This is a genomic window from Paenibacillus wenxiniae, from assembly GCF_039822605.1.
Taxonomy (GTDB): domain Bacteria; phylum Bacillota; class Bacilli; order Paenibacillales; family Paenibacillaceae; genus Saccharibacillus; species Saccharibacillus wenxiniae.
Genome location: NZ_JBCGUH010000014.1, coordinates 57,672 through 115,342, shown reverse-complemented (window position 1 = coordinate 115,342; position 57,671 = coordinate 57,672). Strand labels below are relative to the sequence as shown.

The 57,671-nt window shown below is 46.4% G+C and carries 46 protein-coding genes and 1 other annotated feature (2 of these 47 cut by a window edge); of the genes, 38 read left to right on the top strand and 8 right to left on the bottom strand.

The window, feature by feature from the left end; genetic code table 11:
* Positions 1–739, top strand: partial view of an MFS transporter gene (locus tag AAHF22_RS19525; protein ID WP_347326687.1) — the 3' portion only. Its footprint begins 554 nt before the window's first position; 739 of the gene's 1,293 nt are visible here — the last part of the coding sequence; the start codon falls outside the window, past its left edge; its stop codon occupies positions 737–739.
* Positions 740–942: 203 nt separating this feature from the next.
* Here AAHF22_RS19525 and AAHF22_RS19520 read toward each other — a convergent pair whose 3' ends face one another.
* Positions 943–1,590 (bottom strand): YktB family protein, encoded by a 648-nt coding sequence (locus AAHF22_RS19520; RefSeq protein ID WP_347326686.1) that lies wholly within the window; start codon positions 1,588–1,590, stop codon positions 943–945.
* Between the two features lie 359 nt (positions 1,591–1,949).
* Between AAHF22_RS19520 and AAHF22_RS19515 the strand changes: the two genes are divergently transcribed.
* The 5 genes from AAHF22_RS19515 (at position 1,950) to AAHF22_RS19495 (ending at position 6,946) form a co-directional block, all read left to right on the top strand.
* Positions 1,950–2,546, top strand: a complete 597-nt coding sequence (locus tag AAHF22_RS19515) for a hypothetical protein (RefSeq protein ID WP_347326685.1) — start codon at positions 1,950–1,952, stop codon at positions 2,544–2,546.
* 200 nt (positions 2,547–2,746) lie between these two features.
* Complete coding sequence (gene gnd / locus AAHF22_RS19510) at positions 2,747–4,156, top strand: NADP-dependent phosphogluconate dehydrogenase (protein WP_347326684.1); 1,410 nt, start codon at positions 2,747–2,749, stop codon at positions 4,154–4,156.
* Positions 4,157–4,397: 241 nt separating this feature from the next.
* A complete protein-coding gene (locus AAHF22_RS19505; RefSeq protein ID WP_347326683.1) occupies positions 4,398–5,120 on the top strand; it encodes a hypothetical protein in 723 nt (240 codons plus the stop codon).
* Positions 5,121–5,568: 448 nt separating this feature from the next.
* A complete protein-coding gene (locus tag AAHF22_RS19500; RefSeq protein ID WP_347326682.1) occupies positions 5,569–6,102 on the top strand; it encodes a shikimate kinase in 534 nt (177 codons plus the stop codon).
* 31 nt (positions 6,103–6,133) lie between these two features.
* Positions 6,134–6,946, top strand: coding sequence for a DUF2262 domain-containing protein (locus tag AAHF22_RS19495; protein ID WP_347326681.1), 813 nt, complete (start codon positions 6,134–6,136; stop codon positions 6,944–6,946).
* A gap of 121 nt (positions 6,947–7,067) precedes the next feature.
* Here AAHF22_RS19495 and AAHF22_RS19490 read toward each other — a convergent pair whose 3' ends face one another.
* Positions 7,068–7,373, bottom strand: a complete 306-nt coding sequence (locus tag AAHF22_RS19490) for a rhodanese-like domain-containing protein (RefSeq protein ID WP_347326680.1) — start codon at positions 7,371–7,373, stop codon at positions 7,068–7,070.
* Positions 7,374–7,472: 99 nt separating this feature from the next.
* On the opposite strand from AAHF22_RS19490, the gene aroA reads away from it, so the two are divergent.
* The 4 genes from aroA (at position 7,473) to ptsP (ending at position 13,339) form a co-directional block, all read left to right on the top strand.
* Positions 7,473–8,762 (top strand): 3-phosphoshikimate 1-carboxyvinyltransferase, encoded by a 1,290-nt coding sequence (aroA, locus tag AAHF22_RS19485; RefSeq protein ID WP_347326679.1) that lies wholly within the window; start codon positions 7,473–7,475, stop codon positions 8,760–8,762.
* Between the two features lie 81 nt (positions 8,763–8,843).
* Complete coding sequence (locus tag AAHF22_RS19480; protein WP_347326678.1) at positions 8,844–9,275, top strand: CoA-binding protein; 432 nt, start codon at positions 8,844–8,846, stop codon at positions 9,273–9,275.
* Between the two features lie 408 nt (positions 9,276–9,683).
* Positions 9,684–11,564: a glucose PTS transporter subunit IIA gene (locus AAHF22_RS19475; protein WP_347326677.1), complete on the top strand. Its 1,881-nt coding sequence runs from the start codon at positions 9,684–9,686 to the stop codon at positions 11,562–11,564.
* Complete coding sequence (ptsP, locus tag AAHF22_RS19470; RefSeq protein ID WP_347326676.1) at positions 11,561–13,339, top strand: phosphoenolpyruvate--protein phosphotransferase; 1,779 nt, start codon at positions 11,561–11,563, stop codon at positions 13,337–13,339. The genes AAHF22_RS19475 and ptsP overlap by 4 nt, the downstream gene beginning before the upstream one ends.
* A 408-nt stretch (positions 13,340–13,747) precedes the next feature.
* Here the strand turns inward: ptsP and AAHF22_RS19465 are convergent, their stop codons facing one another.
* The gene (locus AAHF22_RS19465; protein ID WP_347326675.1) at positions 13,748–14,275 is read right to left on the bottom strand and encodes a type 1 glutamine amidotransferase domain-containing protein; all 528 of its coding nucleotides are present in this window, start codon (positions 14,273–14,275) and stop codon (positions 13,748–13,750) included.
* 299 nt (positions 14,276–14,574) lie between these two features.
* On the opposite strand from AAHF22_RS19465, the gene ytxJ reads away from it, so the two are divergent.
* Together ytxJ and ccpA are read left to right on the top strand one after the other, a co-directional pair.
* Complete coding sequence (gene ytxJ, locus AAHF22_RS19460; RefSeq protein ID WP_347326674.1) at positions 14,575–14,916, top strand: bacillithiol system redox-active protein YtxJ; 342 nt, start codon at positions 14,575–14,577, stop codon at positions 14,914–14,916.
* 116 nt (positions 14,917–15,032) lie between these two features.
* The gene (ccpA, locus tag AAHF22_RS19455; protein ID WP_347326673.1) at positions 15,033–16,037 is read left to right on the top strand and encodes a catabolite control protein A; all 1,005 of its coding nucleotides are present in this window, start codon (positions 15,033–15,035) and stop codon (positions 16,035–16,037) included.
* 608 nt (positions 16,038–16,645) lie between these two features.
* On the opposite strand, the gene AAHF22_RS19450 is transcribed toward ccpA, so the two are convergent.
* On the bottom strand, positions 16,646–19,741 hold the full coding sequence (locus AAHF22_RS19450; protein ID WP_347326672.1) for a transglycosylase domain-containing protein: 3,096 nt from the start codon (positions 19,739–19,741) through the stop codon (positions 16,646–16,648).
* Positions 19,742–19,916: 175 nt separating this feature from the next.
* Positions 19,917–20,289: a binding site (T-box leader), on the top strand.
* Positions 20,290–20,412: 123 nt separating this feature from the next.
* Between AAHF22_RS19450 and tyrS the strand changes: the two genes are divergently transcribed.
* From tyrS to AAHF22_RS19435, 3 genes are all read left to right on the top strand, one after another.
* Positions 20,413–21,669: a tyrosine--tRNA ligase gene (tyrS, locus tag AAHF22_RS19445; RefSeq protein WP_347326671.1), complete on the top strand. Its 1,257-nt coding sequence runs from the start codon at positions 20,413–20,415 to the stop codon at positions 21,667–21,669.
* A gap of 155 nt (positions 21,670–21,824) precedes the next feature.
* Complete coding sequence (locus AAHF22_RS19440; RefSeq protein WP_347326670.1) at positions 21,825–23,879, top strand: methyl-accepting chemotaxis protein; 2,055 nt, start codon at positions 21,825–21,827, stop codon at positions 23,877–23,879.
* Positions 23,880–24,307: 428 nt separating this feature from the next.
* On the top strand, positions 24,308–26,593 hold the full coding sequence (locus AAHF22_RS19435; RefSeq protein ID WP_347326669.1) for a methyl-accepting chemotaxis protein: 2,286 nt from the start codon (positions 24,308–24,310) through the stop codon (positions 26,591–26,593).
* 1,037 nt (positions 26,594–27,630) lie between these two features.
* Here the strand turns inward: AAHF22_RS19435 and rpsD are convergent.
* On the bottom strand, positions 27,631–28,230 hold the full coding sequence (rpsD, locus tag AAHF22_RS19430; protein ID WP_188775107.1) for a 30S ribosomal protein S4: 600 nt from the start codon (positions 28,228–28,230) through the stop codon (positions 27,631–27,633).
* Between the two features lie 528 nt (positions 28,231–28,758).
* On the opposite strand from rpsD, the gene AAHF22_RS19425 reads away from it, so the two are divergent.
* The 4 genes from AAHF22_RS19425 to AAHF22_RS19410 all read left to right on the top strand — a co-directional run bounded on the left by AAHF22_RS19425 (position 28,759) and on the right by AAHF22_RS19410 (position 33,084).
* Positions 28,759–30,747: a sensor domain-containing diguanylate cyclase gene (locus AAHF22_RS19425; RefSeq protein ID WP_347326668.1), complete on the top strand. Its 1,989-nt coding sequence runs from the start codon at positions 28,759–28,761 to the stop codon at positions 30,745–30,747.
* 243 nt (positions 30,748–30,990) lie between these two features.
* On the top strand, positions 30,991–32,106 hold the full coding sequence (locus AAHF22_RS19420) for an aminopeptidase (protein WP_347326667.1): 1,116 nt from the start codon (positions 30,991–30,993) through the stop codon (positions 32,104–32,106).
* Between the two features lie 213 nt (positions 32,107–32,319).
* Complete coding sequence (locus AAHF22_RS19415) at positions 32,320–32,577, top strand: HPr family phosphocarrier protein (RefSeq protein ID WP_188775110.1); 258 nt, start codon at positions 32,320–32,322, stop codon at positions 32,575–32,577.
* A gap of 207 nt (positions 32,578–32,784) precedes the next feature.
* The gene (locus AAHF22_RS19410; protein ID WP_188775111.1) at positions 32,785–33,084 is read left to right on the top strand and encodes an Fpa/YlaN family protein; all 300 of its coding nucleotides are present in this window, start codon (positions 32,785–32,787) and stop codon (positions 33,082–33,084) included.
* Positions 33,085–33,159: 75 nt separating this feature from the next.
* On the opposite strand, the gene AAHF22_RS19405 is transcribed toward AAHF22_RS19410, so the two are convergent.
* Positions 33,160–34,323 (bottom strand): calcium:cation antiporter, encoded by a 1,164-nt coding sequence (locus tag AAHF22_RS19405; protein ID WP_347326666.1) that lies wholly within the window; start codon positions 34,321–34,323, stop codon positions 33,160–33,162.
* A 336-nt stretch (positions 34,324–34,659) separates the two neighbouring features.
* Here AAHF22_RS19405 and AAHF22_RS19400 point away from each other — a divergent pair, with 336 nt between their 5' ends.
* Positions 34,660–35,067, top strand: coding sequence for an Asp23/Gls24 family envelope stress response protein (locus AAHF22_RS19400; protein ID WP_347326665.1), 408 nt, complete (start codon positions 34,660–34,662; stop codon positions 35,065–35,067).
* Positions 35,068–35,273: 206 nt separating this feature from the next.
* On the opposite strand, the gene ftsW is transcribed toward AAHF22_RS19400, so the two are convergent.
* Positions 35,274–36,617, bottom strand: coding sequence for a putative lipid II flippase FtsW (gene ftsW / locus AAHF22_RS19395; RefSeq protein WP_347326664.1), 1,344 nt, complete (start codon positions 36,615–36,617; stop codon positions 35,274–35,276).
* A gap of 356 nt (positions 36,618–36,973) precedes the next feature.
* Between ftsW and AAHF22_RS19390 the strand changes: the two genes are divergently transcribed.
* The 7 genes from AAHF22_RS19390 (at position 36,974) to AAHF22_RS19360 (ending at position 42,865) form a co-directional block, all read left to right on the top strand.
* Positions 36,974–38,185, top strand: a complete 1,212-nt coding sequence (locus tag AAHF22_RS19390; RefSeq protein ID WP_347326663.1) for a M20 metallopeptidase family protein — start codon at positions 36,974–36,976, stop codon at positions 38,183–38,185.
* A 167-nt stretch (positions 38,186–38,352) separates the two neighbouring features.
* Complete coding sequence (locus AAHF22_RS19385; protein ID WP_347326700.1) at positions 38,353–38,793, top strand: YlbF/YmcA family competence regulator; 441 nt, start codon at positions 38,353–38,355, stop codon at positions 38,791–38,793.
* Positions 38,768–39,094, top strand: coding sequence for a YlbG family protein (locus tag AAHF22_RS19380; RefSeq protein WP_347326699.1), 327 nt, complete (start codon positions 38,768–38,770; stop codon positions 39,092–39,094). Before AAHF22_RS19385 ends, AAHF22_RS19380 begins: the two co-directional genes overlap by 26 nt.
* Positions 39,095–39,618: 524 nt before the next feature.
* Positions 39,619–40,056 (top strand): hypothetical protein, encoded by a 438-nt coding sequence (locus AAHF22_RS19375; protein WP_347326662.1) that lies wholly within the window; start codon positions 39,619–39,621, stop codon positions 40,054–40,056.
* Between the two features lie 244 nt (positions 40,057–40,300).
* Complete coding sequence (locus tag AAHF22_RS19370) at positions 40,301–41,203, top strand: selenium metabolism-associated LysR family transcriptional regulator (protein ID WP_347326661.1); 903 nt, start codon at positions 40,301–40,303, stop codon at positions 41,201–41,203.
* A 183-nt stretch (positions 41,204–41,386) separates the two neighbouring features.
* A complete protein-coding gene (locus AAHF22_RS19365; protein ID WP_347326660.1) occupies positions 41,387–42,256 on the top strand; it encodes a PHP domain-containing protein in 870 nt (289 codons plus the stop codon).
* A gap of 162 nt (positions 42,257–42,418) precedes the next feature.
* On the top strand, positions 42,419–42,865 hold the full coding sequence (locus AAHF22_RS19360; RefSeq protein WP_347326659.1) for an acetyltransferase: 447 nt from the start codon (positions 42,419–42,421) through the stop codon (positions 42,863–42,865).
* 941 nt (positions 42,866–43,806) lie between these two features.
* Here the strand turns inward: AAHF22_RS19360 and AAHF22_RS19355 are convergent.
* The gene (locus AAHF22_RS19355) at positions 43,807–45,588 is read right to left on the bottom strand and encodes an Rqc2 family fibronectin-binding protein (RefSeq protein WP_347326658.1); all 1,782 of its coding nucleotides are present in this window, start codon (positions 45,586–45,588) and stop codon (positions 43,807–43,809) included.
* Between the two features lie 165 nt (positions 45,589–45,753).
* Between AAHF22_RS19355 and dapF the strand changes: the two genes are divergently transcribed.
* From dapF to rsmB, 11 genes are all read left to right on the top strand, one after another.
* Positions 45,754–46,590 (top strand): diaminopimelate epimerase, encoded by an 837-nt coding sequence (gene dapF, locus AAHF22_RS19350; RefSeq protein WP_347326657.1) that lies wholly within the window; start codon positions 45,754–45,756, stop codon positions 46,588–46,590.
* A gap of 567 nt (positions 46,591–47,157) precedes the next feature.
* Positions 47,158–49,050: a bifunctional homocysteine S-methyltransferase/methylenetetrahydrofolate reductase gene (locus AAHF22_RS19345; protein WP_347326656.1), complete on the top strand. Its 1,893-nt coding sequence runs from the start codon at positions 47,158–47,160 to the stop codon at positions 49,048–49,050.
* 32 nt (positions 49,051–49,082) lie between these two features.
* A complete protein-coding gene (locus tag AAHF22_RS19340) occupies positions 49,083–49,973 on the top strand; it encodes a YicC/YloC family endoribonuclease (protein ID WP_347326655.1) in 891 nt (296 codons plus the stop codon).
* Positions 49,974–50,036: 63 nt separating this feature from the next.
* On the top strand, positions 50,037–50,297 hold the full coding sequence (remA, locus tag AAHF22_RS19335) for an extracellular matrix/biofilm regulator RemA (protein ID WP_017814687.1): 261 nt from the start codon (positions 50,037–50,039) through the stop codon (positions 50,295–50,297).
* A gap of 60 nt (positions 50,298–50,357) precedes the next feature.
* Positions 50,358–50,930 carry a guanylate kinase gene (gene gmk / locus AAHF22_RS19330; RefSeq protein ID WP_347326654.1) on the top strand — a complete coding sequence of 191 codons (573 nt, stop codon included), beginning with the start codon at positions 50,358–50,360 and terminating at the stop codon, positions 50,928–50,930.
* Positions 50,931–50,974: 44 nt separating this feature from the next.
* On the top strand, positions 50,975–51,205 hold the full coding sequence (rpoZ, locus tag AAHF22_RS19325; RefSeq protein ID WP_188775127.1) for a DNA-directed RNA polymerase subunit omega: 231 nt from the start codon (positions 50,975–50,977) through the stop codon (positions 51,203–51,205).
* Between the two features lie 881 nt (positions 51,206–52,086).
* Complete coding sequence (gene coaBC / locus AAHF22_RS19320; RefSeq protein WP_347326653.1) at positions 52,087–53,316, top strand: bifunctional phosphopantothenoylcysteine decarboxylase/phosphopantothenate--cysteine ligase CoaBC; 1,230 nt, start codon at positions 52,087–52,089, stop codon at positions 53,314–53,316.
* The gene (gene priA, locus AAHF22_RS19315; protein ID WP_347326652.1) at positions 53,313–55,862 is read left to right on the top strand and encodes a primosomal protein N'; all 2,550 of its coding nucleotides are present in this window, start codon (positions 53,313–53,315) and stop codon (positions 55,860–55,862) included. The genes coaBC and priA overlap by 4 nt, the downstream gene beginning before the upstream one ends.
* Positions 55,863–56,036: 174 nt before the next feature.
* A complete protein-coding gene (def, locus tag AAHF22_RS19310) occupies positions 56,037–56,516 on the top strand; it encodes a peptide deformylase (protein ID WP_347326651.1) in 480 nt (159 codons plus the stop codon).
* Between the two features lie 21 nt (positions 56,517–56,537).
* Positions 56,538–57,473: a methionyl-tRNA formyltransferase gene (gene fmt, locus AAHF22_RS19305; protein WP_347326698.1), complete on the top strand. Its 936-nt coding sequence runs from the start codon at positions 56,538–56,540 to the stop codon at positions 57,471–57,473.
* Between the two features lie 158 nt (positions 57,474–57,631).
* Positions 57,632–57,671: the 5' end (the start) of a 16S rRNA (cytosine(967)-C(5))-methyltransferase RsmB gene (gene rsmB / locus AAHF22_RS19300; protein ID WP_371834089.1), read on the top strand. Its footprint extends 1,295 nt past the window's final position; the window shows 40 of its 1,335 coding nt (coding positions 1–40); it begins with the start codon at positions 57,632–57,634; its stop codon lies off the right edge, out of view.

The following is a 57,671-nucleotide window of genomic DNA, read 5'->3' as shown; positions in this document are numbered from 1 at the left end:
CGTAGTCGTCGTGGTTGCTCTATTTTTGCCTGGACGCACGAAGCGAGGCCAATCGATTGTTCCTACGAACGCTGACAGCACCCAATCGAATCATACGGACGATGATGCTCCGATCGCTCCTACTTATGTGCGCAAGCCAGGGGAGAGTCGTTTGCATTATTATGTACAGCTGATGCGTTCGCTGAATATTCATCCGCTACTATATCCGGCATTGTTTATGCAGTCATTTGCGCTGGGGGTACTCACACCGATCATTACATTATATGTAGTGAGTGAGCTGGGACTCACACCGGCTTATTTTAATGCCTTACTAATTGGTGGCGGTGCCGTTACCGTGCTTGGACTTATTCCGGCAGGTCGGCTCATTGATCGCGTGGGCAGTAAGCTGTTTTTACGCAGTGGGTTTTTACTGGCAGCGACCGCGCTGCTCGGTCTGGCATCCACGCATGCATTGCCGTGGATATGGGTGTTTGTGTTATGTGCAGGCTTTAGTTATGCGATGATTTTGCCGGCATGGAATTCGCTGCTGGCGAATCTGGTGCCTGCTGAGGAGAAAGGCGCAGTCTGGGGCTTATTTTTAACGTTACAAGGCTCAGGTCTCGTGTTAGGACCGATTGTATCCGGCAAACTATGGGATGATATCAGTCCGCAGGCGCCATTTTATGTGAGTGCAACCGCGATGATACTGCTATTTATGATTCACTGGATGATGGTTCGGCAACGTCCGGACATTCGTTAACACAAAAGCCGTACCTTTTTGTCCTCATAAGTAGGAGAGGCAAAAAGGTACGGCTTTTCATTTTTCATATCGAAAGCTTATGACGATAACGATCGAGCCAATCGAAGCCAGTCCAAAACAAATTCGTATACTACTCTATCGACTGCTTCATTTACTACAAAAATAGGTCTATCGCTCGTAAATTGAGACTTGTATCCGAAGCATTAGACCGTTGCCATCCGGTATAATGGAAGCAACTGCTGAAATGTATCTTCAACCTGACGCACAAAAGCATCACCATCGCGCAGCAGCGGATCATGTTTATCGATACGCAGTCCGCAGATGATTTCAGACTTTTTCACCTGTTGCAGACGGTTCGCCATGTCCAACAGTTGTTCGTCCGATAGGTCAGCTTGTGGTGTTCCCTGTGGGGACATATGGTCGGGTGACCAGTAATAATGCTGGGGTACATGTTGTTTCACTTGATCTAGCTGGGATGCCATCGCGCGTCCAAAATCAACTTTGCGTGGACTTTCGTAAATGATCGCAAATACGACAAACACGTGAGTACCGAACATGCCGACTTCAAAATGAGGCAATGCTTTATAGCCGCGCTTGTTCGCTGCCCACGCTACCCATGTATCTTTTGGAGGGTTCACGGTACGACGTGCATGTTTAGCTACATGAACGTACATCTCTTCACCACAGAGCGTTGCCAGATGCGGCTGAATCAGCTCGCCGAGTGCCGTTAACTTGGGGCGAACACGAGCGATCAGCGCCTCCATACGCGGTTCCAGTCCATCAATCGTAAATACTTCAAAGTCTTCGGCGGTAAAGCCGGAGAATGTCGTTTCCGTTGTTGAATGCGTCATGCGGTTGTACCTCTCTTTCCAATCCGTAAAGTTCCATCTCAATCACAGTTATAATAGCATACCTGGTCGCTATATTTTCATGAAGATTACATGTGAGAAGGTGGTTTGCTGCTTAGACAAACAGGCAAACGGGTAAAAATAATCAGGCTAGTTCTGCATCTTGCAGTATTTTTCTAGTTTATAGCATGATCATGTTTTTGCATATGGAGGTCGATTGGTTCCTACTTGTAAAAACAGAAGCACCACTTATCGAATGAGACGCAATGGTAGTATTCACAAGCATCATGACGACAATATAACGCATAATTATAACTATACACGCATGAGTATAAACGATAAGGGACAAAGGAGGGATTACCATGAACAAGAGCTATGAAGTAGAGTATTGCAATGTAGAGCTTCGCTTTGCACGTCGTGATATTCAGAACCTGATCCGCGATTTGATCAAGGAAGGGTACTCTCTATACTGGCGTGAAACGGATGACTCCTTTATTGTATCGATACGTACAGAAAATCATATGACCAAGCTGCGCTTTCAGCAAAATCAGGAAGGCTACAAGCTGATTGGCGATTATCGGATTCACGATGCACGGCTGGCAGAGTGGATGGAGAAGCTAATCGGAGATACGAAGGGGCATGCGATCGTTAAACGTTTCCGCGATCAGCAGATTCTGGTGGAAAATATTCTGTTCGGCGAAGTCATTCGAATGGTGGAAATTTCCGGCTTTGAGCAACGGATTTTGTATCAGAAGGAGTCGACACCGAGTCGCGAATCACTGCAAAATCTGTATATGTCAATGGAGGGCGAACAGCGTATTGCGTCCACCGAAGACAAAATTGATGAGCTACTTGATCGTTTGAATGAAGCGTTAAAAGCAGGCGATCAGGAAAAAGTAGAAACGTATAAAAAGATGTTGGAAAATCTGCGTTTCGAACTTATTCGTTTGGAAAAGTAAAATATGAGGCGTGATACACATGCGAATCGTAAAAATAGTTAGAATTTTACGCAAAAATTCAACGTTTTTATGAATTTTCATGGGATCACGCCTTTGGACTTTCTTTATATGCATAAAACATGTAAAATGTTGAATGAACTCACATGAAAGATTCAAAATGAGGAAATACAAATACTGATGTAAAGGATGGAGAACCGGAAATGTCCAAACAACAAATTGGTGTAGTTGGTCTTGCCGTTATGGGTAAGAACCTGGCTCTTAACATCGAAAGCAAAGGGTTTAGCGTATCTGTATTTAACCGCTCCCCGCAAAAGACACATGATCTGCTGGAAGAAGCAAAAGGTAAAAATCTGGTCGGTACGTTCTCAATCGAGGAATTCGTACAATCGCTGGAAGTACCGCGCAAAATCCTGATCATGGTTCAAGCAGGTCCGGCAACTGACGCTACCATTGAGCAACTGGTTCCGCATCTGGATGAAGGCGACATTATTATTGATGGCGGTAACGCCCATTTCCCTGATACACAGCGTCGTAACAAAGAGCTGGAGGAAAAAGGTTTCCGCTTTATCGGAGCAGGCGTATCCGGCGGCGAAGAAGGCGCACTGAAAGGTCCTGCGATTATGCCGGGCGGACAGGAAAGTGCCTACAAGCTGGTTGAGCCTATTCTGACTTCCATCTCTGCACATGTGAACGGCGATCCGTGCTGTACATATATCGGACCGGACGGCGCAGGACACTACGTAAAAATGGTTCACAACGGTATCGAGTATGGCGACATGCAGCTGATCGGTGAAGCCTACAACCTGCTCACATCTGTACTGGGTGCAGACACGAAAGAACTGCATTCCATTTTCGATGAGTGGAACAAAGGCGAGCTGGACAGCTATCTGATCGAAATTACAACCGATATCTTTACTAAATATGATGAAGAAACAGGCAAGCCGATGGTCGATGTGATCCTCGATGCTGCCGGTCAAAAAGGTACAGGGAAATGGACAAGCCAGAGCGCACTCGATCTGGGCGTACCACTGTCCATGATTACCGAGTCGGTATTCGCACGCTTCCTGTCTGCAATCAAAGAAGAGCGCGTAGCCGCAAGCAAAATTCTAAGCGGTCCAAAAACCGAAGCATTCGCTGGCGACAGAGCCGAATTTATCGAAGCGATCCGCAAAGCGCTGTACGCGTCCAAAATCGTTTCCTACGCTCAAGGTTTTGCACAAATGCGCGCCGCTTCCGACGAGCATGGCTGGGATTTGAAATATGGCAACATCGCGATGATTTTCCGCGGTGGTTGCATCATTCGTTCCCGTTTCCTGCAAAATATCAAAGATGCGTATGACAAAGACGGCGGCCTGAAAAACCTGCTGCTGGATGACTACTTCAAAAACATCGTGGAGAACTATCAAGACGCATGGCGTGAAGTCGTTGCTACCGCTGTAAAATACGGTATCCCAGTTCCTGGTTTCTCCAGCGCACTGGCTTACTTTGATAGCTACCGCACAGAACGCCTGCCAGCCAATCTGCTGCAAGCGCAACGCGACTACTTCGGCGCTCACACATTCAAACGTGTGGACAAAGAAGGTACATTCCACTACGAGTGGATGAAGTAAGATTATCTATGGGCACGATAAGCGGATTGGACAAAGTTAGTTTATCATCTAGCATGATCATCTAACCGATTACCAGCTTCATTCGTAGCTCAATTCGTAGCCCAAAATGAAAGGAGCGGATCACTTCCGCTCCTTTTTTTTATATTATAATTAGTAAATGAACCTATTCGGAGCAAAGTAGAAGATCACATGTATTGAAAATCATGATTATACGATGTACATAAAGGAGGATAAAGATGCCATGCCAGACATTAACCTCACACACAAATGGTCACACCGAGATAATTGGATCGGTAACATAAAATGGTTCGATCACTCTGTCCGAGTACGCATCCATCGATCGAACCAGCAACTCGTATGTGAACAGCAGCAACAGTTTTTATCCACCTTACAGACAGATATACCGTACTGGGACAACCATTTTCGCCAATTTGCCGCAAAACAATATATAGAATCTATACATAATCTAACTGCAAATCAAACACAAATCACTCAGCAAAAACAAGCAATCTCCCAGTTAGTGAGCCATCTTAGCATCCGAGAAATCGAAACTATACATACGAGCTATACCGTTACATTAGACAACGATCACCACCTATTCACAGACCATTCCCTTCGGATTGAAGGAACGCTCCAACAACAATCAATCACAACCCGTCTAATCAACATACGCGAACAATATAATACCATCATCGATACCATGCAAACGAATCCAACAGATCCAATTCAAGCTATAGAACGTCTAATCAACCTCTATCCTGATGCCATCAACAGCTACCACCACGATATCGCCGATTCGATTCCTCTATTCGTGATCGATTGGGGCGACGATACTATCTGCACATACCTTAACATTATGAAAGAAACAACATCCGATACCACACTTCAACTGGAATTCAACTACTGGATCCAAGCAATAGAGGCCAAAATAGAGGCTAAAATAGAAGCTGAAAATGAACACTAATAAATGAGAAGTAATCATAATCATCAATGACTATACGATCTGCTTCCTACTAAAGCGAACTACAATGAAAGGGACTACACAGCAGCAACTCACTTCCGCCACTTTATTTTACATACAATTATTCAATTACGATGAACTTATCTCTTCTTGAACTTATCCCTTCTTGCTTACGCACTCAAGGAAGTGAATCTCCATTTGATGGACGAGCACGGAACGGAGGGAAGGAAATAAGGGAAAAGGGCGATTTTGGATATAAGAGAATCTACAATAAACTCCTAATCCGTAGATTCTCTTGTATCCACCGGAGTCCCGTTCCCTTATTCCTTCCCGGAGTGGTCTCTTGCTCCTATCCAGCAATGAGTTCACATCCGCCCTCAGAGGATTGTCCAACCTCCCCCCATATGGTATGATGTGTGGAATAAAACAGATGCTGAAAGAGGTGTGCAGATTGCATCAGGAAAGTGAAATTCAGCATTCCAATATCATTCTCGTTGGTATGATGGGAACCGGCAAAACGACCGTAGGTACGCTGCTGGCAGAGCAGCTATCGTATCCGCTTATCGACATGGATACGATCATTGCTGAGAGACAGGGAATGTCCGTACAGGAAATTTTTCGTACGCAAGGTGAAGCGTATTTCCGTGATCTGGAAAGTCAAGTACTGGAAGAAATGTTGCAATCAACAGGTCAGGTGATTTCGACGGGGGGCGGCTGTGTACTGCGTGAGCTGAACCGTGCGATCATGCTTGACAAAGGGCTGGTCGTTGCACTAACAGCGGATGTAGATCATATTGTAGGGCGTGTAGCAGGCGATACAAATCGTCCATTGCTAGCAGGCGATACAAGAGAACGCGTACAGACGATTATGGAAGAGCGCAAAGATGCGTATCATTTTGCCCATGTGACTGTGGACACATCGCTGCTTACGCCGGATGAAGTCGTTACGCATATTTTAACACGTTACCGCGTTCAAGCTTCTTAGGTTTTAGGCGAAAAAGTGGAGGTGTGATTATATGAGTGATGCCGATTCATTAACGATGCAAGAGGTTCAGCAATTTCAACAGTTGTTTGCTACTGGTGCTGAGCTGAACATTGTTGCGTTAACAGGTTCACATGGCGCTTCTTACAGTAAAATGGGCGACGAACAGGCGTGGATGGCTACTATTCCTGTGACAGCATGGCATGTACAGGATCATGCGGACATGCAGCAGGGCGAATTCATTCTGGTTAATAAAGGCGAGCAGGAGCAGCTAGAACAATTATTCGACCCTATGGAAGCCAACCAGATCTGGAAAATGACGGTGCGCCGCGATCATCATCGCTTGCTGCTGTTGAAGCTGGATCATCTCGTAGACCCGGCACAGGAGCCTGAGCTTGCTAGAAGGCTTGCAGAGCAAACGCTCGAGGTAACAGTCGAGCATGAACGTCTCGGTACATTCGTACTGGATCGTGGGCGCGATATGTTGCGCGGCACAATCGAGTGGCTAGGTAAGACGGTAAGGGTAAGCATAGAGCAGGGTGAAGAGGTGCAGCTTCAATTGAATCATCTAACTCGTCTGCTCGATGATGCTACAGAGTGGGATGAACGTATTCGTACTTTTGCTGCTGAAGAGCTGACCGAGCTTAAAAATGATAGCTGGCTGGAGGAAGACGAGGAAGAGTGGAGCGAAGCCCATTTTGCCAAGCAATTGTCACTTCAGGAGATTACGTTCACCGAAGAAGATTTTACATTCTGGTTCGATGATGGCGATCTGTTCTGGGGACACGTCGTATGTGTAAGCAATACGTTAGAAGATGGGCCGTATGATGCAAGAATGGGCGGCTGATTGGCAGATAAAGATATTTTGCACAATGTTAGGGACGTCCTAATCATATCGTCTGCTTCCATTGCCCATTTGCTACCGTATTAGCGCAAGCTCATGGTAAAAGCACAAAAAAGGGTGGAGGCTATTCGCCCTCCACCCAGTCGATCATGCCGCCTTCCATATTCAGGCAGTTGTTATAGCCATTCTGGCTTAAGTATTCGCGCACACGCTCGCTGCGATAGCCACTACGGCAAATTAGCACCATCGGTGCATTCGGATCAAGCTCGTCCAAACGACCTGGAATTTCACCCATCGGAATATGACGTGCGCCATCGATCATGCCTTGAATGACTTCTTCATGTTCACGCACATCGATCAGTTGCAGCTTTTCGCCAGCGTTGAGTCGCTCACGCAACTCGTCTGTCGTAATCTGTGTTTGTTTGGACATCGTTATCCCTCTATTCATTAAGTAGTTCACGCATATGCCAATTGTTATAAACAAGGCAATCTGTGTTCATCATACCAAACCCCGAAGGAGAATAAAACCATGGATGTTATTGTTACCCCTACTCCAGAGCTGAAAGGAGAGATCGGAGCCCTTTCTTCCAAAAACTATACGACTCGTTATTTGCTCGTCGCTGCGCTGGCAGACGGCACAAGTACGATTCATTTTCCGGCACATAGTGAGGACAGTGATGCGATGCGTCGTTGTATCCGCGATCTCGGTGCTGTGCTTGAGGAAGACGAGCAGAAGATCGTCATCAAAGGATTTGGCAGCAAGCCTGTCGATGTCAAAGAACTGAATGTTGGTAACGCAGGTGCGGTATTACGCTTTTTGATGGCGATTGCTGCGCTTTGTCCGGAAGTGACCTTTGTGAATACATATCCAGATTCGCTAGGTAAACGTCCGCATGATGATCTGATTGAATCGCTCGGTCAGCTTGGTGTGGAGGTAGAGCACCAGCAAGGACGTCTGCCAATCACGATTCGTGGTGGCAAGCCGAAAGGCGGCAAAATTACCGTTTCCGGTAGCGTTAGCTCACAATATTTGAGCGCATTGCTGTTCTTGACTCCACTGCTGGAAGAAGATAGTGAGATTACGGTGCTGCATGATCTGAAATCCAAAGTCGTAGTAGGTCAAACGCTGGAAGTGTTGGAGCAGGCAGGGATCGTGATCGAAGCGAGTGAAGATCTGATGCATTACCGTGTGCCAGGGCGTCAGCAGTATAAAGCTCAGGAATATACCGTGCAAGGGGACTATCCGGGTTCCGCAGCTGTGCTGGCGGCAGCAGCAGTAACCGTATCTGATGTGACCATCCACCGTCTGCCTGTGCACAGCAAGCAAGGTGAAAAAGCCGTTGTCGATGTGCTGCAAATGATGGACGTTCCGCTCACCCATGAACATGATATTGTACATGTACAGGGGAATGGACGCCTCAAAGCGGTGGAGTTTGACGGAGATGCAGCGACCGATGCGGTGCTCGCGATGGTAGCAGCAGCCGTATTTGCGGAAGGCACATCGCGCTTCTATAATGTGGAGAACTTGCGTTATAAAGAATGTGATCGTATTACCGATTACTTGAATGAGCTGCGTAAAGCGGGCGCGAATGTAGAAGAGCGTCAGGCAGAAATTATCGTACACGGTCGTCCAGAAGGTGTTGAAGGCGGCGTTACGATTGATGCGCATTATGATCATCGCGTCATTATGGCACTGTCCATTGTAGGCTTGCGTGCGAAAGCGCCGATTCGTATTCAGGATGCTCATCATGTTGCTAAATCGTATCCGCAATATTTTGATCATATTCGTTCGCTTGGCGCTAAGGTAGAATGGGTATAAAAGTGTTGTTAGACTTCGCTGGCTGCACAATGGTCGGTGGACAATAGATGATGTTTGAAGAGGACAAAGGAGGCGTCAGCAATGGCTTTTGAAAATCCTTCACGGGAAGAAATTAAAACCATTCTGGAGCAAACGGGTAATATTGCCGTTGTAGGATTATCCGACAAAACCGATCGTACATCCTATATGGTAGCGGCAGCGATGCAGGATCGCGGTTATCGCGTTATTCCAGTCAATCCGATGGCAGCAGGCGCAACGATTCTTGGCGAGACCTGTTATGCTTCACTGGCAGATGTGCCCGATCCGATCGATATGGTCAATGTGTTCCGTCGCAGTGAGTATTGCACCGAGGTCGCGCATGAAGCGGTACAGGCTGGTGCTCGTACATTGTGGATGCAGCTTGGTGTCGTCAATATGGAGGCGGCTGCGATTGCCGCAGATGCCGGTTTGACCGTCATTATGGATCGCTGCATCAAAGTCGAAGATGCGATCGTAAGACCGGTACGCAGCTAAATTAAGGCTTTACATGGCAATACTATACCGCTACACTTGCTCAGATTTCAGATTTCAGATTTCAGATTTCAGATTTCAGATTTCAGATTTCAGATTTCAGATTTCAGATTTCAGATTTCAGATTTCAGATTTCAGATTTCAGATTTCAGAGCTGAATGGGCGGCAGCATCGACTGTTGCCATAGAGCTGGTGTCACAAATAGATGGGACAAGTGGGCGGCTAAGCTGCTCCGGTAATCGATATCAGGTTGCCGGAGCAGCTTTTATTTTCAATGATTCGCAAACGCTCTATATTTGTACATAACGCTTCCAATTAAGCGCTCAAACACTTCCTTTAAAATCGTAGCAAAGTGCTTTGACAAAAGATGGCTGACAGCGTACCATCAGGTATAGGAAGGGGGAAGACGCGTTGAATTGGCTAGGTTCCCTGCAACAGTTTGGTAGAGCCATTATGCTTCCCACAATGGTGCTTCCGGCTGCGGCCATTCTGCTTAGCGTTGGCGGCTTACCCTGGGGGACATGGGGATTGCCCATGGTTTCGGAGGTCGCTACGATTGCAGGACAAAGTATATTTCATTATCTACCCTTTATATTTGCGATCGGTGTAGCGCTTGGCCTTGCCAATCAGGAAGGGCCAGCTGGACTCGCCGCCTTTGCGGGGATGGCTTTATATGATTATGTGGTCAAGCATTTTAGTGATGCGTTGCTACAGCCATCGACACTGATCGGTATTATTATCGGTGTGATTGCTGGAGCGGCCTATCGCAAATTCAAAAATGTCCGTTTGCCTGAAGCCATTCAGTTTTTTGGCGGTTCAAGGTTCGTGTTATTGTTCATGGGCCTGTTTTCGTCCGTTTTTGCGTGTCTGATGTTATGGCTGGCTCCGATTTTACAGGAGCTATTAAACGGCTTAACATGGGTGCTCTCAACGATGGGCGGCTTTGGTCTATTTTTGTATGGGGCATTGTACCGCATATTATCTGCATTTGGTTTGCATCATTTGCTGAACAACATCGTCTGGTTCCAGATTGGATCGTTTGAGGCACACGGAGATATTATACAGGGCGATTTACCGCGCTTTTTCAGCGGCGATCCGACGGCGGGCATTTATATGGCAGGTTTGTATCCGATCATGATGTTTGCATTACCTGCGGCTGCACTGGCGATCATTCAAGAAGCACGGGAGGACCTGAAGCCGAAAGTCCGTAAAACATTTATGCGGGCGGCACTGGTTTGCTTTTTAACCGGAGTATCCGAGCAGATTGAATTTGCCTTTTTGTTTGCTTCACCCGGATTGTTCATTTTGCACATTTTCCTGTCCGGTCTGGCGATGTGGATCACGTATGCACTCGATATTCATCATGGCTTTTCGTATTCAGCGGGTGTGATCGATTACGTACTCAACTATCATTTATCCACAAATGCCTGGTTGCTTATTCCAATTGGGCTTGTTTATGCCGTTATTTATTATAATGTGTTTCGCTATGCGATTCGTACCTTCCGTATTCCGACACCTGGTCGGGAGGAAGCGTCGACACTGGGAGACTGGGTAGGTAATATTCCTTATCAGGCTCCGCTCATTTTGCAGGCACTGGGTGGTAAGGAAAACGTTGTACAGGTAGAAGCATGTATTACACGTCTGCGTTTAACGGTTGTGAATGACCGTCTGCTCGATGGTAAGGCATTAAAGGAACTTGGCTCTGCCGGACTGATTAAGCTCGGTGGAGGGAATGTACAAATCGTATTTGGTACGTATTCGGAGTTAATTCGCGAGGAGATTCGCAAGCTGATGGATCGCGATCTGTCACATGTGAAGTTTAGTGCGCCGGTGCAGGGGAAAATGATTCCGTTGACCGATGTGCCGGATCAGATTTTTGCGGGCAAGCTCGTTGGCGAAGGGGTCGCCTTTGTACCGGAAAGTGGCGAGCTGGTATCGCCAGTCGCAGGTACGATCATTCATCTGTATCCAACGATGCACGCATTAGGTATACGAACGGTAGAGGGATTGGAAATTTTGCTGCATATCGGCATCGATACGTCCCAGCAAAAGGGCTGTTTTGAAGCCCATGTAGCTGCCGGTGATGTGGTGGAAGCCGGACAGCTGTTGATCAAGTTCGACCTGGATACTTTGCAAAAAAACGCACCGTCACTTGCTACACCAATGGTTATTACCAATCCTGACCGTGTGAAAGCATGGAGCTATGCTCCCTTTAAACAGGTGAAAAAGGGGCAAGGTACGGTAATGTCGGTGGTTTTGTATGACAAGAACGGTGGGGAGGAAAAAGCATGATTCAAGGAGTTGCGGCTGCCGCTGGAGTAGCCATTGGCAAAGCATTTGTGCTGCCAACCTGGGAATGGGATGTACCGGATCAGAAGCTGGATACGGTTGACCTGACCCGAGAATTTGAACGTTTATATGAAGGTATTCGCACGTCCAAGCATGAGATTGAATCGATGAAAACCGAATTTTCGGAAATTGCAGGGCCTGAAGAATCGAGTATCTTTGATGCGCATATTGCCATTTTGGAAGACCCTGAGTTTATGAATGAGATTCGTGGCATCATTGAACGTCAGTACAAGGCGGCAGAGGTAGCTGTGCAGGAAGCGACCGATCACTTTGTCACGATGTTTGATCTGTTGGATGATGAGTATATGAAGGAACGAGCAGCTGACATTAAAGACGTTGGCAATCGGCTGCTCAAGCATTTGCTTGGTGCGCCGGAAGTGAAACTGCCTAGCGATAATGAGCCTTATGTGCTCGTAGCTAAGGAACTTCCGCCTTCGCAGCTGGTGCATTTGAATCCGCAGCACGTACTGGGCATTATTACTCTGATGGGCGGCAAAACATCGCATTCTGCCATTATGGCGCGTGCGCTCGGGATTCCGCTTGTCTCCGGTCTGGAAGTGGAGCTGGATACGCTCGTGCAGACAGGCGAAACGGTCGTTGTAGATGGCGATAACGGGCTGATTTATGTAGGCCCTGATACCGATACCGTGTCACATTACCGCAAGCTGCGTACCCAGCAGCAGCAACGTAAGCAACAGCTGGAACTGCTGAGCAAAGTCGATTCGGTCACACGTGACGGTGTGCGTGTCCGTTTGTCCGCTAACATTAGTTCAGTTAAAGAGCTTGAAATTGCGCTCAAACATGGAGCGGAAGGTGTCGGTTTGTTCCGCACCGAGTTTATGTATATGGATCGGCATGCGCTACCAACAGAGCAGGAGCAGTTTGATATTTATCGCGTCGTTGCGCAGAAGGCAGGCGGCGAGCCGATTGTCATTCGTACACTTGATATCGGTGGCGATAAAGAACTCGATTATTTTGAACTGCCAGAGGAGGAAAATCCATTCCTCGGTTATCGCGCCATTCGCATCTGTCTCGATCATCGCGATATGTTCAAAACACAGCTACGTGCCATCCTGCGTGCGAGCGCTCATGGCAAAGTGAAGATTATGTATCCGATGATTTCATCGCTGGAGGAACTGCGTTCGGCTGGCGATGTGCTGGATGAAGCGAAGCGTGAGCTGGATGGAGAAGGCATCGCTTATGATCGAGGGATTGAAGTCGGTATTATGATCGAAGTGCCTGCTGCGGTCGCGATTGCCGATCTGCTGGCAGGGGAATGTGACTTTTTTAGCATCGGCAGCAATGATCTTGTGCAATACGTACTCGCGGTCGACCGGATGAACGAGCATATCGCGCATATGTACAATCCGTATCATCCAGCCGTACTGCGTATGCTACGGGCGACGATCAATGCCGCTAACGATGCAGGCATTCCAGTAAGTGTCTGTGGAGAAATGGCAGGTGACGAACGCTCTCTGCCATTCTGGTTACATCTTGGTGTGCATCGCTTAAGTATGTCGCCGCAGTCTCTGCTACGAATCAAGCAGTCAGTGCTGCATACGACTGCACGTGATGCAGGGGCGATGGCAGCGGATTGGATGAAGCTGCGCACGTCCCATGAGATTGAGCGTGAACTGGACATTTATATCAAAGCATTCCAGGCCGTTATGAATCAGGATCAGAAGCTGGCATCGCTCACTTCCTGCAAAGCGAATTGAAATAAAAGCACAATGATTCGCAGGCAACTGGCGTTAAGCAAGCCAACTGGCTCGCGATGATGGTGCATACAATATAAACAGTGAAACCAGGCAGTAAAATAGCGAATAATAAAAAGGCTTTCTCATATGAGAGAGCCTTTTTACTATTCGCTACATTACTCTTGGCGGACGACATGCTTATATTTAGTCTGGCTACGCTATTTCATGACACGAAGCCAGGACATGAAATAAAAGCGACATACGTAACAGGAAACAGCACTCGGCAAGCTGGATATTTACGATGCTGTGTCCTGTTCTTTTTGTACTATGCTCAAATATGTTGCTGTTTCCTACGAGCTTTCGTCTTTTTATTTGTCACTAACATGTTGCTGGCTTATTTCATTACTTACAGCATAGAATAAACAACATTTATGCTTGTGCAGCCAACGCATCACAAAAAGCCAGACCATACGGTGGCAAATCCGGCGGACGACGAGCCGAGACGATATGTCCATCGACAACGACCGCTTCATCCTTCCAGATCGCACCTGCATTTTCCATATCATCGCGAATGCCCGGTGTAGACGTTACCGTAACCCCATCCAAAATTTTAGCCGAAATGAGTACCCAACCGGCATGGCAAATTTGACCGATCGGTTTGCGTGCTTCATGCATCTCACGCACCAGTTCCAGCACCTTTGGATAACGGCGCAATTTGTCCGGTGCCCAGCCGCCCGGTACAAGGATGCCATCATAGTCGCTACTATTCAGCTCATCAAAGCTATACTCCGCCGGAGCAGGTACACCGTATTTACCAATATACGTTTTGCCTTTCTCGGCACCAGCCAGATGAACCTGGGCACCTTCTTCACGGACGCGATAGACGGGATACCATAGCTCCAAATCCTCAAATTCTTCATCGACCAGTGCAATTACTTTTTTACCAGCTAATCTCATCCTATTGTTCCTCCTGTCGGATTATTGAATATAACATCGTGTCTCCTTATCTATTGTAACAATAACGACTTCATCCAGCCATCCATGCAACAAATGAAGCAATACAGCCTCATTATTAGTGGATTTTTGAAATGGAAATGATAACTACCATGAAAGTTACATTATGCAAGAAGGGCTAAAAAAGCGTTAACATTGACAAAAAAATAGATTTTTTAGCCCTTTTTTGATAAGATACTTATGATAGTTGATTATGAAAACGTTCTTACATTACAATATAACAAAAAAGGGATGTGTGGGTAATGGCAAACGTAACGGAATTGACAACGATCGACCAGCTGAATGAGGCTATTGATCATACCGCACAGAAGCCGCTTCTCGTTTTTAAACACAGTACGCGTTGTCCAATCAGTGCAGGCGCGTATCAACAATTTCAGTCTTATCTGGGCAGTGAGCCTAATGAAGATGTCGATTATAGTCTGATTTATGTCGTGGAAAATCGTGATGTATCGCTGGCTGCTGCGGATGCGCTTGATGTACAGCATCAATCACCACAGGTCATTTTAATTAAAGACGGCAAGCCGGTATGGGATACGTCTCATTCCAGCATCACCGCTAATGCATTGCGTGAAGTGCTCGCTTAAACAATTGTTAACATGATTGCATCAAATTGCAATTTATCGTATTATGAATGTAAATGAAAAATTAAGAAAATCGTTGAAAACAAGACGAAAATTTACCTGTAATGGAGAGAATGAACGTGACAGTAACTATTTACGATGTAGCACGCGAAGCCGGCGTCTCTATGGCTACCGTATCTCGTGTAGTCAATAACAATCCGAACGTCAAACCGCAAACCCGTAAAAAGGTGTACGAAGCGATCGAGCGTCTGGGCTATCGTCCAAATGCCGTTGCGCGTGGTCTGGCAAGCAAAAAGACAACGACCGTAGGTGTCGTTATTCCTGATATCTCTAACTCCATCTTCGCGGAAATCGCGCGTGGGATCGAGGATATCGCTAATATGTATCATTACAACATTATTTTGTGTAATGCCGATAAGAAAAAAGAAAAAGAAATTCGCGTTGTCAACACACTGCTAGAAAAGCAAGTAGACGGTCTGTTGTTCATGGGTGGTACCGTAACCGAAGATCATCTGCAAGCGTTTCAAACAGCGGCAGTACCTATCGTGCTCTGTGCAACACGTGATGAAGAAGGCATTATTCCTTCCGTTGATATCGATCATGAGCAAGCTGCATTTGATGCGGTTAACACATTGATCCGTCACGGACATCGCGATATTGCAATGATCAGTGGTACATTGCAAGACCCTGCAAATGGGTATTCTCGCTTTCAGGGTTACAAGAAAGCGCTTGAAGCTGCTAACATCGAATACAAAGAAGACTGGGTACGGATCGGTAACTATCGTTATGAATCCGGCGTAGAAGCGATGAAATATTTCATCGGTTTGAAAAAGCGCCCAACTGCTATTTTCGCAGCAACAGACGAAATGGCGATTGGTGCGATTCATAGTATTCAGGATGAAGGCTTGAAAGTTCCGGATGACTTCTCTGTTATTTCTGTCGATAATATTCGTCTTGCATCGATGGTACGTCCGCAGCTGACTACGGTTGCGCAGCCGATGTACGATCTCGGTGCGGTAGCGATGCGTCTGCTCACCAAGCTGATGAAAAAGGAAAACGTGGACAACTCGCGCGTTATTTTGCCGCATGAGACAATTTTACGTCTGTCTGTAAACCAGCGTTAATTGATAATGATACAGACGTAATATCGCTATGATCTAATATAGCCTGCTTGTGGAGCGTCATCTCTGCAAGCAGGCTATTTATTTATGGTAGGGTCGATGATTGCTTATAATAGGCATCGTTTGAAGGTACATAAGTCGTTATACGCGGCATTTGTAAGGAATAATCGTAGTTAGCCTGTAAAAAGTATACACCCACTCTATACATTACTACATTCGCATATTACTATATTCGTACATCACTACATTTGTAAATCGCCAAGAAACAAACCGACCAGGAAAAAACGATCACACAATTAATTTTATACATAACGAAGATTATAAACTGACTACGCGACTACGTTCCCGCATTACTAAAATCACCAATAAACCAAAAGTATACTTCAATACATTAAAAGTCTACTTCAAACCGACACACTAGTTTATACACAAAAAAGCGCCCTTCATGCATCACATGAAAGGCGCTTTTTGCTATACAGATGGACGATTAAACCAACGTAAAGCAGTTTGCTTGTCAACCTGCTACACACAGCATATAGGCTTATAAAATAAAACACAATGCTAAGGCGATGCTCATTCAACTTTCATCTTCGCTTAATCGATATGTGCGATTATTTTGCCTGGGCAGGAGCGGATGGAGGGGACGATTCCCCTCCATTTTCAGCGACGACATAAAACCAGCCGCCATTTGCTGAACCTGCATTATACTGGAATGCGGGTTCACGTACAGTTCCTACAAGACTGAAAGGACCACCGTTGTTCTGGCTAAAATACACCTTGTACGATGTAGTCGGTTCAGCTGAAGCTGCCCAGCTGACATTCACTGCGCCGGAACCGTTACTTTGAGCGCTAACCGATGTAGGCGCTGCTGGTGCGGCTGCACCAGCGTTATCTGTTCCACTATCAGAGCCTGTACCCATTTCGCTGCCACCTGGGACGCCTTCACCATTAACAGGCGGCGGTGGAGTCGGGATGGGGCTATAACTTACCGAAGCACTAGGCGCGGACTCATGTCCACCGACATCGACTGCGGTAACGTAGAATGACGTATTGCCATTGCCGGCTACACTAGAGCTAAAGCTGCCTGTACCGAGTCGACCGGATTTCTGATATTGATACGATCCGTCGCCGTTGGAGCGATACAGACGATAACCGACCACATCGGATGAGCCACTACCGTTAAACGTAATGCTAGCACTATTGCCATTTACCGAGATGCGTACATTACTTGGTGAGCTTGGCGCACTGCCATCATCACGGCGTGGATCGACCTGTGTCGGTGCATCCGCGCTTGCGTCTTCCGGTATATAATGACTGAGCGAATAGCGATTGCCTCTCATTTTCGACAATGCGCTTTGCAGATCTTTGATCAGTTGCGAGATTGGCACTTCGCGCTTCACAACGGTACGCTGGCTTACCATATCATCCGGTGTGCTATCCTGTGGAATGTAATTCACACCGTTGTACGTAATATATTTTGCGTACGATACGCCGTCGTCAAAGTCTTTGGGTACAAATTTGGCATTAAAAATATCCGTGACCAGCTTGCCGGATGCGCGTGTTGCGCTCGTGGGCAACTTGCCGCTAAAGCCGGATACCGTTTGCGTAACGATGCCATCCGGTTTGCTAAACGAATCCGTCTGGAATAGCTCGGGATCACGATCGGTAACTTTGTTCATAATCGTAGCCCAGATCGCACGAGCGCGCTTTTTACCATCGTTAGACAGTGTATTGACCGGCTCTCGATAGCCTGCCCATACGCCGAGCGTCACATCCGGTGTAAAGCCCATAAACCAGACATCCGCATAATTTTGCGTCGTTCCTGTTTTACCAGCGATCGGAATTTTGCCGTATTTGTTAAATAGGCTTCGCAGTGAACGTCCGGTACCATCAGAACCGGAAATAACTGTACGCAGCATGTCTGTCATCAAATATGCCGTTTGTTTGGAATAGACACGTTGGGGATCTGCTTCATGCTTGTAAACGGTTTTGCCATACGGATCATCCATTTGCCTGATCATATACGCATCATTAAATACGCCCTGATTCGGGATCGAACCGTATGCATTGGTCAGTTCTTCAACGGTTACTCCATATTTCAGACCGCCGAGCACACCGGTCTGTGCAGAGTAATCGGCATCTTGAATCGTTGTAATACCGAGCTTTTTAGCAAATGCCCAAGCTTTGTCGATGCCGACTTTATCCAGAAACACTTTCAGTGCTGGCAAGTTCAACGATTCATTCAATGCTGTACGTGCAGTTACCAATCCCTGATAACGACCATTCGCATTGCCGGGAATATGGAAGCCTTTGCTGCCGTCTTTCAGCACGATTGGCGCATCATCCAGCACGCTTGCTGGCTGCACCGCACCGCTATCCAGAGCGGGCAAATAAGCCGCGATTGGCTTCATAGCTGAACCCGGCTGACGCATCATTTGCGTCGCATAGTTCATTTGTTCTTCCTGGAAGTTACGTCCTTCGATCATGCCCAGAATAGCACCTGTTTTATGATTGATCATCATGGCAGCCGTTTGTTCTTTTCCCTTGGTCTTGCTGTCAGGAGAGAAGTTGCTGCTGTCTTCCGCTACTTCATGCATCGTATTGTAGACCGTTTTGTTAATGGTCGTGTATACACGATAGCCGCCTGTGAGTAGCTTTTGACGCGATTCTTCAAACAATTGATTGTATTCTTCGGTCGAAAGTTTGGATGTGTCGAGCTTCGGATTTTCCTGCTTCATGACAAGCAGAGCACCCTGACGCTCAATTTCCATCATCAAATACGGATAAGTTGAGTAGGCTTTGGACGATGATTTAGCAAGGGCGCCTTTAATATCAAACGCAAGCGCTTCGCTATACTCGCCATTCGTAATTTTGCCCAGTTCCTTCATCCGTTTGAGTACAAGCTGCTGACGCTGAACCGCGCGATTGAAGCCGGCTTCGTTAAATTTACCACCACTGCTAAAGGCAGAGTAAGCGCTTGGCAATTGCGGAAGTCCAGCGATATAAGCCGCTTCTGCAATATTAAGCTTCTCCAGATCGTTCACACCGAAAATCCCTTTGGCAGCAGCTTTGATTCCGAAAATATTATAGCCATTCGAGCCTTTACCAAACGGCATTTTATTCAGATACGCAGTTAAAATTTCGTCTTTGGTCAAAAAGCGTTCAATTCGCATCGATAACAGCATTTCTTTAATTTTGCGATCTGCCGTTTTATCCGCACTGAGAAACACACGTCTTGCGAGCTGCTGGGTGAGTGTGCTGCCGCCTGTTTGCACAGATTCATTCAGCACTTTTTGCTTAACAGCACGAAGCGTACCATTCATATCCACACCCATATGTTCATAAAAACGGTTATCTTCTATGGATATAATCGCATTGATAACGGATTGCGGAATTTGATCAAACGTTACCAGGCGTCTGTCTTCTTCCGTTCGTAGCTGTCCAATTGGAGAGCCATCGCTAAAATAAGCAAAACCGGTTACGGCATTCTCATTAATAGCCTTAACAATCTCCTCACGTGAACGTACTGGGTCGTCTTTTACAATTGAAGTAACGTAGCCCAGCATAATTCCCCCACCAAACAATGCAACCGTAACGCAGAAAATAACAGTCCACTTTAAAGTGAGCCAGATTCTGCGCCCCCATGTACGGCCACGGGAAGCGTCGGCAGGTTTTTTAGATGGACGATTGTCCTTCTTTTCAGCCATTAGTTTTCCCCCTTTTACCAGCCACTATTATAGCATAAAATACTAGTCAGCAATCAGTTTCTTATGTAGGATAAAGAGCGAATAGTTCAAAAGTCTGAACCTGCACGCATTGACTTGTTTGGAGTAGTCATGTTATAAAGGTAGGTATATTTAAGTCGAGTAGCAATTTCATAGGTGAAAAGCGTGGAAAGACGCCCAGTAGAAGCGGAGAGCACTCTTTGCAGAGAGCCGGTGGTTGGTGCAAACCGGCAGAGACTTCCTTCGAATTACACGTCCTGAGCTGTCGAACAGCAGCATGCATCGTATAGATGATTCCGAATAGGAATATATACAGAGCAGCACTGTCCGACCGGAATATCCATTCCGTTATGTAAATGAAGTGGGAATGAGCCTGTTGAGCTGGCTGATGATCTTCAATCTGTAGATGTACCTTATTCATCCTGTATGAGATGGGAGGAGAGCGTACAGACGACAGTGTGATCATATAGCTTGCAGCGACGATGGTAATTCCAATTAGGGTGGTAACGCGAGATCTGCTCGTCCCTTGTCGGGGCGGCAGGTCTTTTTTGTATGCGTTGCCCCAGAGGAAGGACATCTATCGGTCTGTCATCCGTGCTGAACCTGCGTCATTTGTGAATGATTGTCAACAACATGAAAAGAGGGATATTATCATGGCAAAATGGGAACAATTAACGCCCCAGCAACAAGCTGAGGTGGAACGTCAACTTAGCGTCATTAAGCGTGGTACAGTCGAGATCGTACCGGAGGATGAGCTGCGTAACAAAATTATTAAGTCACTGCTAACCGGTAAACCGTTAACGGTAAAACTCGGTCTGGACCCATCGGCACCAGATATTCACGTCGGTCATACCGTCGTGCTGCAAAAGCTGCGTCAATTTCAAGAACTCGGTCATGTCGTACAGCTGATTATCGGTGATTTTACCGGACGCATCGGTGATCCAACCGGCAAATCGGAAACGCGTAAACAACTGACCGAAGAACAGGTGAAACATAATGCCGAAACGTACCAGAAGCAAATCGGTAAAATTTTGGACCCGGAGAAAACGACCGTCTACTTTAACTCGGAATGGCTCAGCCCAATGAGCTTTGCCGATGTCGTCAACCTGGCAGCTAAAGTTACGGTCGCTCGTATGATGGAGCGCGATGACTTTACGAAACGTTTTCAGGGTGGCTTGCCGATTAGCATTCACGAGTTTTTCTACCCATTGATGCAGGGGATGGACTCGGTGTCACTGGAAAGTGATATTGAGCTGGGTGGTACGGATCAGAAGTTCAACCTGCTGATGGGACGTACATTACAAAAGGAATACGGGAAAGAGCAACAGGTTGCGATCATGCTGCCGCTGATCGAAGGTCTGGATGGCGTGCAAAAAATGAGTAAAAGTCTGGGCAACTACATCGGTATCGACGAGCAGCCCAATGAAATTTACGGTAAAGCGATGAGTATTCCGGACGAGCTGATGGCAAAATACTACGAGCTGGCAACCGACATCAATAACGACGATCTGGCTACGCTCAAGCAAGGTCTGGAAAACGGAAGCGTTCATCCACGTGATGCAAAAATGAATCTGGCGTACACGTTTGTACGTATGTACCACGGTGTGGAAGCAGCAGAAGCGGCGAAAAACCATTTTGTAACGGTATTCCAGCAACGTGCATTGCCGGATGACATTCAAGAGTTCGTCATCGAACCATCACAGCTGGAAAACGGCACGATCGGCGTGATCGATCTCGTCAGTCTGCTTGGTTTTGCCGCATCAAAAAGTGAAGCAAGACGTAGCATTCAGCAGGGAGCGCTCAAAGTAAACGAGCAAAAGCTAGATGATGTGAATGCAGCGATCGAGCCAAAAGACGGCGATATCGTACAGGTCGGCAAACGTAAATTTGCGAAATTGAAATTGTCCTAATAAATTATAAATAACGGAAAATTTGCTTGAACAAGCGTCTCCTGATGAGGAGGCGCTTTTTTTGTCGAATAAATGAAGTTATACAGTAAACATTTGATGTGGGCATGTCGATAAGTACGGTAGAGAGAAGAGAGCTTACATTAGGAGGAGAACGTATGTTGAGATATCGATTCCGCAGTATTAAGACAAGAACGATCGCTACACTTATACCGATCGTACTGATCACGTTGATTCTGATCAGTCTGGTATCGTACCTGTTCTCACGCAATGCATTGAGCGAGCAAATTGATGGGGGGAGTATGAAGTCACTCCAGTTAATCACCAATGATATTGATGCTCAGCTGACGAATCATGCTGCTTTTGTATCTGCGATGACAAGCGCTGCGGAGACATTGCAAGGCAATACATCGATTGAAAACTATGGGCAAATCGGCATTCGCAATCTGAAAGCTGCTCCTTTTACGTATGGTACCGGGGTGTTTTTCGCAGATGGTGCTTTTGCTCCAGCGATCAAATATCGTTCCATCTATGCGTATCGTGAAGGCGACCAACTCAAAACGACACAAACATACGATGATCCGGCCTATAATTATTTAGGTCAGGCATGGTACACAGAAAGTACAGCCGCTAACGGGAAAGTCATTTATACCGAACCGTATTATGATGAAACGTTAAAATTAACATTAATTACAGCTGGACAGGCCTTTTATCGATCGGATGGCGGTCAGATCGCTGGTGTCACTACGGCGGATCTGGATTTGAGCAATATTGAGAATACCGTTCGTAAGCTGAATGTAGGCAATCATGGCAGTGCCATTTTGTTTGATAAAAATGGGGTTGTGCTCGCAAGTGGAAGTGGATTGACGAAGCAAGGGGATAAAGCAGCGGCTGTGCTAGGAACGAGCTTATCGGCAGAGATGCTGAAGAGCCGTTCAGGCGAAGGTACACTTCGTGCTGCTGAACGGTATAAAGTCGTATACGGTACGATCCAACAAACCGGCTGGAAAATTGCCATCTTACTTCCAGCCGCTGAAGTAGAGCGTCCGATGAACCATTTATTATGGTTACTCAGTGCGGTCGGCATCGTTGGACTGCTTATTATTTTACTTTCGCTCTGGTGGAACAATCGTGATCTGATTCGCGAAATTCGTAAAGTTCGCGAGCTAAGCGGACATATGGCAAAAGGCGACTACTCCCAGCATTTGTATAGTACACGCCGGGATGAATTTGGGCAGATGTCGGAAGAATTTAATGGAATTATGGCGGGTACGTCTGGCATTGTCGGCACATTACGCCAGGAAGCGAATGTGATTCATGTTTCGGCGGATCGATTGTCAAACGGTATGCAACAGGCAGCAGATGAAGCACGCTTTAATGTAGAACAGATGCAGCAGCTACGCCAGGGAGCCGAAGTACAGCTCGTTTCCACGTCGGAAAGTACGACAGCGATGGAAGAAATGGCGATCGGTATCCAGCGTATCGCGGAATCGGTGCAACAGGTGTCGGAAGCAACCTATGGCATTGATGCCAAAACGATGCAAGGCAACCAACGAATCGGTGATGTGAATCGCCAGATTCATGTCGCCAAAGACGCATTGGATCAAGTTGGTGATGTGATTCGTTCCTTGAATGAGCGTTCGGAGCAGATTAGCGAAGTGATTCATTTTATTCATGATATTAGTGGTCAAACCAAGCTGCTGGCACTCAATGCCTCGATTGAAGCGGCGCGTGCAGGCGAGCATGGACGGGGCTTTGCTGTAGTCGCAGCCGAGATTGGGAAACTGGCAGAAAGTGTAGGCACGTCTGCCAATCGCATCACCGCCCAGATCGGAGAGATGCAGGAAGAGACACGTACCGCATTACAAGGAATGGAAGAAGGCAGCTTGCAAGTGGGCCAGGGCTTACAGTTGCTCGATGAGATCAAAGAGCGCTTCACACTCATCCGCGATGATATTGCACGGGTAGCGGATGAAGTGCAGGAAGTATCGTCTGCATCGGAAGAAATGTCGGCAGGTTCGGAGCAGATTAGCGCCTCGCTCACACAGCTTGCTAATATTGCACGTACATCTTCGAGTTATTCGGCAGAAGCGCTAGAGCGTTCACGTAATCAGCTGCATTCGCTGGATAATCTGAATAGTTCGACCGATTCGTTGCAGGAAGTTACGGTAAAACTGAACGAGGTGATCGGTAAATTTCGTATTCGCGAATAGCGTTAACAGGTCGCGTCAAATCAAAGTCGGAGATGAATAAAGGTTAGCGGTCTGACATGGATGTGAATAGGCGTTCATGAGTAAAAGGGAATCTTCGCTTACTAGGAAGATTCCCTTTTTACTATATAACGATATGGTGGTAGCACGATAACAGAACAGACAGTTACTTGAAATGAACTAATTTTTATGAATAGATGCCGGATCGCATACAAATGAATGAAAACTCTTTTTATATTTTTTAAACATCATGACTGCACGTAACTTACGATACAAGATACTTAGTTAGAAAAGAAATAAAATATGTGAAATTAAACAGGATATTGCCTCCAATCGTATCGCTGAAAAGCTAAACATATACGTAATCTGACCGATATATATAGATTGTGCGCTAAGACCGCATCATTACATATAACAGAGGAGACAAAACGATGCTGCAAAGATGGCAATTCAAAAGCATTCAAGCACGCACATTAAGCACGCTGTTACCGATCGTGTTTATTGTCGTCGTGCTCATTAGCTTGCTGGCTTATGAGTTTTCTAAGCACAAGCTGAACGAAGAAATGGGTCGAACCGCTTCCAGTACGCTAGCAGGCGTAACTTCAAATATTAGTGAACAGGTATCGCGCAATTCGATTATTGCCACTTCCCTCGCTAACGCGGTTGGGCAGATTGGCCCGTCCATGAATATGGATCAATATGCACAGTTAACCGAGCGTTGGACGATGCTAAATTCGATGACATATGGCACCGGGATCTTTTTGGCATCCGATGTGTATGACGATGGTAAGCCTTATCATTCCGTTTATGCTTCCAGAAATGGAGATCGTATCAGTACAACGTTCCAATATGATGCAGCCGATTATAATTATTTGAATCAATCGTGGTACACGGGCACACTGGACAATTTTGATAAAATATATTACACAAAGCCTGTGCTGGACCCGAAAAGCAAAGTGCGTATGATTACCGCCGGTAAAACGATTCGCAACAGTACTGGACAGGCGATTGGTGTGGCAACCGCTGATTTTAACATCGGTAGTATTCAAGATTATGTAGGCAATATGAATATCGGCAATATCGGTCATGCTATATTGCTGGATGGCAACGGTCTTGTGCTGGCGAGTAGTCAGGCGGATCTGAAACCGGAGCAAGTATTTAGCGGAGCAGACGGTATCAATAAGCAGGCGATGGCACTTGTGCAGAGCCAGCCCAAAGGGCAGACTACCGTATCGTTAAATGGTAACGCGTATACGCTCTATTTTGATACGCTTACGGATACAGGTTGGAAAACAGCAGTCCTATTATCAGAAGCAGAAATTCAGCGACCTGCGCGCGAGATGTTAAATACGCTGCTTATTATCGGTATCGTCAGTCTGATTTTGCTAACCGCAGCGATTTTGTGGAACAATCTGGGCATGATTCGTCAAATTCGCGGGATTATGCAAATGAGTCGTCGGATGGCGGAAGGTGATTATTCAGGTCGTTTGCAGGTGAATCGCAAAGATGAGTTTGGACAGATGGCAGCAGAATTCAACCGCATTCTCGAAGCGACAGCGCAGATTGTACGCAGACTGAGCCAGCAATCTCATGCGATACGGGATACTTCGACTGAAGTAGCTCATCGTGCTGCCGAAAATGCCGAAGCAGCGCGTTACAATGCCGATGAGTTGCAACAGGTGGAGTTGGATTCACGTACCCAGCTTCAAGCGACAGATGAGAGTACACTGGCGATGAGCGAGATGGCGACAGGCGTACAGCGAATTGCCGAATCGGTGCAGGAAGTTGCCGAAGCCGCTCAGCAGATGGAGCAGCAAACGCGCGAAGGTAGCGAGCAATTGCGAAAAGCGGTCAAACAAATCGATTCTGCTAAGCTCGTGATGGACGAGTCCGGTAAAATGGCAGAAATGTTAAATAACCGTGCATTACAAATTAATAGCATTATCGATATTATTCATGGCATCAATAAGCAGACGACATTGCTGGCACTCAATGCTTCGATTGAAGCCGCACGTGCGGGTGATGCAGGACGTGGCTTCGGCGTAGTTGCTAGCGAGATTAGTAATCTGTCTGGTCATGTCGCCGAGTCCACCCGTATGATTACCGAGCAGATCAAAGCGATGCAGGAAGAAACCGCCGTCGTACTTGCAGGCATGGAAAATGGGGCTATTCGTGTCACAAAAGGGATGTCTTCACTCGAAGAAACGAGCCGTCTGTTCGAACAGATCCAGCAAGGCGTCGAACGCATGTCAGCTGAAATTCAGGAAGTATCATCCGCATCCGAAGAAATGTCCGCAGGCTCCGAGCAAATTAACGCTTCATTGGACAATCTAGCCGATATTGCTAAAAACACATCACAACGCGCTTCTATGGCAACAGGGCGTTCTACAGGCCAGCTAGAATCGCTAGAAAATCTGGAAACATCCGCACATTCCCTACAACAAGTAGCAGATGTGCTCAACGAACTTGTGTCCCAGTTCAAAACAGAAGAAGAACCAGCTACCAACGTACAAGCAAATGCAAGCAGCGCTGTTGATGCTGATCTAAATGATACCGATATAGCAATAGATACAGAACAGAAGTCATCGAATCAGAGCGCAGATGCCAATAACGAACCCGTACCAGCAGATGCACATTCCACATCTGTAGAACATACGGATCAAGCACAACAGGAGCAAGCAGACGAGCCAATAAAAGACACTCGCCGCGGCGCATAATGCGGAATCCAAGCCAGACCTTTAGCTTTCATCTTTAAGTTGGAACTTAAAGATGAAAGCTAAAGTACAAAGCTAACGTACAAAGCTCCACCTTGAGCCATCGCGCGGAACAATCAATAGTAAGTTGTTATATCGTTTGCTGTATAGATCGATGGTATGTTATTTATTACAGAGGGAAAACAAGATAACGATTCTATATCCTGCGTTATATACTCATTCGTTATATGGTTAGCGATACCAAAGTGCGCGTGACTGTTAGTTGATTTTTAAGTCATTTTCAAATGACGTATGATGTGCAGTAATCATTCTCTCTAATTGTTTATAATTTAATGCTAGCTATCGTCTACAATTACGTCAAATAATAGCCTGAACAGTATACATGCACACGCATAGAAATACTGCTCAGGCTATTTGTATGCGTGTGCATGTATAGACAAAAGAAAAACTGCTATTGCATTCAACAAAGCTCCCACTTAAACTCAGCAAGGTTTGAGGTTTGAGGTTTGAGGTTTGAGGTTTGAGGTTTGAGGTTTGAGGTTTGAGGTTTGAGGTTTGAGGTTTGAGGTTTGAGGTTTGAGGTTTGAGGTTTGAAAAATTATACTGCGAGCAGCACAGAACGGAGGCAAGGAAATAAGGGGTAAGGACGACTTACAGTGTTAGCGATTTTCTAACACGGGGTTCAATAAAAAAGATTTTTGCAAAGCAAAATATCCTACCTCTTAAGTGTTAGCGACTTCCTAACACGAGGTTCAATAAAAAAGATTTTTGCAAAGCAAAATATCCTACTTCTTAAGTGTTAGCGACTTCCTAACACGAGGTTCAATGAAAAAAGATTTTTGCAAAGCAAAATATCATACTTCTTTTGAGCACAGGAATCTACAACTTACTCCTACTCCGTAGATTCCTGTGCGAGACGGACTTCCGTCTCCTTATTCCTTGCCGGAGTGGTGCCCCACACTAGCATCACTTTATTCGAAAACTACAAAACCACAAACAAAAAAGCGCCGGAATTATCCGGCGCTTCGTTTTCGTTGGGATTAACGGTTGTACCACTCAACGATTTGTCTTTCGTCGATGTCTTGAGTCAGCTCAGAGCGCTCAGGCAGACGAATGTATTTTGCTTCAACTGCTGCTTCGTTGAATTCAACGTAAGCTACCAGATGAGTGCGGTTTTCCAGAGCTTCTTTAACGGAGCTCAGACCACGACTTCTTTCACGCAGACCAATAACATCACCTGGTTTTACGGAGTAAGAAGCGATATCTACTTTTTTACCGTTTACAGTCACGTGACCGTGAGCTACCAGTTGACGTGCACCTGGACGGCTGTTTGCGAAACCAGCGCGGTAAACGAGGTTGTCCAGACGGCTTTCCAGCAGGAACATGAAGTTCTCACCAGCGATACCGGACATTTTTTGTGCTTTTGCAAACAGAGTTGCGAATTGTTTTTCACCCAGACCGTACATGAAACGCAGTTTTTGTTTTTCTTGCAACTGCATACCATAGTTACTCATTTTTCTACGTTGGTTAGCACCATGTTGTCCCGGAGGGAAAGGGCGTTTCAATTCTTTACCAGTGCCGCTCAGGGAAATACCTACGCGACGGCTTAATTTAAATTTTGGACCAGTGTAACGTGCCATTTATAGCAAGCTCCTTTTTAAATAAATATAGTTGGTTGTTAAGATCGGGGCTTTGGGTCTTTGATTCATGTTGCCGCGTTTTGCCTGTCGTGGGTCGGATAGAAAACCGCACTACTAATAGGAGAGTTCAGCCGCTGTCCTAATAGCGACAAAAAGCGCGAGGGTGAAACAACGTTACGCCCAAATTCAGAATCTATCCATTCTTCATCAAGGATAAATTATATCGCATCAAAAATAACAAAGTCAATCATTTTCGCGGAAATAATTATTGATATTTTTTTCGAGATTACCGATATAAATAGTAAACCGATTTCGCTCTATACAGGCTGAACTATTTTTGGTTTTTTCGAAGTAATAGAAATGGTTACAAATATAGAGATAAAGGCAGGACCGCATTTTAATGCGATTGTTTCTTTTTGGCAAAAACATCATGTTAAAATAGCATAATTAAGTATGTAACTGTATATATTACAACAAATATGAAATATGCTTTATGGAATATACAGCGTAGAAATTGGGGAGGCTTTTATGTCAAACAATTCGTGGAACTCGCCTGCACAGAACTGGCGTACTGAAGATCAACAGACCTCATATCCAGTCGTGCCCGTGGCAGACGAGTCGTTCTGGCTGCAAAATGTCGATATTACAGCCTCCGATTTCCCGCACATCGAACCACTGCTGGAGGAGAGCCTGTCCGACTGGTTGCAGCAAAATGCTGCGCTGGACAGAGTGGGCAAGGCGAACTGGTTTTTATTTAATAATGAGTTAAAACCGCTTGTGCGCCCGAGTCGTGCACATGATAGCTTATGTGAAGGAGTACAAATAGTAGCAGCAGAAGCATTGCGTCTACGTCATGCTACAGAAGGTCGAACCCAGTCTAAAGCAGCGGCTGTAGGGTACTCCCAGGTGATGGCTATGCCGCTGTATACACGCAATCATCAGCAATGTTTTGCACTGCTTGCCTGTATCGTGGCACCAGAGCATCCGTTGTCACTGAATGAGTTGGAAATTCTCAGTATGTATTATGCAGCGACTTTTTATAAACGCTTTGAATATACGTATGTAGCCGATATGCTCTATTCGGCTACTGTCGTTGAACGTGAGGCACAACGCCGTTCAGTGCTATTTCAAGTTATCCAGCGGATGTATGATAAATTTGAAATCGATGCGTTGATTCATGAAATGTTTGATATCGTCGATCAGATGTATCCGCAGGTTCGATTTGAGCTACTTGTAGCACAGGATTACGAGACTACGATTCCACGCGTCAAGCTGCTACAGCTGCAAAGTCCGCTGGAAGATATGTGTGTGCGCTCGTTTACAACAGGTGAAGTGGCGGTGGAAGTTCATTCTCGCTCTGAAGGGCATTCCGATCAGATGGAGACAGCGATTCCGTTGATGGGCAAACAGGGTGTATACGGTGTGTTCCATTTGCTGTCTGAAGTGCCGCTGGAGGAAGAAGATTTAGAGCTGCTCGCTGTAATTGCCGATGCAGCAGGGCGGACGTTTGAAAATGCAAAACTATACGAGCAATCCAAGCTAATGAATGAGGATTTGCGCCTCATTAATGATATATCGAAACGGATGAATCAAAGTTTACATTTACAGCAGATTTTCAAATTTGCCGCAGATGAGTTACTGCAAGTATTTGGGGCTGACTTTGTCGTTGCGATGTATCTCGATCAGGAGAAAGGCGTATTTGAAGTTATCGATGGCAATGTGGAGCATCTGATCGGTTGCACGGTCGATCAAGAGGAAGGGCTGACAGGTATTTTGTACCGCGATAAAGAGCCGATTATCCTCTCAGATTATTGCAGCAACCGAGGTGTTGATTCTGTGTTTATGCGTGAAACAGGTGCATGCTCGATGATCGCTTCACCGATGATGAGTGGTGGCGAAGTGAACGGAGCTATTTTCCTCGGACATAGCGACCGTCATTATTTCTCGTATGATAATTTCAAATTGCTGCAAGTCATTACGACCCATATCGGACTGGCTGTATCCAACGCGAGCTTGCATGCCGAGCTGAGCCGTATGGCAAGCAAGGATGCACTAACCGGTCTGTATCAGCGTCGTTATCTGGATGAATCGATTAAAAATTATCAAAATGCAACTTACAGTGGCTCCTTGCTGATGGTCGATATCGATAAATTCAAAGCAGTTAATGACACGTATGGTCATCAGGTGGGTGATGAGGTGCTGAAGCAAGTGAGTCGTGTGATCCAGCGTTTAATTCGTGATGGTGATATTGCTGCTCGCTGGGGTGGTGAGGAATTAGCGGTCTATTTCCCACAGGTAGACAAGAGCCGTGCACACACGATTGCGGAAGAAATACGGATCGCTGTATCGGAAGAAACGAATCCAATGGTGACGGTATCGTGCGGTATCGCCGACTGGAACTGGAAAGATCAGGACGTGAGTGTGGAATCGTTATTTTATCGAGCAGACCGTGCACTTTATCAAGCGAAGCATAGTGGACGTAATCAAGTATGCCTCGATTTGAGTCTTCGTCCGTAATGGGACGATATAGGTTTTAGAAATAAATGCTAGTACAGTAGTGACCGGCAGCATCGTTTTTACTGCGTTTTCTATACCCGCCAGTATATTCTGTTATAAGAGATAATGGCGGGTTTTGATGTACATAGCGACTGAATGGTTGCAGGGAATATGGCTTGAATTAAAGACATTACGTAATGAGCATGGTACACTAGTCGTTGAATAATTAACCATTGTTCAAAAATCAGGAGAGGATGAATAGGAATGCAGGACCCAAGAGTGCAAACATTAGCCAGAAATCTGGTACAATATTCGATTGACGTACAACCGGGTGAGAATGTGTTAGTTGAGATGATCGGAACGGAGCGCGATCTGTTGAACGCCGTAATCCATGAGGTTGGAGCACGTGGAGGCAATGTATTCGTACAATTGACCGATCGCAAAGTACAACGCGCAATGCTGATCAATGCAACGGAGGCAAGCCTGAAGACATGGGCAGCACTTGATCTGGAGCGTATGAAGCAAATGCAAGGCTATATCGGTATTCGTGCAGGCGAGAATATTAACGACCTGGCTGACGTACCGGATGACAAGCTGAAAATGTATAATCGTTTCTACCAGCATGTCATACATAGCGAGCAGCGTGTGAAGCATACGAAATGGGTCGTGCTTCGCTATCCAAATGCAAGCATGGCGCAGCTAGCAGGCATGAGCACCGAAGCGTTCGAAGACTTCTATTTCAACGTATGCAACCTGGATTACGCGAAAATGGATAAAGCTCAGGATGCGCTCAAAGCACTGATGGATCGTACAGACAAAGTGCGTCTCGTTGGCGACAAAACCGATCTGACATTTTCCATTAAAGACATCGGTGCCAAAAAATGCTCCGGTCATCGCAATATTCCAGATGGCGAAGTATTCAGTGCGCCGGTACGTGATTCGGTCAACGGTACGATTACGTACAATACACCAACCGTCTACAACGGCACCAGCTTTGAAAATGTAAGCTTCCGTTTTGAACATGGCAAAATTGTCGAAGCGACGAGCAATGATACGGATAAGCTGAACAGCATTCTCGATTCCGATGAAGGTGCACGCTATATCGGCGAATTTGCGATTGGCTTTAATCCGCATATTTTGCATCCGATGAAAGATATTCTGTTTGATGAGAAAATCGCAGGCAGCTTCCACTTTACACCAGGGCAAGCATACGAAGAAACCGATAACGGTAACCGGTCTTCGATTCACTGGGATCTCGTATTTATCCAGCGTCCAGAATACGGTGGCGGCGAAATTTATTTTGATGATGTGCTGATCCGTAAGGATGGACATTTTGTACTGCCTGAGCTAGAGCCGCTCAACCCGGAAAACTTGAAATAAGCTGCTTCGCAATATAATGCAATTACAAGGTTAAATATAGTGGGAAAAGGGGTTATAAGATAGATAAGGCGCCGTATTTGGTGGGCTTATCGCTTATGATCTCTTTTTCATATTGAGGCGCAAGAAAGCAGTTGCATAAGAAAGCGTATTCATTTATGATGGTAGGGAAAACTGTGTGAATAAACACTAAAGTGAAGGGTAGGAGGGGTTTCAATGGCAACTAGCAACACGAACAATGCAGCAGTGGTAGAAATTGCACAAACTGCGGGTCAGTTCACATCGTCCATCGTACTGCAATATGAAACCAAATTTATCGACGTTAAAAGTATTCTCGGGTTGTTCACGACGCTGGTCACCAATCACCAGTATGAACTTCATGTTCATGGCCCGGATGAAGAAGCAGCAAAAGAAGCGGTCGTTGCCGTTTTCGAAAAGCATGGTCTGCACGTCAAGCTAGCTGATAATGATTGATTACAAAGTGCTGTCCTTCCTCGGAGGGACAGCATTTTATATTTTACTGAAAGTGAGAACAACGATTAGAATACATAGAGCAAGTTATTATTTTAAATATAAGATAATTCAATCGGATTTGACGGCAGGTTCTTGTATTGCCTTTCAATTTCGTCTAATATTAGGAGTAGTAATGGCCGAGAGTTCTCGAACATAGGGGGGAAAAACATGACTTCATCTGATCTGCAAGAACAGTTGAATATAAAAGCATTAAATCTCCTTCAAGGAGATGCAGATAAAATTGAGAAATTGATTGAAATCCAGATGGAGAATTTGGACACGCGTTATTGTCCGCTCTATGAGGAAGTGCTGGATACACAAGTTTACGGTTTTTCCAAAGAAGTTGACTTTGCAATTCGTGCCGGTCTGGTGTCCGAGCCGGTAGGAAAGCAGCTCATTAGCAATCTGGAGCGTAATCTATCCGTACTGTATGAAGCGATGAATAATAAGACACAGGCTGCTGAATAGCAGCCCGGATCACATAGAGATGCCTGTACTCCCTGAGAGAGTACAGGCATTTTTTGTGCGTATACGATTCTATGCTTATACAAGATAAAACGATACACCGAGAATAATATACACAACGATTAGCAGTAAGCCTTCATACCAGTTGGTGGAGCCATCTTGAATAATCGACTTGGCGATAAAGACGGATACCATAATTGCAACTAGCTCCAGCGTGGTGAACACAATATCCATCGTATTGCCGAGGAAAAAGCTAACAAATACGAGCACAGGTGCTACGAATAAAGCGATTTGCAAACTGCTGCCGACGGCGATTTCAACCGAGGCGCCGATCTTATTTTTCATCGCTAGCAGAATCGCCGCGCTATGCTCTGCCGCATTACCGATAATCGCGACTACAAATGCACCGACAAACAGCTCGCTAAAGCCAAAGCTGGTAGTGAACGTTTCCAGTGTGCCCACAAGCCATTCACTGACAAAGGCCGTCATGACCGTAGCGATCAGCAGATACAAGATCGAGCGCTTTTTGGACCAGTCAGGTTGCTCTTCCTCATGGGTGTCAGCTGTACTTGTGCTCGCTGGTTGAGAGTCTGCCCCAGTCGCTACAGCGCTGTTCACTTGAGGAATACCTGCACCTGCCCCATGACCGCCTGCACTAACAGGTGTCAATTTTACATCTTCCAAATAGTGCTTATGCGTTACCATTGAGAAGATCAGCCAGGCAATGTACGCGAGGATTAATAATCCTGCAACGATCAGACTGAGCGTATTCACCTGTGGATGGGTGATCGAGTGTGTATTCAAGAACAATGCCGGTACGAACAAAGCGATAACCGCAACGATCATCAGTGATCCGTTCATATTGGCCAGTGCAACATTAAAGTTCTGCACCTTATGCTTGAGACCGCCTGCAAAAATGCTCAGACCGAGCACGAGCAGCAAGTTCCCGATAATCGAACCGGTCAAACTCGCTTTGACCATGTCGTATAAACCTTCGCGAAGCAGCATGATCGCAATGATCAGCTCCGCTGCATTACCAAACGTAGCATTCAAAAAGCCGCCCAGACGTTGTCCGGCGTAATGGGCAACACTTTCCGTTGCTCTTCCCAGAAAGCCAGCGACCAGAATAACAGCGATGGCTGAGAAGATAAACTGGAGCACCGGATTGAAGCCAGCATAATGCGCGACAGCACTCAGTACGAAAAAGATTGCAAGTAGAATGGTAGATATGTGCTTTTTCATAAAGCCACCTCACTATGTAAATTCTTAAACAATATACCCAATATACCTGTAAAAGTAAACGCAAGTGAGCAAGCATCACAAAGTGACAAAATATTAATTTTGAATATCCGCGTCAGATGCAATAAAATAGAGGTGTACGAATTACGTGATTTGAACCGGCGTAGCCGCGGTATGTATGCTCACTGTGAAATAAGCTGGATTGTATACTGTATGGATTAGCTTATAGTAACGGTCAACTAACCTATCGGAACGAAGCTTTATGTGTACTGTTCTATGAGGGGGAGTAGGTATTCATGCCTTATTGCTTGAAGGGTTCAAGTCCAAAGGAGGATGGACATGACCGAGTCATTACAATTGGATATGGGCACAATCAAGATTGCCGATGACGTCGTAGCAAAGGTGGCGGGCATGGCCGCACTGGAAACACCGGGAATCGCTGCAATGTCAGGCGGTTTATCGGAAGGTTTTGCCAAGCGTCTGAGCGGAAAAAATGTACAAAAGGGCGTAACAGTAGAAGTGGGACAGCTGGAGGCAGCGATCGATCTTCGTATTATTGTGTTATATGAAACACCGATTCATGAAGTATGCCGTATGCTTCAGCAAAATGTTCGCGAAGCTGTAGAGACGCTGACTGGCTTGAAGGTCGTTGAAGTGAACGTGAAGGTGGAAGGCGTGGCCTTCAAGGATGAGCTGATGGATACCGATAAGAACCGAAGCTCCAACCACCCGTTTAAAGTAATGTGATCAGCTGATCATGCATGCACATACATGGATAGACAACAAAAAGGAACGACGGGCGCAAACCTTGTCGTTCCTTTTTGTTATTTGGCTATAAAGCCCGTTCTCACCTATACAGACTCTAATTTTGAATTGGATCAATGTAGTAAAATCGATTCAGCAGGATCGATTTTACTGAATGGATCGATTACGCAGCTTCTCTATGCCGGGTATTATTTCATACGCATTGAAATCGATTGTCGACGTGTGGCGCTCGTGCTGCCCTTTTCTTGCTGCTCTGCCAGCGCGCGATGCGTTTCACGGGAGATACTAAGCATAATACCCATACTGAGCATCATCACGACTAGCGATGTACCCCCATAACTAATAAACGGCAACGGTACACCGGTTAGTGGAATCGTATTCGTTACCCCGCCGATATTAATAAACGCCTGTATAGCGAACATGCCCATAATACCGACACCGACCAGCGTACCGAAAATATCTGGACAGCGGATCGCAATCCATATGCCTCGGACGATAAAGTAAGCATAAGCGAGTAAAAATAGCGTCGTGCCCACAAAGCCAAATTCTTCACCGATCACGGAGAAAATAAAATCATTATACGGGTTAGGCAAATAGTGCAGCTTCTGAATACTCTGTCCAAAACCTGAACCGCTAAAGCCACCCTGTCCGATCGCTGTTAACGATTGAATCATATTGTAACCTGCGCCCTTTTCATCGGCAAATGGATTGATAAATGTCTCAATCCGGCCCATCCGGTAGTTTGAATCGCCTTTCTCACTGCTATCATGACTGAACAGCGAGTTCACCCCGAACACGAGCGCTGCCCCAAGTACAAGTAAAGCGACCGAAGCAAATATATGCTTTACACTGGCGCCACCTGCGTAAATGATCAGGCCTGCGGTTGCGACCAGAATCATACAGGAACCGAGATCGGGCTGAAGCATGATCAGACCGGCGACAAGCCCGACAATGAGCATGACTGGAATATAACCGGTACGCAGATCGCGAAGTCGTTCGCCTTTTTTGGCAATTAATGCGGACAAGTATAAAATGACAGCTAGTTTGGCAAACTCAGCTGGCTGAATCGATGCGCCTGCCGGAAGCTGAATCCAGCTTCGTGCACCGTTAATTTTGCCACCGATAATTAATACGGCTACAAGCAATAGGAGCGTCCCCATAAAAAAGGGAGCAAACCATTTTTTGTACTTACTGTAATGCGCCTTCATCGCAAAAAACATGGCGATGAATCCAACGATGGCAAACACAATATGCCGTTTTGTGAAATACATCGAATCATAATTGAATTTTTCACTCGTAAATGTAAGGCTTGAGCTAGCACTGAATACCATTAAGATGCCAAAGCCGACAAGTATGAATGTGAGTACGAGCAATTGAAAATCGGGCGCACCCTGCTTCACAATTTTACGATTAGGTTCCGACGGTTTCGGAATATTGCGCACATTGCTAGTACGTTTATTACCGCCGCTGCGGTACCGATTGGCAAGACTTTGAGTGCCTGGACCGGATGCGGGTTGTCTAATTTTGTTCATGATGTATCTCCAGTAACGGAACGGATATGTACAAAAGTGACAGAACACGATGACCGTATGAAAGGGTAAAGGTCATGTACAAATCCTCCTTGTTTTAAGATGCCTGCAAAATTATGTTAAGTTCATTTTTTCATGATATTACGTTTTGAGCATAGGTGCAAGCTCTGACGGGGCTTTCAACTGTAAATGAGTCTCTATAAATCGAAGAAAATGGGGAATGTAAAAGATGATTTTACAAACTACTGCTTTTCCGTCAAAATAATGCCTAAAGAGTTATTTAACCCGTTGCTGAGCGATGAATCAGTGCGATCAAAAGCAAAACAGACAAACCGGAAGATAAAGGGAGGAACCGTCAGATGGGGGACTACAATTGGAACGCCCTGTTTCCGGAAATGGTACAGTGGAGGCGGCATTTGCATATGCATCCTGAGCTGTCCTATGAGGAACATGGGACGATGAGTTTTGTCGCGGAAAAGTTACGTTCATTTGGGATAGAAGTACGTGAACAAGTGGGAGATACCGGCTTGATTGGTGTGATCCGTGGGACAAAGCCCGGTAAGACGGTAGCATTGCGAGCCGATATGGATGCACTGCCGATTCAAGATGAGAAGCAATGTGAATATGCATCACAGGTCCCTGGGGTGATGCATGCATGTGGGCATGATGGACATATGGCTGGATTGCTGGCGGTTGCGCGTTATTTTAGTGAGCGCCAGGATCAGCTGCAAGGCGAGATTCGCTTCATTTTCCAGCCGGCTGAGGAAGTATGTCCAGGCGGAGCACTGAAAATGATTGAGGCTGGCGCGCTTGAAGGTGTAGATGTGATCTACGGTGTTCATCTGTGGACGCCGTTTCCATCCGGTCAGCTTGCCAGTGCACCAGGGCCGCTTATGGCTTCAACCGATGAATTTTTTATCGATATTAAAGGTAAGGGCGGACATGGCGGTATGCCTCATATGGCGGTGGATAGCCTGTTAATTGGCGCTCAGCTCGTTGTACAGCTACAATCGATCGTCAGCCGCAATGTGAACCCGTTACAGCCTGCTGTATTGACGGTAGGTACGTTTAATAGTGGAAGTGCGCAAAACATTATCGCTGAAACGAGCCGGATTACAGGTACAGTGCGTACTTTCGACGACGAGACACGTATGCTGATCAAGCGCCGGATTTATGAGGTGAGTCAGCAATTATGTGCATTGAATGATGCAGAAGCTTCTATTGAATATATGATGGGCTATCCGACGCTAGTAAACCATGCGGGTGAGACGGAGCGCTTTTTCCGAGTTGGCCGTTCTGTATTTGGTGAATCGCATGTGGTGCAAACGCCGCCCATGATGCCAGCAGAGGATTTTGCCTATTATGTCCAGCGGATTCCAGGTTGCTTTATTTTTGTTGGGGCAGGTAATGAATCGACAGGTGCAACATATCCGCATCATCATGCACGCTTTGATATTGATGAGTCGTCCATGCTGAATGCGGCTCGTATGCTGGCGGCGTTAGCAGAGGATTATCTGGCTGAAGCGGCTACTGAAACGGAAGGCGTTATCAATGAACATCACGTGTCATAGGTAGACGATCGTTGACAGTGCTGGCTAACCTGCTGATGGCAGAATCAATCACATGAGGTACCCGTTTTTTGGAAAGGGGCTTCTAATCTGTTCTTTTCTTATGCTATGATGATAGGGACAGTTGCAACACATACTGTCTATTATTATAGAGGAATGGGATGAACTTCATGAGCGCTACCGAGACGAGAACGGTTGATATGGCCGAAGTTTTATTATCCGCCTATGATCTAGGCGATATGATCAACAATTCTATCGAAGTCGCTAATTATTTATATTGGAAAGAACGGATGCAGCAGCATCCAGACGTCCAGCGTTTGATCATTAAGTTGAACAGCAAGAAGGAGCTATTCGAGGAAACTCAGCGTTTTGGGCATTTCCACCCGAACTATCATGCTGCACGCGAAGAAGTGGAAGCGGTTCAGGAGGAGATGCAGCAGATCGAGGCTGTGCGCCGTTTTACCGAAGCGGAGAACAATCTGGATCGAATGCTGTACGAGATGTCGGAGACGATTGCACATTCTGTTTCCCAGACGATCAAAGTTCCAAGTAATGATCCTTTACCAAAAGGAGGCGGATGTGGCAGTGGAGGCTCATGTGGATGCGGATAATCATCCGCTAAAAGAAGAAGTAACGAAAGAAGAAGCAAAATTTCCAGAACGTATCGGTTATATTATCTGGGTTAGCGATATCAAAGCTGCACGTAATTTAGAAAAATACGGCTGTGTACACTATATTTCACGCCGTATGCATTATGTCGTGATGTATGTGAATGCAGATCGAGAACAAGATATCGTGAAAAATATGTCCCGTCTCTCCTATGTACGCAAAGTGGAGCGTTCCTATCGAAACGAGATCAAAACCGAGTACAGCAAAAAGGTACCCGACCCAACACAGTTTTTTGGTATATAAACGAGCGACAGGTATGATGCCAGATGGATAGCACAACAGGACGGCTGTTTGAGCAGTGTCCTTTCGTTTAGCAGTCATTCTCTCGAAGATGCAGGCAGCATTCGAACACACGAAGTCGCAGCCTGCCGCTCTGGAGAAGGTTAACAAGTCAGCGGCCACCCGGCCGCTTTTTTGTATATAAGGCGTAAACGGTTTCATTTCCAATCGTTGTCTTTTGTGTAAAAAGGGAGTAAATGTAATTAATTTGAAAAATATATAAGTGATATTTTTAACTTTTTGTAGATATGGGTTAAAAGATAGTAGGAAAGTGTCGATATAATGCTTAGTGGGACTCAAGTACTGATTTAGTAGTCAATTAAATGAATAAGTAACTTTGGAATGCAAATGATAAGCTAGGTTGCAAAGTCGGCAGACTATACAGCGCCATATCGCCCCTCTGTATAGGTCTTGAGGTGCATAACGCATAGGTATAAAGGGGAAATTACTTACATGAAAGACCTGTGAAGATGGGGAGTGAATAATTAATGAGAGACAAAATCATGGAGCGCTGGAGCACATATGAACCTTTCCATGTTGTACTTGGAGAAAAGAAAGTAGCAGACATCGTAATTACGAACCATGCCATCAGTCGTTACAATGATCGCATCGCTAAAGGTCAGACCCCGATTGAGGATATCGCTGGATTCATGTGGGAAAGTTTAAAGCAAAATCGCATCGTATCGTACTACCGTAAGGAAGAGGACGTATACTTAATTGACGAAGATATCGTTGTCGTTGCTGAATTTGCTGAACTGCCTGGCGAATATGATCTGACGGGCAATCCGCTCCACAAGATGATCGTCGTTACCTTTCTCGGAAAAATGTCCGAGACGATCGAGTTGCGTGATCTGAAGTCTTATTATTCATGGTTAAGACACTCCCGTCGTATGACACTAATCAAAAATAGCCGTAAACGTAGATAGACACTTCCAATAACACGGACGTGAATCAATAATTGTCATATAAGCAAAAAAATGGTTGTTGTTGCACCATAAAATGTATAGCAAACTACTTTGCATCTATAAGCCTATTATAGATCAATGATATAGGGTTTATCTGGAAAAGAGTCTGCACGGGCAGGCTCTTTTTGTTATGCCTGGATTCGTCGTTTTGCGGGTTTATGTAAATCGGTTACAATGGAAGATAGGATCAAGGAGGGAAGCGGAAGTGGCGTTTAACTTTCATCAATTGCATATTTTTTATACGGTAGCTGAGCGCGGCAGCTTCTCGGCAGCAGCTCAAGCGCTTCATATGACACAGCCTGCGGTGACGATGCAGGTGCAGTCGCTGGAGGAACACTTTGGTACTCGGTTGTTTAACCGGACGACCAAGCGGATTCAACTATCGGAAGCAGGACATGCGCTAATGCCCTTTGCCCGACGCGGAATCGATCTGATGCGGGAAACGGATGCAGCGATGTCGCGTTTTACGGATGATCTGGCCGGGCGTTTAGTATTAGGGGCAAGCAATACGATTGGCGAATATGTATTGCCACGTCTGCTCGTACCATTAGGTCAGCGCTATCCCGATATGAAAGTTGTATTGAAAATTATGAATACGACGCAGATTTTGGATGAAATTAGTCGGAATCAGCTTGATTTTGGCTTGATTGAGGCACCTGTAGAGCATCCTGATATGACGATTACGCCTGTTATGCAGGATGAACTGAAACTCATCGTACCCGCCCAGCATCCGCTGGCAACGCAGGAGCAGGTCACATTGGATGATGTGTTGGAGCATTCATTTGTATTACGTGAAAAAGGCTCTGGTACGCGTCAGGTGATGGAGGAGGAACTCATTCGCCATCATGTCGAGCTGTCACGTATTCGTACTGTGATGGAGCTGGGCAGTACAGGGGCAGTAAAATCAGCGGTGGAAGCAGGTTTAGGGATTACGGTGTTGTCGCCATCTTCTGTAAAGCATGAAGTTGCACTTGGACTGCTCAAAGTGCTGACCATTGAAGGCATGTCCTTTCCGCGCCAATTTTATTCGATTCAGTTAAAATCGACATTGTTGCGGATGCCGGCTACGGCGTTTTTGCAATTTTTACAGGAGCATTCGCTTGATTGAATCGATGAATTTAAGAGTAATGATACGCATACTGTCGATGCGACGAGTATTCGATACATTACAACGAATAAGAGCAACAAAACGACGAATATAGGCAATAGAGGAAATAGAAGCAATGCAAAGGAGCTTTGTTTATTTGGATTTTTTATTCAGATCCAGTCATAAGGAAAGGAAGTGTATAAAATGGACAATCAACATCAGGTGCAGCTGGCATTTGCTGATCTCCATACGCATACACAGGCGTCGGATGGCATGAACACACCTGCTGACAATGTGAAGCTGGCTGCTGAAGCAGGTCTTGGTGCAATTGCGATTACCGATCATGATACTGTCGCAGGTGTCGCCGAAGCGATAGCCGCTGCGGAGCAGCATGGGATTATCGTCGTTCCAGGTGTGGAAATTAGTACGATGGAGGACGGTAAAGACATTCATATTCTCGGTTATTATCTCGATACAACGGATACGATGTTGCTGCAACGGCTCGAAGGCTTGCGTCGTATTCGCGATGAACGTAATGAGCTGATTTTGGAGAAACTACGTGAACTTGGCTTGCACATTACGATGGATGATGTAATCGCTCAATTGGGACGAGAATTGTTACCGGATGAGAGTATCGGGCGTCCTCATATGGCCGATACGCTGGTGGCGAAAGGCTATGTTAGCGATATGCGTGAAGCATTTGATAAGTATTTGGCGCAGGGCGCTGCTGCCTATGTATCGCCGCCACGCATTACTCCGATGGAAGCGACAGCATGGATTTTGGAAGCAGGCGGCGTGCCGGTGATGGCACATCCGGGCTTGTACGGGGATGACGATCTGGTCGCACGTATTTTCGATCGTAGCAGATTGGCAGGCATCGAAGTGTATCATTCCGACCACTCTCCAGAGGATGAGCAACGCTACTTGAAGCTAGCTGAACAGCGAAGTCTGATCGTTACCGGTGGCTCTGATTATCACGGTGAACGTCAGGGCAAGGTATTTCATGGCCCTCTAGGCGGACGCAAGGTTCCAGTTGCGGTAATCCAGCAGCTTCGCGATGCAGCAAGCAAGTGAACTAGGAGCAACACTAATAATGAGGGCTAACTAAGCCCTCTACATAAGCTGCATCGGATCAAGCTGATGCGAGACACTAAAGCCCCATGCCTTCTCAATGAGTATTATTTTGCAACCAGCAACCAGCAGATATAAAACAGCACAGCAAAGGAGTAGACTACTATGCGCATACGCAATTCCAATACATCCGATATGGAGCGTGCAATCGACATTTGGCGCGATGCGGTCGACGCAACACATCATTTCCTCACACCCGAGCACCGTAGCGAAATAGAACACGAAGTCCAAAGCTTTCTGCCGAATGCCCCACTCTGGTTAGCCGTCGACGAATCCGATCAAGCACTCGGCTTCATGCTACTTGATGGCCACCATATCGAAGCCCTATTTATCGATCCCGCCCATCACGGAAAAGGCATCGGAAAAGCCTTAATCGAACATGCCATCCATTTACAAGGCAATATCTCGACAGACGTCAATGAACAAAACACACAAGCCGTCGGCTTCTACCAACGCCTCGGCTTCAAAGTAACAGGCACGTCCCCCCAGGATAGCCAGGGACGCCCATACCCACTTATCCACCTGCATCGCGCCAAAGACTTACCGCTATAATTAGCTAGTCCAAGCTATCCGGTGTAAAGCTGATTTGATTAACATCAATCTATACAAATAGACAACTAGAGTCGAGGCATGACATCATGCACATGAGAATATCTAAAATCGATATAGCAAAGTAAAACTAGAGCTGAAACTAGAACGGAAAATGAAGCTACAAACAGTGCTTCTTAGTATCCTTACTTGCTGCACTCACATTCAATGGGCGATAGTAAATAGTAGCTCATTCATCTATATTAGTTTGTACATGTATAACTTATGTATCATATTGCGAATCGTGTAATCACGAAAAATCTAACCCTATCATAAGCATACTTATTAAAAAATGAGCATATTCATTAAAAAAGCTTCTTCGTTGGCAGCATTATTGCGCTAACGAAGAAGCTTTTGTTGTTAATTGAATAGCTGACTGAGACATGAATATTGTGCTGTACGCGAGCATTTGAAATATGACTGATTATGTGCTTAAACGCTCATTTGATCTTTTTTACTCATTTTGATCTTTTTTAAAGGAAAGATGGTTTCAATCGAATATAAAATGAATAGCTATAGTTCAGGTAGTACATAGATAGTAGCATAAACAACAGGTATTGGTAGTTTGAATTTAGGTGTTAAAAAAGGGACATCTAAGCACAGAACGTAGGGAAGGAAATAAGGGGAAAGGACGACTTTGGAGGGGCGGGAATCTACAATTAACTCCTAATCCAGTAGATTCCCGCGGCTCCACCTGAGTCCGTCCCCTTATTCCTTCCCGGAGTGGTCAAGCCCATTACAGTCAAACAAATTCTTTAATCGATATTCACGGCGATCACGCTATACAGTGATACAGCTATAACAAGCTTAAATCTACGTCCACAATAGCTTCAAACCATTCATAACACTCACACCATGAATTTCATACTTAAGCACCCAATCAAAGGCCCCCATCATCTCCACGATTAAACTTTGATCGTACTTTCAAGCCCTTTTACCACTTCTTCATCCGGTGTAATAAATAATGTCGTTTGATGATCATAAATAACAAATCCCGGTTTTGCGCCATTAGGCTTGTGCACATGGCGAATCAACGTATAATCAACGGGCACGCTACTGGATGCTTTAGCCTGGCTGAAATAAGCTGCCAGTTGCGCCGCTTCCGCCAGTGTAGCGTCGCCAAACTCTGTGCTACGGATGACGACGTGCGAGCCAGGAATATCTTTCGTATGCAGCCATGTATCATTGTTGCTGGCCATACGATTTGTAATGTATTCATTTTGCAAATTGTTTTTGCCTACATACATCTCGATACCTTCGCTGGAAGTATACACATGCAAGGTTGGGCGATTATCTTTTTTCTTCTTTTTCGCTTTTTTGTTACGATTACGTACATAGCCTTGCTCGGCTAGTTCTTCGCGAATTTCATCGATGTCCTGTAATGCGGCGCTGTTCAGCTGTTGCAGCAAGGAATCCAGATAGGCGATTTCCTCATGCGTTTTGATCAACTGTTCATCAATGACGGCAAGACTGTTTTTATACTTGTTATATCGCTTGAAATAACGCTGTGCATTATCGGAAGGTGAGAGCTGAGGATCAAGCTGAATCTTGATCGGACGCTGTTCTTCATCATAAAAGTTGATCAGTTCAACCTGACGATCTCCTTTGCTAATCTGGTGTAGAGAAGCGAATAGCAATTCACCTTGAATACGATATTTCTCCGCATCGCCAGCTTCAAGCTGATCTTGACGCAGCTTATCGAGCTTTTTAATGTTTTTGCTGCGTTCATTTTGCAGGAAGCGAAGCAGGTCGCTCGTTTTTTGCTTAACGGTATCGCGCTCTGCTTTTTCGCCATAATACGCTTCCATACATTCGCTAATCGAGCCGTATGACTTTTGCTCGTCCGTAAGACTGGTTAGCGGCACAGCGGAAAATACGATTTTGCCTTTGGCATTCAGTCCGCTCATCGGTGCAAATGCGCCATTACGTACCTGTTCCATCAACTCGGAAAAAGGATGCCACAGCATATCCGCAGTCCATTCTTTATCCGTATGTTCCGCATCCGTAGCATGGCTGTCAGTAGCTTCCATTTCCTGCTGAGCTGTTGCACGATAGACAATCTCGTCAGCGATCAATGGGCTAATCCCGGTAAAGGTTTGCACGATCCAGCGTGACGGTGTGTCTTCGTTCGTAGTAAATGCTGCGTTAAATTGCTCCGCAGTCGTTTCCAGCGGATTAAGTTTGTGTTGCTGCGGAGGTTCTTGATATTGAAAGCCCGGCATAATGACACGATAGCTACTAATCGCTGGTGTCACATGATGAATACCGTCCAAAATGTTGCCGCTTGCTGGATCGACAATAATGATATTGCTATGTCTCCCCATCAGCTCAATGATGATGCGCTTAAACGATACATCGCCTAGCTCGTCACGCTGACGAATATTCATATGGATAATACGCTCCATGCCGACCTGTTCGATCGCTTCGATAATGCCGCTTTCACAATGCTTTCGCATCAGCATACAAAACATAGGCGCTTCCTGTGGATTCATAAACGATTGCTCGGTAAATTGCACCCGTGGATACGTCGGGTTTGCGCTTAACAGCAATTTACGGTTATCGCGCTGTGCGCGTATTTGAAATACGATATCGTTCTCGGTAGGTTGATGAATTTTATTAATACGCGATCCTACAAGAATCTGAAGCTCCTGTACAATCGCACGGGTTACAATGCCATCCAGTGCCATATTTATAATTCTCCTATTCCTCTAGTTATCGGAAAGCAGGCTTCGATGTTGCTTGCCCACCCTTTCTATGATGCCACAAACCATTCGCAATTGACAGCTATCTCATGCTATGCTTACCCCATAACGTGCATTTTAACGAGTATATAGAGCAGGGAGAGAGCCAACATGGAATTTACAAAAATGAACGGACTCGGTAACGACTTTATCGTCGTTTATGGTGAGCCTTCGTTGCCAGCGAATGCAGCAGAGCTGGCGATTCGCTACTGCAACCGCTATTTTGGAATCGGTGCAGATGGCTTAGTTTACATATTACCGTCAGCACGTGCTGATGTGATGATGCGCATTATGAATTCAGATGGATCTGAAGCAGAACAGTGCGGCAATGCAGTGCGCTGTGTTGCCAAATACGTATATGATCGCCAGATTGTAGCACAGACCGAAATTCGGATTGAAACGATCGGCGCAGGTGTACAAACCGTGACCATTCAAGCCGAAGATGGTAAAGCACAAACGGTACGTGTCGATATGGGCGAGCCGATTCTGGAAGGTGAACGTATTCCGGTTGCCATCGCTAACAATCCTGTGCTAAATGCACCGATTGAAGCGGACGGACAGGCATTTGAATTTACCGCAGTCTCGATGGGCAATCCACACTGCGTCATTTATGTGGATGATGCCGTATCATTCGATCTGCACAAATGGGGACCCCTACTGGAAAAGCATGAGCTATTTCCACGCAAAACGAATGTGGAATTTACAACCGTTCGCAGCCGTGACCGCATCGATATGCGCGTATGGGAACGCGGAGCCGGTCCAACTCTCGCCTGCGGCACTGGAGCATGCGCCACACTCGTCGCATCCGTACTTAATGGCTATAGCGACCGTAATGCGTACGTATCGCTTAAAGGCGGCGACCTGTATATTGAATGGGATGAAGCGACAAATCGTGTATACATGACCGGGCCTGCTGAAATGGTATATACCGGGCAGACGATGGATTGAACCAGCTGCAAGATGTACTTTGAAAGCTTTTTAAATCATTGATACTTACCGTATTTTTGACTGTAAGTAGCTGTATATAGGATTCGTCAATTGCAGACTGGGATCGATTTAAATAGATCAATCTATTAAAGAACAATATGCTGAAGTGGAATATGTGTTTGAGTTCTTAATGGGATGCAAACAACACGGAACGGAGGCAAAGAAATAAGGGAAAAAGACGACTTACAGTGTTAGTGGTTTTCTAACACGGAGTTCAATAAAAAGGGATTTTTGCGCAGCAAAATATCTTACTGCTTTGGAGGGGCGGGAATCTTCATTTCCATCTCATCCGAAAGATTCCCGCAGTTCCACCGGAGTCCGTTCCCTTATTCCTTGCCGGAGTGGTTGTAGCACCACAAGCGTTTGAGTTATTAGGCATCATCCCACCCACGATTACACAGATTTCAGCTTTAATAACCTCTGATTAACAAGCAGTTATACCTTTTAGCTATATCAGTCGATTTTGCCTTTAATTGCCTGCAATTTATGTTACATTAAGCGTACATTATGACAGCGAGGTGTACGTGTATGAAGCTGGATTTGCGGACAAGATGGACAGAAGGCGTCATCGTAGGCGATGGTGCAATGGGAACCTATTTATACCAGCTCGGGTTTCCGGTTGGCATTTCAAATGAAGAACTGAATCTGCTCAATCCGCAGATCATTGAAGATATTCACCGTCAGTACGTTAATGCCGGTGCAGAATTGATTGAAACGAATACATTTTCGGCAAACTATGAGCGTCTTGCCAAATTTGGTCTTGAGCATAAGGTGGAGGAAATTAATCGTGCAGGTGTGCGGATTGCGCGTAAAGCGGCTGGCGATCAAGCCTATGTGGTTGGCTCGGTCGGGGCGATTCGTGAGGGCAAACGTTCGAACACACCCCTGCAAAATTTGCGTAAATATTTTAAGCAGCAAGTGCATGCGATTCTCGACGAAGGCGTAGACGGCATTTTGCTGGAAACGTTTTTTGAAATGGAAGAATTGGCGCTTGCGTTGCGTCAGGTGCGTAAAATGACCGATATTCCGATTATGTGCCAGCTGACCGTAGAGGATTCGGTACGCACGCAAGACGGTTATGATTTGCCGGATGCGTTTGCGATTCTAGCCGAGGCAGGTGCAGATATGGTCGGCTTGAATTGCCGTGTCGGTCCGAATGGTATTATGCGTGCGCTGGAATATGTACGGGGTAAAGTTGCCCTGCCATTGTCTGTGTATCCAGATGCTGGTGTGGCGAGCTATATTGACGGGGAATATCGTTATAAGGCGAAACCGTCGTATTTTGGTCAAAGTTCGGTGCGACTGGCAGAGCTGGGGGCACGGGTTGTAGGTGGTTGCTGCGGTACCACGCCGAAGCATATCGCGGCGATTGCGCGTGCGCTGGAAGACTACAGTGCGCCGGCACTTGATTTTTCCAATGTACAAGTGCCTTCACCACAGGTGAGCATTACGATGGAAAAAGATATTTTACACGGCTGGGATTCGATCGGCGAGGAAGCGCCGCCGACGATTGTTGATCTGGTGAATGAGCGTCCAACCGTTATCGTGGAACTGGACCCGCCGCGTGATCTGGATATTAGCAATTTTATGACCGGTGCCGAAGCGCTAAAAAAAGCAGGTGCTGATGCGGTGACGATGGCGGACAATTCGCTTGCCGTTACCCGTATGAGCAATATGGCGCTTGCGCATCTGGTGCAGCGTGAATATGGATTGCGTGCGCTTGTGCACATTACGTGCCGCGATCGCAATATGATTGGCAGTCAATCGCATATGATGGGGCTAAATGCGCTTGGCATCGACCATGTGCTTGCCGTTACCGGCGATCCGTCCAAATTCGGCGATCTGCCGGGTGCTAGCTCGGTATATGATATGACTTCATTTGATATGATTCGTATGATCAAGCAGCTGAACGAAGGGGTTGCGTTTTCCGGGAAGACGCTTAAGCACCGCGCGCGTTTTGTCGTCGGTTCGGCGCTGAACCCAAATGTGAAGCATCTGGATAAAGCGGTGCAGCGTCTGGAAAAGAAAATCGCGGCTGGAGCGGATTATGTGATGACGCAGCCGGTATATGACCCGAATTTGATTGCGAATATTCGCGAGGCGACGCGTCATTTGACGGTGCCTGTGTTTATTGGTATTATGCCGCTTGCAAGCGGACGTAATGCGGAATATTTGCACAATGAAGTGCCTGGTATTCAGTTACCGGATCATATTCGTGGACGGATGTCCGGATTAGAAGGTGAGGAAGGGCGCCAGATGGGCGTCTTGATCGCCGAGGAATTGATCGATGTGGCGCTGGAGCATTTTAACGGAATTTATATTATGACGCCGTTCATGCTATATGACATGAGCGCTCGTCTGACCGAATACGTATGGGCAAAAGCAAAGCAACGTCCAAACCCCTTGTTTCAAGGCAAATAATCAATTACAATAGTATAACGGATGTGATGCCGATGTCATTCAGTATGACCGGATACGGTCAGTCCGCCGTTCAATACGGTGGCTACAAAATCCAGATTGAAGTGAAATCCGTAAACCATCGCTATTGCGAGGTCATGCTTCGTATGCCGCGTGAATGGGCAAGTATGGAAGATAGCCTGCGTAAGCTCGTACAGGGCAAGGTGAAGCGTGGACGGATTGACGTATTTGTAAATAAAGAGCAGGATGATGGGCAACCATCATCACTCCAGCTCAATCATGAAGCGGCTGCGGCATATATTGCCGCCGCGGCAGAACTAGGGCAACGATACGAGGTGGCAGGCGCATTAGAGGTCAGTCATCTGCTTGCTTTGCCCGGAGTCATGACGGCACAGGAGCGCAGTAATGAGCAGGATGATCCAGAACAATTGCAAAAATTGCTTAAGCAGGCATTGGACGAGGCGCTGAACGGCCTGGTGGAAATGCGGGTGCGTGAGGGGCGGCATCTGGTCTTTGACCTGCAAGGTAGACTTGCTCATCTGGAACAGCTTTATGGGGAGATGCGGCAACTTGCGCCTACTGTGGTCGAGGAGCACCGCATTCGAATGAAGCAGCGACTAAGTGAACTACAGGATGGTAGCTTTCACTGGGATGAATCAAGAATTGGAATGGAAGTGGCGATTTTTGCCGACCGTTCTAATATCGATGAGGAATTAACCCGGCTGTCGAGTCATTTTGGACAATTCCGGCAATTGCTGGATCACGATGATTCCATCGGCCGTAAGCTCGATTTCCTGCTTCAGGAAATGAACCGGGAAGTCAATACGATCGGTTCCAAAGCTAATCATCTGGCTCTAGTTAACCATGTCGTCGAGATGAAAGCGGAGCTGGAAAAAATCCGTGAACAAGCCGCCAATTTGGAATAAGACCGAGAAGCGACGTTAGTTTCGGCGCAATTGAGTCAAATGCATAGGGGGAAAAACCTGAACATGGCAATCAAACTTATCAACATTGGCTTTGGTAATATTGTATCCGCAAACCGGATCATTTCTATCGTAAGCCCCGAATCCGCTCCAATCAAACGGATTATTCAGGAGGCACGCGATCGCCATATGCTGATTGATGCAACCTATGGTCGACGTACACGCGCGGTAATTATTACCGATAGTGATCACGTCATTTTATCGGCGGTTCAGCCGGAAACCGTAGCTCATCGTCTGTCTCTGAAGGACGACGATAACGACGAATAAACAAAATCAGACTGCCGGTGCTTGGAATCAGGCTACCGGCAGTCTACATTGGAGTGTATCATGTCTAAAGGATTATTATTTGTACTGTCCGGCCCTTCCGGTGTCGGCAAAGGAACCGTCAGCGCAGAACTGCGCACACGCAAGCCGGAGCTGATTTATTCGGTATCTGCGACCACTCGCCAGCCGCGTGCAGGTGAAGTGGATGGGGTCAACTATTTCTTCAAAACTCGTGAGCAATTTCAGGATATGATCGCTGGCGATATGCTGCTGGAATACGCAGAATACGTAGGCAATCATTATGGAACACCGCGTGATTTTGTCGAGAGCACACTGGAAGCAGGCAACGATATTTTTCTGGAAATCGAAGTGCAGGGTGCACTGAAAGTGATGGAGAAGTTTCCTGAGGGTGTGTTCATTTTCCTGACGCCTCCTTCGTTTGAAGAACTGCAAAACCGTCTGCAAAATCGTGGTACGGAAACTGTCGATACGATCAACAATCGTATGACTGTTGCAGCAGATGAGCTGGAAATGATGAAGCATTATGATTATTCGGTCGTCAATGACGAGATCGAGCTGGCTTGCCAGCGTATCGAAAGCATCATCGTCGCCGAGCATTGCAAGATTCGTAAATAAGTTGCAGAGCAGAAATGTTCTGACAGAATATGAGGTGCAAAACGATGTTATATCCATCCATTGATGAAATGATGAACAAAGTAGACAGTAAATATTCGCTCGTTGTTGCGGCATCCCGCCGTGCAAGACAACTGCGTGATGGCAGCAAAAGTGAACTGCACCATCCAAAAGCTCACAAATTTGTTGGCGTAGCACTAGAAGAAATCTACAACGACAACATCAAAATCGAGCGCCGTACTGAAGCAGAACTAGAACAAAGCGATCGCGAAAACTAAAACTAAAACCTTCTTTTGCCAGTAGCTTATTTATGAGAGCATGGTGAAAAAGACAATGATAACAACCGAAAGGTTGTTATTTTTTGTGCGAAGAAATGTCCATGTACCATGTATGCTAATTTAGATCCTGCTGTAAAAGCATACGAAACAGGCAATGTACCGCCTGAAAGCAAGCTTGACTTGGGCGAAGCATCCGCTAACTGGATCACAATATATACAGTATAATGGTATGCCCAACAACGCACAGGATGTACGAATACCTGTACCCTTTTTGCACATTTAGAGGTATAATAAAGGGATTGAGAAGACTATTTCTCAATCCTTTTTTATTTGATAATCGGAGTTAAAGGCAAGAGAAGAGGGCGAAGTTTTCAAAAATAGAAACGTTATATAAATAAAGGATGTACAATGTTCGTGTGATCCATCCTATATGATTGAATGCGTGTCATCTGATGCTAATTTAAACGCTTTAAGTGTGTAGTTATTTGGCACGCCAATGTATATATCAATATACCGATGATTGAATAGTCATTATGATTGTTACTGTAGTTGCTTTCGAATATGCAAGAAATTCATATACATGCTTCATAACTGGAGAAGAAATTTACTGCTTCATACTATACAAAGATATTTTACCGTTTTTAATTACACACGTATGATGCAATCTGCACAGAGCGAGGGAAAGGAAATAAGGGGAAAGGACGATTTTGGAGGGGCGGGAATCTACATTACAATCTAATCCAGTAGATTCTCGCGGCTCCACTGAGTCCGTCCCCTTATTCCTTACCCGAGCGGTTGCAGCACCATCATCCAAGTGTATCTACCCACACCAGGTAAAATCATCTTCCCACCACCAATTTACAAGGAAAGCAGGGAATATCATGCTAAAAGGCAAAAAGATCGTGCTTGGCATTACCGGCGGCATTGCCGCTTACAAAGCAGCTGCGCTCTGTAGCGGGCTGGTCAAGCAGGGAGCCGACGTGCATGTCGTTATGACCGAATCGGCTGCCAAGTTTATTACCGAGCTAACCTTGCAGACGTTATCACGCAACCCTGTGCATATCGATACATTTGATGAGCGCAATCCTGAGGTCGTGACTCATATTCATCTAGCTGATCTGGCTGATCTGGTATTGATCGCGCCGGCGACCGCGAATACGATTTCTCAAATGGCACTTGGACTGGCTGACAATATGCTCACCTCGATGCTACTTGCTACAACAGCACCGATTATGGTCGCGCCAGCGATGAATGTGCATATGTATCAGCACCCTGCGATCATCGGTCATATGAACACACTGGTCGATCGCGGTGTGATGATGGTCGAGCCAGGCGAAGGCATGCTCGCATGCGGTTATGTGGGCAAAGGTCGTTTAGAAGAGCCAGAAACGATTATTTCCGTCGTACAGCAATATTTTATAACACAGGAACGTGAACGTCAGCTGGCAGGTTTGTTAGCTGGACGCAAAGTAACCGTTACAGCAGGCGGCACCATTGAACGTATCGATCCCGTGCGCTACATTACGAATGATTCATCTGGCAAAATGGGCGTTGCGGTAGCACGGATGGCGCATCGAATGGGTGCGGATGTGAAGCTGATTGCAGCATCGGTTCAGGTGCCGTTGCCAGCGGATATCGAGACGATTCGCGTCCAATCCGCGCAGGATATGTATGAAGCTGTACTGGCAGAATGGAACGATACCGATATTATGGTACAAACGGCTGCGGTAGCGGATTATCGTCCGAAAACGGTTCATTCTACCAAAATGAAAAAGAAGGATGCCGATCTGATTTTGGAATTAGAGAAGACGGTCGATATTTTACAAAGTCTGGGTGAACGTAAAATAGATCAATTTTTAATCGGCTTTGCAGCGGAAACGGAGCATGTTGCCGAGTATGCGATGGACAAACTCAAACGCAAGCGTTGTGATCTGATTGTAGCTAATGATGTTACCGCAGCTGGCGCTGGCTTTGGCACCGATACGAATCGGGTACAGATTTTTGATGAGCAGGGATTGGTTGACGATGTACCGTTAATGGGCAAAGACGAAGTCGCTTCACGCTTGTTACAACTCGCAGCGAAGCGAATGAGCGGGGTGTCTGCCTCATGAGCCGGATTGCCAGGGTGATCGTTGATGTTCCGAGCCGTGGCACTGACCGACCGTTTGATTATTTAATTCCGGATTCGATGCAGGGCTGGTTGGAAATAGGCAGTCGGGTCGGGGTGCCTTTTGGACCGCGTACATTACAGGGCTTTGTCATTGGACTGGCCGAACAATCAGAGACACCGGACATTAAATTAAAGCCGATCAAGGAACTGCTTGATCTTGTTCCGCCGTTATCTGAGGATCTGATTGAGCTGTCAGCCTGGATGAGCGCGCGTTATGCGTGTCACCGGATTACGGCGCTGCAAGCGATGCTGCCAGCAGCGCTAAAAGGCAAGGCAGAGCGTTATATTCGAGTGGCTGATCCATCGGAGTGGGGCGAGCGTGAGCAGGTTGCAACGACAGCAGATGAACCGGTACTATTTGAAACAGTAGACGAGCTGGATGAAGCGGAAGCGGCGATCGTTGCGCATATTCGCAAGCAGCAGGAAGTGCGGATGGAGCATTTGAGTCGTAAATTTGCTGGACAGGCAGACACGATCAAGCGCCTGCTTCAACGTGGTGTATTGTCGGAAACGCGCAGTATTCGCGATAAGGTGCAAAAAAAGACGGTGCGTACCGTGTCACTGCGCTTGCCAGAGGATGAGATTCGCACGATTATCGATGAATTTCCAGCGCGGGCAAGTCGGCAAAAGGAAGTGCTCGCTTTTATTGCCGATATCGGCGGTGAAGTGTCGATGAAACAGATTTTAAGCGTGCTTGGTGTGACAGCAAGCACGGTCAAGTCGCTTGCGGATAAAGGCTATATTGCGATTCAAGATACCGAAGTATTTCGTGATCCGTATAAAGATCGTTATTTTAAACCGAGTCAACCGTTTGTGCTGACAGATGAGCAGCAGATGGTCTATAACGCGATTGTACAGCGAATTGATCGTCGTACCGAAGGCGAATTTCTAGTGCATGGCATTACAGGGAGCGGCAAGACCGAAGTCTATCTGCAATCGATTCAGCGCGTGATTGAGCAAGGTCGGCAAGCGATTATGCTGGTGCCGGAAATCTCGCTGACGCCGCAAATGGTCGAGCGTTTTAAAAGTCGGTTTGGTGATCATGTCGCTGTCATGCATAGCCGTCTATCCAGCGGTGAGCGTTATGACGAATGGCGCAAAATTCGCGAAGGGCAGGCGCTGGTGGCGATTGGTGCGCGTTCCGCGATCTTCGCTCCATTTGCCCATCTCGGTCTGATCATTATGGACGAAGAGCATGAGACGTCATACAAACAAGAAGAAAGCCCTAAATATCATGCCCGCGATGTCGCTGTACATCGTGCCCATCAGCATCAGGCGGTCGTCATTCTCGGTTCAGCTACTCCGTCGCTGGAAAGTTATCATGCTGCACGCTCGCAGAGCAATGAGGCATTTCAGCCGACATTGCTGGAAATTCATGGACGTGCACTGGGGAGCGAACTGCCAGCTGTCCACATTGTTGATATGCGTGAAGAGTTAAAAGAAGGGAACCGTTCGATGTTCAGCCGTCCATTGCATGAGGCGATCGCAGATCGGTTGGAAAAAAAGCAGCAGACTGTCCTTCTGCTCAATCGGCGTGGACATTCGACCTTTGTGATGTGCCGTACATGTGGTTATGTCGCAGAGTGTCCAAACTGTGATATTTCACTCACCTTTCACCAGCGTTCCAACAATTTGCGCTGTCATTATTGCGGTCATGCAGAGCCAGCACCGGAAGTGTGCCCGGAATGTGGCAGTGAGCATATTCGCTATTTTGGTACCGGTACGCAGCGAGTGGAAGAAGAACTGGCGAAGCTATTTCCCGGTATACGGGTCGTGCGTATGGATGTGGACACGACCACGCAGAAAGGCTCGCACGAGAAGCTGCTCAACACATTCCGTGATCGGCAAGCCGATTTGCTACTCGGTACACAGATGGTGGCGAAAGGTCTGGATTTCCCTGATGTGACGCTGGTCGGTGTTATCGCCGCCGATTCAGCGCTGCATTTGCCTGATTTTCGTGCAGGGGAGAAGACGTTCCAGTTGCTCACACAGGTAGCCGGACGCGCAGGCAGACATCATTTGCCAGGCGAGGTTATCGTACAAACGTATAATCCCGACCATTATTCGGTCGTGCATGCAAGCCGACACGATTATGCTTCGTTCGTGCGCGAGGAACTCAAACATCGTCAGGGACTTGGCTATCCGCCATATTGTCGTCTGGCGCTGATTACATTTTCCCATGAGAAGTTGCCGCTGCTCGTGCGAATCGCTGAAAATTATGTGCAAATGGTCAAAGATCAGGCGCAGCGACTCGGCTGGCTGGGTAGTCTCGAACGCTTCTCCACCGAGGCACTTGATGTGCTCGGACCGGTCGCTTCACCGATTCCACGCTTAAAAAATAGATACCGATTCCAATGTATGATAAAATGGCGTGGAGATATGGACGTTGCGAAGCTGGCGGAATTTGTATCCCAGCAGCTTCAGGACAGCGCACGCGATAAAGAACTTTTGATCAGCATCGATGTTGATCCACAGGTAATGATGTAGCACAGACTGCCCCGATTGCTCTGACCAATGCCTGTAGCTGGGCGCTGATCGGGGTGACGGGGCTGCTGTTTGCGGATTATGCAATGTCGGTATGATCTGTACTTTCTGTGCACATAGGTAAGCGAAAATAGGCAAACGAAATAAACTGACATGACGTAAAGGATGGATGAGACGATGGCAATTCGTATTATTGTAAAAGAACCGGATGAAGTGCTGCACAAGAAAGCAAAAGAAATTACGAAGATCACACCTAATGTGCAAAAGCTGCTGACCGATATGGCAGAAACGATGTACGATGCAGACGGTGTAGGACTGGCTGCTCCACAGGTAGGTATTCTTAAGCGCGCAATCGTAGTGGACGTAGGAGACGAGCATGGTCTGATTGAGCTGATCAATCCTGAGATTGTTGCAAGCAGTGGCGAGCAACTTGGTTCGGAAGGCTGTCTTAGCATTCCAGCATTGAACGGCGAAGTCCGTCGTGCGATGGAAGTAACCGTAAAAGGTCTGGATCGTGACGGTAACGAGATCACGATCACTGGAAGCGAACTGCTAGCACGTGCACTACAACATGAGATCGACCATCTGAACGGTGTATTGTTCACCGATATCGCCGAGCGTGTCTATGACCGCAGACTGGACGAGGAAGGGGAATAAACATTGACCAGAATCGCTTTTATGGGAACGCCTGATTTTGCGGTAGCAAGCTTGAAGCTGCTACTGGAGCAGGGCATGAATATTGTTTGTGTCGTTACCCAGCCGGATAAGCCGCAAGGACGCAAAAAAGTTCTTACTCCATCGCCAGTCAAAACCGCGGCGCTAGAGCATAATCTGCCTGTATTGCAGCCCGTGCGGATGCGCAATCCCGAAGCGGTAGCGGAGCTGGCTGCTTATGAGCCTGATCTGATCGTGACCGCCGCCTACGGACAGATTTTGCCAAAAGCTGTACTGGATCTGCCACGACTTGGCTGTGTGAATATTCATGGCTCGTTACTGCCTCAATATCGCGGCGGTGCACCGATTCAGCGCTGTATTATTAATGGCGAAACCGTTACCGGCATTACACTAATGTATATGGCTGAAGGACTCGATACCGGTGATATGATCGCACGTCTGGAAGTTCCGATTACGGATGAGGACACATCAGGCACATTGTTTGAGAAAATGAGTGTCGCGGGTGCTGAACTATTAAAACAGGAGCTTCCTCGTCTGCTGACAGGCAAAGTAGATGCCGAGCCGCAAAATGACGAAGAGGCGACATATGCACCAAATTTGACGCGTGAAGATGAGAAGATCGACTGGAGCAAAGACAGTCGTTCCATTTACAATCAGATTCGCGGACTGGTGCCTTTTGCCGGTGGTTTCACGCTGTGGAATGGCGATGTATTCAAAGTATGGAAAACGCTCAAGCCGCAGCAAAATGACACACTGCCTGCTGGTGCTGCTGACGCTGCGCCAGGTACAGTCTTGGAATTTAACAAAAACGGAATCGTCGTTCGCACAGGTGATGGTGTGCTGACACTGACGGAAGTACAGCCTGCCGGTAAAAAAGCGCTGCGTGCAGCTGACTTTGCACGTGGCAATACGATGGCGACAGGCACGGTGTTATCGTGAACTCATTTGATAAACGTCCGCGTCGTCCATCGCCGTCACCCGGAAATGATTCCTCCAACGGGCAGGGCAAACGATCGTCATCACCAGCGAATCGTAACGGCTCCGGTAAGCCGCAGTCCGCGCCTAAAGTAGGTGCACGCAAGCTGTCCGCTCGTGATGTGGCACTAAATGTGTTGACAGATGTGGAAGCAAGCGGAT

Coding starts and splice junctions, on each gene's coding strand:
- AAHF22_RS19520 (WP_347326686.1), bottom strand. CDS start 1,590: ATGACGCATTCAACAACGGAAACGACATTCTCCGGCTTTACCGCCGAA.
- AAHF22_RS19515 (WP_347326685.1), top strand. CDS start 1,950: ATGAACAAGAGCTATGAAGTAGAGTATTGCAATGTAGAGCTTCGCTTT.
- gnd (WP_347326684.1), top strand. CDS start 2,747: ATGTCCAAACAACAAATTGGTGTAGTTGGTCTTGCCGTTATGGGTAAG.
- AAHF22_RS19505 (WP_347326683.1), top strand. CDS start 4,398: ATGCCAGACATTAACCTCACACACAAATGGTCACACCGAGATAATTGG.
- AAHF22_RS19495 (WP_347326681.1), top strand. CDS start 6,134: ATGAGTGATGCCGATTCATTAACGATGCAAGAGGTTCAGCAATTTCAA.
- AAHF22_RS19490 (WP_347326680.1), bottom strand. CDS start 7,373: ATGTCCAAACAAACACAGATTACGACAGACGAGTTGCGTGAGCGACTC.
- aroA (WP_347326679.1), top strand. CDS start 7,473: ATGGATGTTATTGTTACCCCTACTCCAGAGCTGAAAGGAGAGATCGGA.
- AAHF22_RS19480 (WP_347326678.1), top strand. CDS start 8,844: ATGGCTTTTGAAAATCCTTCACGGGAAGAAATTAAAACCATTCTGGAG.
- ptsP (WP_347326676.1), top strand. CDS start 11,561: ATGATTCAAGGAGTTGCGGCTGCCGCTGGAGTAGCCATTGGCAAAGCA.
- AAHF22_RS19465 (WP_347326675.1), bottom strand. CDS start 14,275: ATGAGATTAGCTGGTAAAAAAGTAATTGCACTGGTCGATGAAGAATTT.
- ytxJ (WP_347326674.1), top strand. CDS start 14,575: ATGGCAAACGTAACGGAATTGACAACGATCGACCAGCTGAATGAGGCT.
- AAHF22_RS19450 (WP_347326672.1), bottom strand. CDS start 19,741: ATGGCTGAAAAGAAGGACAATCGTCCATCTAAAAAACCTGCCGACGCT.
- tyrS (WP_347326671.1), top strand. CDS start 20,413: ATGGCAAAATGGGAACAATTAACGCCCCAGCAACAAGCTGAGGTGGAA.
- AAHF22_RS19440 (WP_347326670.1), top strand. CDS start 21,825: ATGTTGAGATATCGATTCCGCAGTATTAAGACAAGAACGATCGCTACA.
- AAHF22_RS19435 (WP_347326669.1), top strand. CDS start 24,308: ATGCTGCAAAGATGGCAATTCAAAAGCATTCAAGCACGCACATTAAGC.
- rpsD (WP_188775107.1), bottom strand. CDS start 28,230: ATGGCACGTTACACTGGTCCAAAATTTAAATTAAGCCGTCGCGTAGGT.
- AAHF22_RS19425 (WP_347326668.1), top strand. CDS start 28,759: ATGTCAAACAATTCGTGGAACTCGCCTGCACAGAACTGGCGTACTGAA.
- AAHF22_RS19420 (WP_347326667.1), top strand. CDS start 30,991: ATGCAGGACCCAAGAGTGCAAACATTAGCCAGAAATCTGGTACAATAT.
- AAHF22_RS19415 (WP_188775110.1), top strand. CDS start 32,320: ATGGCAACTAGCAACACGAACAATGCAGCAGTGGTAGAAATTGCACAA.
- AAHF22_RS19410 (WP_188775111.1), top strand. CDS start 32,785: ATGACTTCATCTGATCTGCAAGAACAGTTGAATATAAAAGCATTAAAT.
- AAHF22_RS19405 (WP_347326666.1), bottom strand. CDS start 34,323: ATGAAAAAGCACATATCTACCATTCTACTTGCAATCTTTTTCGTACTG.
- AAHF22_RS19400 (WP_347326665.1), top strand. CDS start 34,660: ATGACCGAGTCATTACAATTGGATATGGGCACAATCAAGATTGCCGAT.
- ftsW (WP_347326664.1), bottom strand. CDS start 36,617: ATGAACAAAATTAGACAACCCGCATCCGGTCCAGGCACTCAAAGTCTT.
- AAHF22_RS19390 (WP_347326663.1), top strand. CDS start 36,974: ATGGGGGACTACAATTGGAACGCCCTGTTTCCGGAAATGGTACAGTGG.
- AAHF22_RS19385 (WP_347326700.1), top strand. CDS start 38,353: ATGAGCGCTACCGAGACGAGAACGGTTGATATGGCCGAAGTTTTATTA.
- AAHF22_RS19375 (WP_347326662.1), top strand. CDS start 39,619: ATGAGAGACAAAATCATGGAGCGCTGGAGCACATATGAACCTTTCCAT.
- AAHF22_RS19365 (WP_347326660.1), top strand. CDS start 41,387: ATGGACAATCAACATCAGGTGCAGCTGGCATTTGCTGATCTCCATACG.
- AAHF22_RS19360 (WP_347326659.1), top strand. CDS start 42,419: ATGCGCATACGCAATTCCAATACATCCGATATGGAGCGTGCAATCGAC.
- AAHF22_RS19355 (WP_347326658.1), bottom strand. CDS start 45,588: ATGGCACTGGATGGCATTGTAACCCGTGCGATTGTACAGGAGCTTCAG.
- dapF (WP_347326657.1), top strand. CDS start 45,754: ATGGAATTTACAAAAATGAACGGACTCGGTAACGACTTTATCGTCGTT.
- AAHF22_RS19345 (WP_347326656.1), top strand. CDS start 47,158: ATGAAGCTGGATTTGCGGACAAGATGGACAGAAGGCGTCATCGTAGGC.
- AAHF22_RS19340 (WP_347326655.1), top strand. CDS start 49,083: ATGTCATTCAGTATGACCGGATACGGTCAGTCCGCCGTTCAATACGGT.
- remA (WP_017814687.1), top strand. CDS start 50,037: ATGGCAATCAAACTTATCAACATTGGCTTTGGTAATATTGTATCCGCA.
- gmk (WP_347326654.1), top strand. CDS start 50,358: ATGTCTAAAGGATTATTATTTGTACTGTCCGGCCCTTCCGGTGTCGGC.
- rpoZ (WP_188775127.1), top strand. CDS start 50,975: ATGTTATATCCATCCATTGATGAAATGATGAACAAAGTAGACAGTAAA.
- coaBC (WP_347326653.1), top strand. CDS start 52,087: ATGCTAAAAGGCAAAAAGATCGTGCTTGGCATTACCGGCGGCATTGCC.
- priA (WP_347326652.1), top strand. CDS start 53,313: ATGAGCCGGATTGCCAGGGTGATCGTTGATGTTCCGAGCCGTGGCACT.
- def (WP_347326651.1), top strand. CDS start 56,037: ATGGCAATTCGTATTATTGTAAAAGAACCGGATGAAGTGCTGCACAAG.
- fmt (WP_347326698.1), top strand. CDS start 56,538: ATGGGAACGCCTGATTTTGCGGTAGCAAGCTTGAAGCTGCTACTGGAG.